The sequence below is a fragment of the Halomicrococcus pelagicus genome (assembly GCF_050954125.1).
Window position 1 is genome coordinate 1 of sequence record NZ_JBPBWC010000002.1, and the last position, 55,819, is coordinate 55,819.

Annotated in this window: 55 protein-coding genes (1 of these 55 cut by a window edge); 33 read left to right on the forward strand and 22 right to left on the reverse strand. The window is 67.2% G+C overall.

The features are described from left to right. Positions 1-269 precede the first annotated feature (269 nt). From ACRYA2_RS04700 to ACRYA2_RS04715, 4 genes are all read right to left on the reverse strand, one after another. Positions 270-1,013, reverse strand: a complete 744-nt coding sequence (locus ACRYA2_RS04700) for a competence/damage-inducible protein A (protein WP_433624740.1) — start codon at positions 1,011-1,013, stop codon at positions 270-272. Between the two features lie 73 nt (positions 1,014-1,086). Further along, positions 1,087-2,313 carry a DUF7537 family lipoprotein gene (locus ACRYA2_RS04705; protein WP_433624742.1) on the reverse strand — a complete coding sequence of 409 codons (1,227 nt, stop codon included), beginning with the start codon at positions 2,311-2,313 and terminating at the stop codon, positions 1,087-1,089. 132 nt (positions 2,314-2,445) lie between these two features. Further along, complete coding sequence (locus ACRYA2_RS04710) at positions 2,446-4,146, reverse strand: methylmalonyl-CoA mutase family protein (RefSeq protein WP_433624744.1); 1,701 nt, start codon at positions 4,144-4,146, stop codon at positions 2,446-2,448. Positions 4,147-4,232: 86 nt separating this feature from the next. Further along, entirely contained in the window at positions 4,233-5,255 is a 1,023-nt protein-coding gene (locus ACRYA2_RS04715; RefSeq protein WP_433624746.1) for a DMT family transporter, read from the reverse strand. Between the two features lie 173 nt (positions 5,256-5,428). Between ACRYA2_RS04715 and ACRYA2_RS04720 the strand changes: the two genes are divergently transcribed. Then, on the forward strand, positions 5,429-7,129 hold the full coding sequence (locus ACRYA2_RS04720) for a thiamine pyrophosphate-binding protein (RefSeq protein ID WP_433624748.1): 1,701 nt from the start codon (positions 5,429-5,431) through the stop codon (positions 7,127-7,129). Positions 7,130-7,179: 50 nt separating this feature from the next. Then, positions 7,180-7,455, forward strand: a complete 276-nt coding sequence (locus ACRYA2_RS04725) for a hypothetical protein (protein ID WP_433624750.1) — start codon at positions 7,180-7,182, stop codon at positions 7,453-7,455. A 6-nt stretch (positions 7,456-7,461) separates the two neighbouring features. On the opposite strand, the gene ACRYA2_RS04730 is transcribed toward ACRYA2_RS04725, so the two are convergent. The 3 genes from ACRYA2_RS04730 to folP all read right to left on the reverse strand — a co-directional run bounded on the left by ACRYA2_RS04730 (position 7,462) and on the right by folP (position 10,814). Then, entirely contained in the window at positions 7,462-8,868 is a 1,407-nt protein-coding gene (locus tag ACRYA2_RS04730; protein WP_433624752.1) for an FAD-binding oxidoreductase, read from the reverse strand. A 76-nt stretch (positions 8,869-8,944) separates the two neighbouring features. After that, positions 8,945-9,634 (reverse strand): 6-hydroxymethylpterin diphosphokinase MptE-like protein, encoded by a 690-nt coding sequence (locus ACRYA2_RS04735; protein ID WP_433624754.1) that lies wholly within the window; start codon positions 9,632-9,634, stop codon positions 8,945-8,947. 364 nt (positions 9,635-9,998) lie between these two features. Next, positions 9,999-10,814 carry a dihydropteroate synthase gene (gene folP, locus ACRYA2_RS04740; RefSeq protein WP_433624756.1) on the reverse strand — a complete coding sequence of 272 codons (816 nt, stop codon included), beginning with the start codon at positions 10,812-10,814 and terminating at the stop codon, positions 9,999-10,001. 155 nt (positions 10,815-10,969) lie between these two features. On the opposite strand from folP, the gene ACRYA2_RS04745 reads away from it, so the two are divergent. From ACRYA2_RS04745 to ACRYA2_RS04755, 3 genes are all read left to right on the forward strand, one after another. Beyond that, complete coding sequence (locus ACRYA2_RS04745; RefSeq protein ID WP_433624758.1) at positions 10,970-11,494, forward strand: DUF8114 family protein; 525 nt, start codon at positions 10,970-10,972, stop codon at positions 11,492-11,494. After that, complete coding sequence (locus tag ACRYA2_RS04750; protein WP_433624760.1) at positions 11,491-12,228, forward strand: RNA methyltransferase; 738 nt, start codon at positions 11,491-11,493, stop codon at positions 12,226-12,228. Before ACRYA2_RS04745 ends, ACRYA2_RS04750 begins: the two co-directional genes overlap by 4 nt. Positions 12,229-12,379: 151 nt before the next feature. Continuing rightward, positions 12,380-13,234, forward strand: a complete 855-nt coding sequence (locus ACRYA2_RS04755) for a phosphatase PAP2 family protein (RefSeq protein WP_433624762.1) — start codon at positions 12,380-12,382, stop codon at positions 13,232-13,234. Between the two features lie 89 nt (positions 13,235-13,323). Here the strand turns inward: ACRYA2_RS04755 and ACRYA2_RS04760 are convergent, their stop codons facing one another. Together ACRYA2_RS04760 and gatE are read right to left on the reverse strand one after the other, a co-directional pair. After that, positions 13,324-14,199, reverse strand: coding sequence for a formate/nitrite transporter family protein (locus tag ACRYA2_RS04760; protein WP_433624764.1), 876 nt, complete (start codon positions 14,197-14,199; stop codon positions 13,324-13,326). Between the two features lie 93 nt (positions 14,200-14,292). Continuing rightward, the gene (gene gatE / locus ACRYA2_RS04765) at positions 14,293-16,161 is read right to left on the reverse strand and encodes a Glu-tRNA(Gln) amidotransferase subunit GatE (protein ID WP_433624766.1); all 1,869 of its coding nucleotides are present in this window, start codon (positions 16,159-16,161) and stop codon (positions 14,293-14,295) included. Positions 16,162-16,396: 235 nt separating this feature from the next. Here gatE and ACRYA2_RS04770 point away from each other — a divergent pair, with 235 nt between their 5' ends. Next, entirely contained in the window at positions 16,397-18,238 is a 1,842-nt protein-coding gene (locus tag ACRYA2_RS04770; protein ID WP_433624768.1) for an ATP-binding protein, read from the forward strand. Positions 18,239-18,248: 10 nt separating this feature from the next. Here the strand turns inward: ACRYA2_RS04770 and ACRYA2_RS04775 are convergent, their stop codons facing one another. Both ACRYA2_RS04775 and srp19 read right to left on the reverse strand, forming a co-directional pair. After that, complete coding sequence (locus ACRYA2_RS04775) at positions 18,249-18,476, reverse strand: H/ACA ribonucleoprotein complex subunit GAR1 (RefSeq protein ID WP_433624770.1); 228 nt, start codon at positions 18,474-18,476, stop codon at positions 18,249-18,251. Continuing rightward, entirely contained in the window at positions 18,476-18,757 is a 282-nt protein-coding gene (gene srp19 / locus ACRYA2_RS04780; RefSeq protein WP_433624772.1) for a signal recognition particle subunit SRP19, read from the reverse strand. The genes ACRYA2_RS04775 and srp19 overlap by 1 nt, the downstream gene beginning before the upstream one ends. A 123-nt stretch (positions 18,758-18,880) precedes the next feature. Between srp19 and fen the strand changes: the two genes are divergently transcribed. Then, positions 18,881-19,861, forward strand: coding sequence for a flap endonuclease-1 (gene fen, locus ACRYA2_RS04785; RefSeq protein WP_433624774.1), 981 nt, complete (start codon positions 18,881-18,883; stop codon positions 19,859-19,861). Here the strand turns inward: fen and ACRYA2_RS04790 are convergent. Beyond that, positions 19,858-20,007, reverse strand: a complete 150-nt coding sequence (locus ACRYA2_RS04790; RefSeq protein WP_433624776.1) for a DUF6199 family natural product biosynthesis protein — start codon at positions 20,005-20,007, stop codon at positions 19,858-19,860. The genes fen and ACRYA2_RS04790 overlap by 4 nt on opposite strands. A 29-nt stretch (positions 20,008-20,036) precedes the next feature. Here ACRYA2_RS04790 and ACRYA2_RS04795 point away from each other — a divergent pair, with 29 nt between their 5' ends. Further along, positions 20,037-20,327, forward strand: coding sequence for a hypothetical protein (locus ACRYA2_RS04795; RefSeq protein ID WP_433624778.1), 291 nt, complete (start codon positions 20,037-20,039; stop codon positions 20,325-20,327). 153 nt (positions 20,328-20,480) lie between these two features. Then, a complete protein-coding gene (locus tag ACRYA2_RS04800) occupies positions 20,481-20,756 on the forward strand; it encodes a BolA family protein (RefSeq protein ID WP_433624780.1) in 276 nt (91 codons plus the stop codon). Here the strand turns inward: ACRYA2_RS04800 and ACRYA2_RS04805 are convergent. The 4 genes from ACRYA2_RS04805 to ACRYA2_RS04820 are packed head-to-tail and all read right to left on the reverse strand — an operon-like array spanning position 20,753 to position 25,300. Beyond that, a complete protein-coding gene (locus ACRYA2_RS04805; RefSeq protein WP_433624782.1) occupies positions 20,753-21,919 on the reverse strand; it encodes an ABC transporter ATP-binding protein in 1,167 nt (388 codons plus the stop codon). The two genes, ACRYA2_RS04800 and ACRYA2_RS04805, sit on opposite strands and share 4 nt — an antisense overlap. Before the next feature lie 39 nt (positions 21,920-21,958). Further along, positions 21,959-22,894 (reverse strand): carbohydrate ABC transporter permease, encoded by a 936-nt coding sequence (locus ACRYA2_RS04810; protein WP_433626018.1) that lies wholly within the window; start codon positions 22,892-22,894, stop codon positions 21,959-21,961. 55 nt (positions 22,895-22,949) lie between these two features. Beyond that, on the reverse strand, positions 22,950-23,948 hold the full coding sequence (locus tag ACRYA2_RS04815) for a carbohydrate ABC transporter permease (RefSeq protein ID WP_433624784.1): 999 nt from the start codon (positions 23,946-23,948) through the stop codon (positions 22,950-22,952). 20 nt (positions 23,949-23,968) lie between these two features. Further along, positions 23,969-25,300 (reverse strand): ABC transporter substrate-binding protein, encoded by a 1,332-nt coding sequence (locus tag ACRYA2_RS04820; protein ID WP_433624786.1) that lies wholly within the window; start codon positions 25,298-25,300, stop codon positions 23,969-23,971. Between the two features lie 316 nt (positions 25,301-25,616). On the opposite strand from ACRYA2_RS04820, the gene ACRYA2_RS04825 reads away from it, so the two are divergent. Then, positions 25,617-27,026, forward strand: coding sequence for a class II fumarate hydratase (locus ACRYA2_RS04825; protein WP_433624788.1), 1,410 nt, complete (start codon positions 25,617-25,619; stop codon positions 27,024-27,026). Positions 27,027-27,170: 144 nt separating this feature from the next. On the opposite strand, the gene ACRYA2_RS04830 is transcribed toward ACRYA2_RS04825, so the two are convergent. Further along, positions 27,171-28,118 (reverse strand): hypothetical protein, encoded by a 948-nt coding sequence (locus ACRYA2_RS04830; protein ID WP_433624790.1) that lies wholly within the window; start codon positions 28,116-28,118, stop codon positions 27,171-27,173. Between the two features lie 232 nt (positions 28,119-28,350). Here ACRYA2_RS04830 and ACRYA2_RS04835 point away from each other — a divergent pair, with 232 nt between their 5' ends. From ACRYA2_RS04835 to ACRYA2_RS04905, 15 genes are all read left to right on the forward strand, one after another. Continuing rightward, positions 28,351-28,812, forward strand: coding sequence for a PH domain-containing protein (locus ACRYA2_RS04835; protein ID WP_433624792.1), 462 nt, complete (start codon positions 28,351-28,353; stop codon positions 28,810-28,812). Beyond that, the gene (locus tag ACRYA2_RS04840; protein WP_433624794.1) at positions 28,809-30,278 is read left to right on the forward strand and encodes a PH domain-containing protein; all 1,470 of its coding nucleotides are present in this window, start codon (positions 28,809-28,811) and stop codon (positions 30,276-30,278) included. The genes ACRYA2_RS04835 and ACRYA2_RS04840 overlap by 4 nt, the downstream gene beginning before the upstream one ends. Positions 30,279-30,355: 77 nt before the next feature. Then, the gene (locus ACRYA2_RS04845; RefSeq protein ID WP_433624796.1) at positions 30,356-31,339 is read left to right on the forward strand and encodes an aldo/keto reductase; all 984 of its coding nucleotides are present in this window, start codon (positions 30,356-30,358) and stop codon (positions 31,337-31,339) included. Positions 31,340-31,416: 77 nt separating this feature from the next. Further along, entirely contained in the window at positions 31,417-31,707 is a 291-nt protein-coding gene (locus ACRYA2_RS04850; RefSeq protein WP_113277196.1) for a 50S ribosomal protein L21e, read from the forward strand. A gap of 4 nt (positions 31,708-31,711) precedes the next feature. After that, positions 31,712-32,068, forward strand: a complete 357-nt coding sequence (locus tag ACRYA2_RS04855) for an RNA polymerase Rpb4 family protein (RefSeq protein WP_113277141.1) — start codon at positions 31,712-31,714, stop codon at positions 32,066-32,068. 57 nt (positions 32,069-32,125) lie between these two features. After that, positions 32,126-32,698 carry a DUF655 domain-containing protein gene (locus ACRYA2_RS04860; RefSeq protein WP_433624799.1) on the forward strand — a complete coding sequence of 191 codons (573 nt, stop codon included), beginning with the start codon at positions 32,126-32,128 and terminating at the stop codon, positions 32,696-32,698. 107 nt (positions 32,699-32,805) lie between these two features. Continuing rightward, positions 32,806-33,708 (forward strand): 16S ribosomal RNA methyltransferase A, encoded by a 903-nt coding sequence (locus ACRYA2_RS04865; protein ID WP_433624800.1) that lies wholly within the window; start codon positions 32,806-32,808, stop codon positions 33,706-33,708. Next, positions 33,708-34,907 carry a mechanosensitive ion channel family protein gene (locus ACRYA2_RS04870; protein ID WP_433624802.1) on the forward strand — a complete coding sequence of 400 codons (1,200 nt, stop codon included), beginning with the start codon at positions 33,708-33,710 and terminating at the stop codon, positions 34,905-34,907. The genes ACRYA2_RS04865 and ACRYA2_RS04870 overlap by 1 nt, the downstream gene beginning before the upstream one ends. After that, entirely contained in the window at positions 34,904-35,479 is a 576-nt protein-coding gene (locus ACRYA2_RS04875) for a HemK2/MTQ2 family protein methyltransferase (RefSeq protein ID WP_433624804.1), read from the forward strand. Before ACRYA2_RS04870 ends, ACRYA2_RS04875 begins: the two co-directional genes overlap by 4 nt. Before the next feature lie 187 nt (positions 35,480-35,666). Further along, on the forward strand, positions 35,667-36,668 hold the full coding sequence (locus tag ACRYA2_RS04880) for a 5-methyltetrahydropteroyltriglutamate--homocysteine methyltransferase (protein ID WP_433624806.1): 1,002 nt from the start codon (positions 35,667-35,669) through the stop codon (positions 36,666-36,668). Then, complete coding sequence (locus ACRYA2_RS04885) at positions 36,665-37,747, forward strand: methionine synthase (RefSeq protein ID WP_433624808.1); 1,083 nt, start codon at positions 36,665-36,667, stop codon at positions 37,745-37,747. The genes ACRYA2_RS04880 and ACRYA2_RS04885 overlap by 4 nt, the downstream gene beginning before the upstream one ends. Positions 37,748-38,257: 510 nt before the next feature. Next, positions 38,258-39,610 carry an RNase J family beta-CASP ribonuclease gene (locus tag ACRYA2_RS04890; RefSeq protein ID WP_433624810.1) on the forward strand — a complete coding sequence of 451 codons (1,353 nt, stop codon included), beginning with the start codon at positions 38,258-38,260 and terminating at the stop codon, positions 39,608-39,610. Between the two features lies 1 nt (position 39,611). Next, entirely contained in the window at positions 39,612-40,667 is a 1,056-nt protein-coding gene (gene idsA3, locus ACRYA2_RS04895; RefSeq protein WP_433624812.1) for a geranylfarnesyl diphosphate synthase, read from the forward strand. Between the two features lie 146 nt (positions 40,668-40,813). Next, positions 40,814-41,128 carry a hypothetical protein gene (locus ACRYA2_RS04900; RefSeq protein ID WP_433624814.1) on the forward strand — a complete coding sequence of 105 codons (315 nt, stop codon included), beginning with the start codon at positions 40,814-40,816 and terminating at the stop codon, positions 41,126-41,128. 57 nt (positions 41,129-41,185) lie between these two features. Further along, on the forward strand, positions 41,186-41,716 hold the full coding sequence (locus ACRYA2_RS04905) for a hypothetical protein (RefSeq protein WP_433624816.1): 531 nt from the start codon (positions 41,186-41,188) through the stop codon (positions 41,714-41,716). A 1-nt stretch (position 41,717) separates the two neighbouring features. Here the strand turns inward: ACRYA2_RS04905 and ACRYA2_RS04910 are convergent, their stop codons facing one another. The 3 genes from ACRYA2_RS04910 to ACRYA2_RS04920 all read right to left on the reverse strand — a co-directional run bounded on the left by ACRYA2_RS04910 (position 41,718) and on the right by ACRYA2_RS04920 (position 44,256). After that, the gene (locus tag ACRYA2_RS04910; protein WP_433624818.1) at positions 41,718-42,716 is read right to left on the reverse strand and encodes an ornithine cyclodeaminase family protein; all 999 of its coding nucleotides are present in this window, start codon (positions 42,714-42,716) and stop codon (positions 41,718-41,720) included. 45 nt (positions 42,717-42,761) lie between these two features. Next, positions 42,762-42,992, reverse strand: coding sequence for a DUF8015 family protein (locus ACRYA2_RS04915; RefSeq protein ID WP_433624820.1), 231 nt, complete (start codon positions 42,990-42,992; stop codon positions 42,762-42,764). 268 nt (positions 42,993-43,260) lie between these two features. Continuing rightward, the gene (locus ACRYA2_RS04920; protein ID WP_433624822.1) at positions 43,261-44,256 is read right to left on the reverse strand and encodes a TIGR04024 family LLM class F420-dependent oxidoreductase; all 996 of its coding nucleotides are present in this window, start codon (positions 44,254-44,256) and stop codon (positions 43,261-43,263) included. A gap of 169 nt (positions 44,257-44,425) precedes the next feature. Between ACRYA2_RS04920 and ACRYA2_RS04925 the strand changes: the two genes are divergently transcribed. Both ACRYA2_RS04925 and ACRYA2_RS04930 read left to right on the forward strand, forming a co-directional pair. Beyond that, positions 44,426-45,001, forward strand: coding sequence for a plastocyanin/azurin family copper-binding protein (locus tag ACRYA2_RS04925; RefSeq protein WP_433624824.1), 576 nt, complete (start codon positions 44,426-44,428; stop codon positions 44,999-45,001). Between the two features lie 160 nt (positions 45,002-45,161). After that, positions 45,162-45,476 (forward strand): HalOD1 output domain-containing protein, encoded by a 315-nt coding sequence (locus ACRYA2_RS04930; RefSeq protein ID WP_433624826.1) that lies wholly within the window; start codon positions 45,162-45,164, stop codon positions 45,474-45,476. 154 nt (positions 45,477-45,630) lie between these two features. On the opposite strand, the gene ACRYA2_RS04935 is transcribed toward ACRYA2_RS04930, so the two are convergent. Continuing rightward, complete coding sequence (locus ACRYA2_RS04935) at positions 45,631-47,046, reverse strand: geranylgeranyl reductase family protein (RefSeq protein ID WP_433624828.1); 1,416 nt, start codon at positions 47,044-47,046, stop codon at positions 45,631-45,633. Between the two features lie 122 nt (positions 47,047-47,168). On the opposite strand from ACRYA2_RS04935, the gene ACRYA2_RS04940 reads away from it, so the two are divergent. Next, complete coding sequence (locus ACRYA2_RS04940; protein ID WP_433624830.1) at positions 47,169-47,498, forward strand: 2Fe-2S iron-sulfur cluster-binding protein; 330 nt, start codon at positions 47,169-47,171, stop codon at positions 47,496-47,498. Here ACRYA2_RS04940 and ACRYA2_RS04945 read toward each other — a convergent pair whose 3' ends face one another. Beyond that, on the reverse strand, positions 47,499-48,317 hold the full coding sequence (locus tag ACRYA2_RS04945) for an AAC(3) family N-acetyltransferase (protein ID WP_433624832.1): 819 nt from the start codon (positions 48,315-48,317) through the stop codon (positions 47,499-47,501). 137 nt (positions 48,318-48,454) lie between these two features. Between ACRYA2_RS04945 and ACRYA2_RS04950 the strand changes: the two genes are divergently transcribed. The 5 genes from ACRYA2_RS04950 to ACRYA2_RS04970 all read left to right on the forward strand — a co-directional run. Beyond that, the gene (locus tag ACRYA2_RS04950) at positions 48,455-49,222 is read left to right on the forward strand and encodes a YihY/virulence factor BrkB family protein (protein ID WP_433624834.1); all 768 of its coding nucleotides are present in this window, start codon (positions 48,455-48,457) and stop codon (positions 49,220-49,222) included. Positions 49,223-49,283: 61 nt separating this feature from the next. Then, positions 49,284-50,465, forward strand: coding sequence for a M24 family metallopeptidase (locus ACRYA2_RS04955; protein ID WP_433624836.1), 1,182 nt, complete (start codon positions 49,284-49,286; stop codon positions 50,463-50,465). 94 nt (positions 50,466-50,559) lie between these two features. Next, positions 50,560-51,036, forward strand: a complete 477-nt coding sequence (locus ACRYA2_RS04960; RefSeq protein ID WP_433624838.1) for a hypothetical protein — start codon at positions 50,560-50,562, stop codon at positions 51,034-51,036. Continuing rightward, positions 51,000-55,370: a hypothetical protein gene (locus ACRYA2_RS04965; RefSeq protein WP_433624840.1), complete on the forward strand. Its 4,371-nt coding sequence runs from the start codon at positions 51,000-51,002 to the stop codon at positions 55,368-55,370. The genes ACRYA2_RS04960 and ACRYA2_RS04965 overlap by 37 nt, the downstream gene beginning before the upstream one ends. A 1-nt stretch (position 55,371) precedes the next feature. Continuing rightward, positions 55,372-55,819 carry the 5' portion of a hypothetical protein gene (locus ACRYA2_RS04970; RefSeq protein ID WP_433624841.1) on the forward strand. Its footprint extends 113 nt past the window's final position, so 448 of the gene's 561 nt are visible here — the first part of the coding sequence; its start codon is at positions 55,372-55,374; its stop codon lies beyond the right edge, outside the window.

Below are 55,819 nucleotides of genomic sequence, written 5' to 3' on the forward strand. Positions count from 1 at the left end.
CAGTCCGGCCAGTTCTGCTCGAACTCCTCGTAGATCGAGTCGTCCGAGACGTTCGCCTGCTCGACGAACGACTCCGGTGGCTCGAAGGTCTCGGCTTCCTCCAGGCGCGCCTCGAGTTCCACGGTATCGTCTGGCATATCCATACTAGCGTCCCTTAAGGAAATGCATAAAGATTCCCCATCCTTCGGTTGGTTTTGGTAGTGACTGGTTTCTAACGTGTGCATAACCGTATATATATTCGTCGAACCGGCGATTCGTTCGACGGACGGCTACTCCTCGTCCGAATCGACCACTTCGACGCGGTCGCGAAGCCACGCCGCGGCGTCGGCGACGGCGTTGGGGTCGGTACCGGTGACCTTCAGTCGGCCGGGGCCGCCGTCCCGTCCGGGGTAGCTCCCGACCGCGACGTCGAACCGCTCGTGGACGCCCTCGAGGACTCCACCCAGCGCCCCCTCCGGCGCGGGGGTGTACAGCGTCTCGGCGACCGCGTCACCGCCGAACTCGTCCGCGACGACCGCGAACGTCGCCTTCGTTTCCTCCGGGATGCCCGGCAGGACGTACACGTTCTCGACGACGCAGCCGGGGGCCCAGCCCGCGTCCGTGAGCAGCGGGCGACTCCCCGCCGGCAGCGTCGCCGCCGCGTCAAGGTCCATCTCCAGGTCGTACTCGTCGGTGAGTTCGGGGTTCTTCGCGGCGAACTCGCGGGCCTTCTCCCGGATCCGGTCCCGAATCTCGTCGTCGACCGCGAGGTCCCGGTCGAGCGCGGCCGCGACCGCGTCCATCGTCACGTCGTCCGGCGTGTGGCCGAGTCCGCCGGTCACGACGACCGCGTCGAACGCCGCGTGCCAGTCGCGGACGGTCTCGGCGATGACCGACCGGTCGTCGGGAACGGTGAGGATGCGCCGCACCGACCCGCCGCGCTCGTCGACCTGCGTGGCGAGCCACGTGGCGTTCGTGTTCACCGTGTCTCCCGCCAGAATTTCGTCGCCGACCGTCAGAACGGCTACTCGCATACCGGAACGGTTTCTTCGCGTCCGTCATAAACGCACCCGCGAACTGTCGACCGCGGAGGACGCCGGACGGTGGTTACACCGTGACCGCCGACTCGCCCGCCAGCGACGTCGGTACGGTGATTCGATATATCGTGACGGCACCGCTCTCGGTGGTTATCTTGAGCTGAGCCGCCTGGCCCTCCTCGAGTGTGCCGCCGATTTCCGAGGCGTCCAGGACGACGGTGAACCGGTCGTCCTGACCGTCGAGGACCGGCACCGAACCGTCGGGGTCTTTGATGGCCTCGACCGCGAAGCGGTTCGCCGACGCGCGTTCGCCGTGCGTGAGCGTCGTCGCCGTCTCGGGGCCGATCCACTCGACGGTGGCGGTCGAGAGGTCGACGTCGTCGGACCCCGCCGCACGCATCACGGTGAGCGTGACGCGGTCGACGCGCTCGTTCTCGGTGACGTTCCCGAAGGCCGAGACGACCTGTACGCGGTTCGAGACCCGCGCACCGGAGTCGTCGTCGGATTCGTGCCGTTCGACCGCCTCGCTCACCCAGCCGGGTTTCTCGACGTCGACGTCGCCGAGTTTGCTCACCCGGTACTCGAACTGCGTGCGCTGCTCGGTTCCGTCGACCCGTTGCGTGACGTTCACCGAGACGCGGTGGACGACGCCCTGCTCGTCGACGAGCACCGACCCCGACGCGTTCGTCACCGTCTCCGGGTCGAAGAGGCGGGTATCGTTGGCGATGCCGCCGAGTCGGTACTCGACGAGCGTCCGGTCCTTCCACGACACGACGCGTGGGTCCTCGAACTCGCCGGCCCTCAGCAGCGGTCGGACCGCGGTCACGATGTCGTTTCTCGCGAGGTCGTCGCTGGTTTCGGTCCGGCGAACTTCGTACGTCACGTCGTCGGTGCCGCGTTTCTCGTAGACGCCAGTCCCGTTCGCGTACGCGAGGGTGCGTTCTCCGCCGTAGGCGGACGACCGTTCGTAGTCCTGGTACGTCTCGCCGGTTTCGGCGTCGCGCTCAACGACGTACGTGCTCGTTCCCGACTCCCCGTCGGACGAGTGGGAGACGACGAGTTCGACCACGTACCCCCGGTCGGCTATCATCGACGCGTGCGATTCGGCGAGCTCCGTGGCGTTCTCGACGCCCTCGTCGTTCGCTCCGTCGGGGTACGTCAGGTCGTCGAGCGTCGTGGTCGTCGTGGTCGACGCTACGTCAGTCGCGGTGGTCGTCCGGTCGTCCCCGGACGAATCGCCGGAGGGTCCCGACGTACAGCCCGCGAGCGTTACGAGAGCGACGAGAACGACCGCCACGACCAGTTTTCGTCTCGGTTTAACGACGTGTCTTTTCCAGTATCATATTATAAATATGTCTCGACGTGCGCCGGCGAAAAGGGCGGCTCTGTCGCGGCGTCCGCTACGGTCGAGCGAAACGGGGCGACGTCGTCAGGCCAGTCCGACCTTCTCCTGGTAGCCGCCGTACTCGGCGCGGAACACATCCATAATCTCGCCCATCGTGGCGTACGCCTTCACCGCGTCGACGATGTAGGGCATGACGTTCTCGTCGTCCCGAATCGCGTCTTCGAGCGCGGCCAGGGTCTCCTCGACCGCGTCGTCGTCGCGTTCCTCCCTGACCGCTTCGAGGCGTTCGAGCTGACGGTCCCGGGTGTCCTCGTCGACCTGGAGGATGTCCGGCTTCGTGTCCTCCTCGATCTGGTACTCGTTGACGCCGACGACGACCTCTTCGCCCTCCTCGACGCGCTCCTGGTACTCGTAGGCGGAGTCCTGTATCTCGCGGTGGAAGTAGCCCCGCTCGATGCCCTCCAGGACGCCGTCGCGGACGGAGCCGTCGCCCATCTCCTTTATCTCCTCGATGTACGCCATCGCCTTCTCCTCGACTTTGTCGGTGAGGCTTTCGACGGCGAAACTACCGCCGAGCGGGTCGATGATGTCCGCCGCACCGCTCTCCTCGGCGATTATCTGCTGGGTGCGGAGCGCGACCCGCACCGCCTGCTCGCTGGGCAGCGCCAGCGCCTCGTCGAAGCTGTTGGTGTGGAGGCTCTGGGTGCCGCCGAGCACGCCCGCGAGCGCCTGGATGGTCACTCGGACGATGTTGTTCAGCGGCTGCTGGGCGGTCAGGCTCTGGCCGGCGGTCTGGGTGTGGAACTTCAGTTGCTTGCTGGCCTCGGCCTCCGCGCCGTACCACTCCTCCATGACCTCGGTGTAGATGCGGCGGGCGGCGCGGAACTTCGCCACTTCCTCGAAGATGGAGTTGTGGGAGTTGAAGAAAAAGGAGAGCTGGGGAGCGAACTCGTCGACGTCGAGGCCGCGGTCCATCGCGTCCTCGACGTAGGCGAAGCCGTCCGCGAGCGTGAACGCAAGTTCCTGGACCGCCGTCGACCCGGCCTCGCGGATGTGGTAGCCCGAGATGGAGATGGGCTTGAACTTCGGCGTCTGTTCGACGGCGAACTCGATGGTGTCGGTCACCACGTCGAGGCTCGGCTCCGGCGGAACGACCCACTCCTTCTGGGCGATGAACTCTTTCAGCATGTCGTTCTGGAGCGTTCCCCGAATCTCCTCGCGCGGGACGCCCTGCTGGTCGGCCAGGGCGATGTACATCGCGTAGATGACGGGTGCGCTCGGGTTGATGGTGAAGGAGGTCGAGACCTCGTCGAGGTCGATGCCGTCGAACAGTATCTCCATGTCCCGCAGGGTGTCGACGGCGACGCCCTCCTTACCGACCTCGCCGGCCGACATCGGGTCGTCGGAGTCGATGCCCATCAGGCTCGGCATGTCGAACGCCGTCGAAAGGCCGGTCTGGCCCTCGTCGATGAGGTAGTGGAAGCGCTCGTTGGTCTCTTCGGCGGTGCCGAACCCGGCGAACTGTCGCATCGTCCACGTTCGACCGCGGTACATCGTCGGGTAGACGCCGCGGGTGTAGGGTGCCTCGCCGGGGAAGCCGAGGTCCTCGTCGTAGTCCACGTCCTCGACGTCGGAGGGGTCGTAGAGGCGGTCGACTTCGAGGTTCGAGACGGTGGCGAAGCGGTCCTTGCGCTCGCCGAACCGCTCCAGCGTCGGGTCGAGGGTTTCCTCCTCCCACTCGTCCCGTGACTGCCGAATCTCCGCCAAGTCGTCCTCGTCGTACATGGGCGTACGTTCTGCAGGACAGTCCATTAAGGATTCGGTGATACGTCGCAGGGGCGGTGAGACGTGCGACTGGGACGTTTCGGGCGTCAGTCGGCGGACCCCGCGGTCGACTCCCGGTCGTGGTAGTAGGCGTTCTTGTCCACGACGACGGTGTCGTCGGCGGACGACTCGGGAATCGAGCGGGTGGGCCGCCGGAGCGCGACGACGCGGCGCTTCAGGGTGGCCGACTTCAGCAGCACGAACCCGGCGAGGATGACAAGGAATCCGAACATCGTCTGCGGGGCGACGGACTCGCCGAGCAGGAGCCAGCCAGCGAACGTCGCCACGGCGGGGACGACGTAGTTGACGAGGCTGACCTCGTTCGGGCCGAGGCGTTCGAGCAGGTCGAAGTAGACGAGGAAGCCGCCGACGCTGGCGGCGAGCGCGAGGTAGCCCAGCGACGCGAGCGCGGCCGGGGTGGGAGAGACCGGCGTGTTCGTGGGCATGACCGCGGCCAGCGCGTGGAGGACGGCCGCGCCGACGAGCATCATCCACGCCTGCAGCGGGACGGTCGGGAGCGTCGTCGGCATGCGCTGGGTCAGCACCGCGCCGAGCGCGAACACGACCGCGGAGCCGAACAGGAGACCGACGCCGACCAGCGTTCCGTCGAGCGCTCCGGGGCTGGGACGTGCGATGACGACCACGCCGGCGAAGCCGAGGAGGACGCCGAGCGCCTCGACGGGGGCGAGGCGCTCGTTCGGGAGGAGGACGAACGCGAAGATGGGCGTGACGACGGGCGTCAGGCTCAGGACGACGGCGGCGACGCCGCTGGTGACGTACCGCTGGCCGACGAACAGCAGCGCGAAGTGCAGGCCGAACACGAGCAGGCCGCCGACCGCGACAATTCGCCAGTCGGCGCGCGTCGTCGGTCGCCACTGGTAGTCAGCGCGCCGCAGACCGACTGTCCCGGCGTACGCGAACATGGCGACGCTGGCGATGTCGTAGCGTAACGCGGCGAACAGGATCGGCGGGAAGGCTTCGAGGCCGGTCTCGATGGCGGTGAAGGAGGTACCCCAGACAATTGCGAGGAGCGCGAACAGTGCGGTGTTTCGGTAGCGAGAGAGATTCATCGTTTCGATCACCTCTGCGAGGTTGGTATCAGTCCTACCCGACCCCTGCACTTTAAAATTCCGCTATTGGCTGTATTTCTAGACCACGTATTTGCGTATAGTTGTAGAAAAATCCAATCTTCCCTCGTCCGCCGGCGACCAATCCTTTTGTCGTCTCGCGACGACGCACCGGTATGCCAGAATCTCACACCGGAGCGGACCTGTTCGTCGACGCGCTCGAAGCGTACGGGGTCAGGTACGTCTTCGGCAATCCGGGGACGACGGAGCTTCCGGTCATGACCGCCCTGGCGGACAGCGACCTCGACTACGTGCTCGCGCCGCACGAGGACGTCGCGGTCGGGATGGCGGCGGGCTACGCCAGCACGCGGCGGTACCGCGCCGACGAGGAATCGGGGACACCCGCCGGCGTCGTCAACCTCCACGTCGCCCCCGGCGTCGCCCACGGCCTCGGCAACCTCTACGGGGCGTCGGTCGCGGGCGCACCGCTGGTCGTCACGGCGGGCGCACACAGCCTCGATTTCCGCCACGAGGAACCCATTCTCGGCGGCGACCTCGAAGCGCTGACCGAGCAGTTCACGAAATGGAGCGCGGAGGTGACCGATGTGTCGGCCCTGCCGACGATGCTCCGCCGGGCGTTCCGCGTGGCGACGACGCCGCCCACGGGCCCCGTCTTCCTCGCGCTCCCGCTGGACGTGACGATGGCCGCGACCGAGGCCGACCCGGAACCGCTCGGCCCGATTCAGAACCCCGGCGGGGGCGACCCCGGGGCCATCGAGCGCGCGGCCGACCTGCTCGTCGAGGCCGACGACCCCGTGTTCGTCGTCGGGGACCACGTTCCCCGCCACGGCGCGTGGTCCGACACCGACCCCGTCGACGCGGCGGTCCGGCTCGCGGAGGCGTCGGGAGCGCGCGTCCACGCCGAGATACTGGCCTGTGAGGTCGACTTCCCCGCCGACCACGACCAGTGGGTGTCGTACGTTCCACCGGACGAGGACCTGGCGGCGGCCGCGATGAACACCGACACCGTCGTCCTCGCCGGCTGTTCTACCCACACGACGCTGACCCGCCACGAGCGCGAACTCATCCCCGGCGACGCCACCGTCGTCGACCTGAACGACGAGCCGTGGCAGGTCGGCAAGAACCATCCGGCCGACGCCGCCGTGGTCGGCGACCTCGGCCTCGTGATGGACGCCGTCGCCGAACGCGTCGAGGACCGCCTCGACGCCGAGGAGCGCGAGGCGCGACTGGAGCGCGTCGCGCAGTTCAAGACGTTCGCCCAGCAGCAGATGGCCGGCATCGGCGAGGACGACGCTCCCGACGACCCTCGCGCCTCGAAGGCGGAACTCGTCGACGCGATGCGGTCGGTCGCGCCCGACGCCTACGTCGTCGACGAAGGCGTCACCGCGAAGTACGCCCTGCTGACGCGCTGGCCGTTCGCCCGCGAGAGCTACATCTCGAACAAGGGCGGCGGTCTGGGGTACGGCCTCCCGGCGGCGGTCGGCGCGGCGATGGCCGAGGCGGAGCGCGACGACCCCCGCGAGGTCGTGGGCTTCGTCGGCGACGGCTCGTATCTCTACTACCCCCACTCGCTGTACTCGGCGGCGCGCTACGACGTGGACCTCACGGTCGTCGTCCCGGACAACCGCAACTACCGCATCCTCAAGGACAACACGCTCGACCTGTTCGGTGGCGACGAAGACGAGTACGAGTTCGTCGGCATGGACTTCGACCCGCCCGTCGACCTCGCCAAGAACGCCGAGAGCCACGGCGCCAACGGCCACTTCGTGGAGTTGCCCGACGACATCGAGGAACGGCTGGAAGCCGCGCTCACCGAGGACGGCCCGAGCGTCGTGGACGTGCTGGTTCACGACTAGGGTCGCCGGAAGCCGGTACGGTTTTGTTCGCGGGCATCCATCGCCGTGATATGAGTTTACATGGGGAACGCGAGGACCCCGCACGCGAATCGCAGGCGAACCGTTCGTCGGTCGGCGAGTCGACGCCCGGACATCCAGTGAGCTGGCGTCTCGGCGACCGACTGGCGAGCCGGGACGACGTGTCGCTCGTCGGGGAGCTACACGGCTCTGGGGCCCGGACACGGACGGTGTTCGACCTCACCAACGAGACGTATCTCGTCCGGACCCGGACGCCGGCCGGGCGCGAGCACTACCGCGAGGTCCCCAAGGACGACTGCGAGGTCTGAACACCGTCAGTCCCCGACGCGTCCGCCGCCGACCGTCTCCGGGAATATCTTCCCCGGATTCAGCGTGTCGTTGGGGTCGAGCGCGCGCTTCACGCGGCGCATCGCCTCGACGCTCTCCTCGCCGTGTTCGTCGACGAGATACTCGCGTTTTCCGCGACCGATGCCGTGCTCGCCGGTCGAGGTGCCACCCATCTCTATGGCCCGGCGCACGATGGCGTCCTGGACCTCCTCGCCGCGCGCGACCTGTTCGTCATCGCGCTCGTCGACGAGCACGGAGAAGTGGAGGTTGCCGTCCCCGGCGTGACCGAAGCAGGGGACGAGCAGGTCGTGTTCGTCGGCGAGGTCCGTCACGAACCGTACCAGTTCGGGGTACTTACTGATGGGGACCGTGACGTCGCCCGGGTGGAGCGGCGTCAGATGGGGGTCGTACGACTGAACGGCGTAGGCGAGGTCGCGCCGGGCCTGCCAGAGGTCGTCCATCTCGTCCCCGTCGACGACCTCGAACCGACCGACGTCGTGGCTCTCGAACACCGACCGACAGAACGCGACCTCCTCCTCGACGCCGTGGTCGGCGTGGAACTTCAGGAAGACCGTAGGTGCGTCCGGCAGGTCCGACCCGGTGTAGGCGTTCGCCATCCTCGCACTGGTGGCGTCCACGAGCTCGATCGTCGCCACGTCGACGCCCGACCGAACGGCGTCGGCGACCGCGGCGACCGCGTCGTCGAGCGACGAGAAGAGGGCCCGCCCCGCCCGGATCTGCTCGGGACGACCGGCCAGTTCCAGCGTCGCACGCGTGACGACCGCCAGCGTCCCCTCACTGCCGACGAGCAGGTCCTTCAGGTTGTATCCGCTCGAGGTCTTGACCGCCTTGCTCCCGGCCGTTATCACCGACCCGTCGGCCAGCACGGCCTCCAGTTCGAGCACCCAGTCCGCCACCTCGCCGTACTTCACGGTCTGCATCCCGCTGGCGTCGTTCGCGACCATCCCGCCGACGGTCGAGATGTCGCCGGAGGACGGCAGCGGCGGGAAGAAGAGGCCTTCCGAAGCGACCGCCTCGTCCACGGCGGAGCCCATCACGCCCGGTTCGACGTCCACCTGGAAGTCCGCCGGTCGTACGTCGAGCACTGCGTCCATCCGCGTCACGTCGAGGCTGATGCCGCCCCGTGCCGGGGTGGCGTTGCCCTCCAGACTCGTTCCGGCGGCGTACGGCGTCACCGGAACACCGCGGTCGTCGGCGGCCGCGAGGACCGCCGACACGTCGTCGGTCGACTCGGGCCAGACCACGACGTCGGGACGGACCTGCTCGTCGTCCGGCGTTCCCCAGTCGCCGGCGTGACCCTCGCGGTGGGAGTCGCCGAGCGAGAACTGGTCGTCGTCGAGCAGGTCGGCGAGGAACGAACAGTCGTGTGTCATATGCTACCAGTGGCTGTGTCGGGGCATAAATCCGAGTGTCGGAACCGCTGTCGTCGCGTCAGAAGCTCCGGCGTCGTCACTCGGGCAGGGCGCTCGCGTCGATAACGTCACGTCGACCGTCCAGTACGGCGAAGCGGTCGCCGCGCCGTCGCTCCAGCCAGTACAGCAGCCGCTCGGCCCACGCCAGCTTCCGCCGTTTCACCGGACCGACCGAAGAGTCGTCGACGTCCCAGCCGGGGAAGACGAGTTCGGCCGCGCCGAAGTGGTCCGCGAGGAACGCCGCACGGTCACCGTCCGTGAATCCGCCGAAGTTCTCGACCGGTCCGCGGGGTTCGGCCTGCGTCGTCGCCAGCACGTGCTCGCGGTCGAACGTCGGAACGTGCTCGCGGACCGCAGGCACGTTGTCGCCATGGGCGTGTGCGACGACCGGAACGCCGCGCTCGGTCAGCGCGCGCGCGGTACCGGGATTGCCGTCGAGGTCCGTCACCAGCAGGTCGACGGCGACGCCGGCGTCGAGCAGGACGTCGGCGGCGGAAGAGGCTGCGACGACCGCGTCGGCCGAGCGGACGCTGTCAAGGTCGTCTTCGAGCGACGGACCGGCCCCGGCGACGGCCACGGTTGCCCCGTCGACGAAGGCGAGTCGGTCGTAGTCGAACGGGCCGACGTACGCGCCGAGTACGTCCCGAGCGTGCTCGTCGGCGGCACGTTCGAAGCCGAAGTCGGCGATGATGGCCTCGTAGACGGGGTTCCAGGTGTCGAAGTCCATGGTCTCTCGGAAGGTAGTGTCGCGCCAGAAGCCACCCAGTGTGTACCCCTACCCACGGGAGCGTTCTGGCTCGTATCGCGCTGGTGCGTCGTCCGGCATAAGTTTTCCGCCGTTCCGGACGGCGTTCGACGAAGTGACGAGGGCTGGGTCGAGAGGTGCGCCGAGCGCGGTCGACGCACCGGCGGGGAAGGCGAGCAGGCAACGCGTGGCGAGATTCGTCGCGAGGGGCGCGTCGCGCTCCAGCCTCGACCCCGTCACGACGGTCGGTCAGGTCACGACTGGCGGTGGCCGCCCGTTCGGATTTAAACTCTCGCGTCGCGGCCGGCGTCGGGCGCTGGAAGGGAGACGGGGAACCGACGACCGGTCAGCACTCGCGACCGAAGGTATGACCGATGGTCGCAGCGTCGACCGTCTCTGCGACGTCGTGGGTTCGAACGACGTCCGCGCCGCACTCGACGGCGAGGGCGGTGGCGGCGAGGCTCGCGGGCAAGCGCTCGTCGGTGTCTCGTCCGACGACGTCACCGAGGAAGTTCTTCCGGTTGATCGAGACGAGGATGGGTCGGTCGAGATCGCGGAACTCGCCGAGTCGGTGGAACGTCTCGCGGTCGTCGTCGAGCGTCTTCTCCTCGCTCCAGCCACCGAACGCCGGGTCGACGATGGCGTTCTCGGGGAGTGGGTCGCGTTCGAGGGCGGCGTAGATGTCGTCGACCGACGCTATCGCCCCGGGCCGTTCGAGGTCAGGGGGGCTCGCCATCTTCACGACGGGGGCGTCGTGGGCCAGGCACACGTCGGCCATGTCGGGGTCGGCGAACCCGCAGATGTCGTTGACCATGTCGAACCCTCGCGAGAGCGCGGCCTCTGCCACCTCCGCGTACCGCGTCTCGATGGAGAAGACGGCGTCGCCGTCGACGCGCTCGACGGTCTCGACGGCCGCGTCGAGGCGTTCCAGTTCCTCCTCGGCGGAGAGGACCTCGAATCGCTTGTTCGCCGACTCCAGGCCGACGTCAACGATGTCCGCGCCTTCGCCGACGAGTTCGTCGTCGACGTACGCCGCCGCCTCCGCGGGGTCGTCGTAGACGCTCGGGTCGTACGGCGATTCCTCGCTGACGTTCAGGACGCCCATGACGCGCGGTGGATGGTCCGGACCAATGTGCAGTCCGGCGGCCGAGACGTTCGTCATAGGTGGTCCCTCCGGAAGGGCGCGTATTAATCGACTCGTTCTCGGTCGGTGGTGTCGTCGGACGCGACCGGTACCGAGCCACCGGTCGTGCAGTCTCCCGCCCCCTCGTCTCGTAGACGCGCTCTTTTTGTCGCTGCGGCCGATACATGGGAACGATGGGAAAAGTGAGCATCGGGGTTCGCGGCTGGCGGTTCGACGAGGAGGAGGTGTTCACCGAGGACGGCGACTACCGTCCGATGGACGACATGGACGCGGACACGCGCAAGCGCCTCGCTCGCCTCTCCGCGCTCGTCGGGTCGCCCTGCGACGCCTGCTGGCTGATTCACGGAGACGCCAACGTACAGGAGTGTAACGTCATCGAGGTCGTCTACGGCGAACCGCTCGCCGAAATCGCCGTCTGCGAGGACCACGAGAACGACTTCCTCTACTGGTACTTCGAGGAGGGCGGCGAGCGGTACCGCGGCGAGGAGGAACTTCAGGACGAGTTCCACGAGTGGTTCACCGACGGCGGGCGCGCCCCGGAGGGATACGTCGGCGTCGAACACGTCGAGACCGACCCCGACGACCTGCCGGAGCCGCCGGACCCCGACCTCGAAGCGATGAACGTCGAGATTCCGGACGAGGAGCGAACGGAGATAGACCTGCGAGACATGGACATCGACCAGGACTACCCCTCATGAAACCCGCCGTCGCCGTCGTCGAGCCGAAGACGCCCGGCAACGTCGGCACCATCGCGCGTGCGATGAAGAACTTCGGCATGGACGACCTGAAGATCGTCAACCCGCCCGAACTTCACCGCGACAGCGAGGCGTACGGCTTCGCCGGCCAGGCCCGCGAGGACGTGTTGCCGAACTACGACGCGGTGACCTTCGACGAACTCGTCTCCGAGTACCACACCGTCGGTTGCACCGCGACGACCAACGAGGACGCTCGCAAGCACGTCCGGTTCCCCTTCCGGACGCCGTCGGACCTCGCCGACAGCCTCGCCGAGGTCGACAGCGACACGGTGCTCATCTTCGGACGGGAGTCGAACGGCCTGACGAACGAGGAACTCGCGCGCGTCGACGAGGTGTGTTCCATCCCCGCGAGCGCGGAGTACCCCTCGCTGAACCTCGGCCAGGCCGCGACCGTGACGCTGTACGAACTCAGGGAGCTGACCGTCGAGGAGACCCAGCATCCCGACGTGGAACGCGAGCGCGCCGACGAGCGAGAGATAGAGGGATTCTACGACGGATTCGACGAACTGCTCGAGGCCATCGACCATCCGTCGGAGAAACGCGACAAGACGATGCGGCTCGTCCGCCGGCTGGTCGGCCGCGCACACCCCACCGGTCGCGAAATATCGACGCTGCGGGGAGTCGTGCGCCGCGCGAAAGAACGCGCACGAGACGCGGAACCGCCCCGGACCCGGTGAGTGCGGGGACGGCCCGCGAGCGGTTCGTCGGTGGACCCTGCCGACCGCCGATTCCGACGCGAACGGGTGAGAAACGTGCCGAGGATGCCGAAACGTGCCACTGGAGTACAGAATAGATAAAGTATTTAGGCACGCTCGTGACATTTACTGAATGGTCATGCTGTCTGCCCTCCCCGTCCGCTTCCACGCCCTCCCACTCGGGACGCAGTTCACCCTGCTGGTGGCGGTGCCGAGCGTCCTGCTGTTGCTCGTCGGCAAGCAGGTCTTCCTCCGCGACGCGAGCCTGTGGGGACTGTTCAAGGAGTTCCTGCGGACCGACTGGAAGTATCTCGGCGTCGCCTGGGTCGTCACCCAGGGGGTCAACACGCTCGCGCTGCATTTCCACGCCGGTCGGACGTTCACGGGCGTCATCTACGCCATCGAGGGAGCCACGGTGACCGCCTTCCAGGCCATCACCTCGACGCCGCTCACGATGTTCTTCACCGCCGTCTACCTCGCTGGCTTCCCGTTCGTCGTCCTGTTCACCTACTTCAAGCTGAAGGTCCACGACGAGGAGCAGGCCCGGCGGTACGCGGTAGCGTACGTCATCCTCGTGCTGACGGCGGTCCCTTTCTTCGTCCTCTTCCCGGTCAAGGTGTCGTCGCTGTACCTAACGACCGTCGAACCGCTGATGTACGAACTCAGCCCGGCCATCCAGTACGGCATCTTCTCGACGGACACGCTGGTGAAGGCGTTCCCGAGCCTCCACACCGGCCTGTCGGTGCTGGCGGCGCTGTACGCGCGGAAGGCCGAGAACGCGTACGCCTACACCGTCGCCGCGCTCTCGACCGGCATCGTCTTCTCGACGCTGTATCTCGGAGTGCACTGGGTCACCGACGCCGTCTTCGCCGTGGTGCTCGTCGCGTTCGCGTACTACTGCTCCCAGCGAGTCAGCGAACCCCGCTGGTCGGTCGTCTCCCGCGAGATGGTCGCCGCCCTCCGCCGGACGGCCGCCCGGGTGAGCTAACGCTCGTCGACCACTCTTCGCGCCGGCTCGGCCCTCGGACGGCGTCTCGTCGCACGCCGAGGGGTCGGAGATTCCCGAGTGCACCCCGGTCAGTCGTCACGGAGGCCGCTGGCGGAGGACTCGCCCTCCGTATCGCCCGCGTCGCTCTCCTCGGCGCGGTACTCCTCGGAGAGGGCGACGTGCCCGTAGTTGACGAGCGCGACGAACACGGTCCCGCCCACGGTGTTCCCGAGCGTCGTCCAGACGAGGAAGTGGCCGAACCCCGCGAGCGAGACGCCCTGGCCCATGAACATCGCCGAGAGCACCTCGGTCGTTCCGAGCAGACAGTGATGGAAGGGACCGAAGCCGATGCCGGTCGTGACGACGACGACTAACAGCACCCGGCTCACCGTGTCCCGGCTCGCGGCCACGAGCCAGGTCACCAGCCCCATGAGCCAGCCGGCGACGACGCCGCTCAGAAAGATGACCCACGACGGCTTCGGGACCAGCGACTCGGCGAGCGTCCCGAACGCTGCCGGTTCCGCGATGTCCATCGGCGGTCCCAGTAGCGCGATGAGTCCCGCGAACAGCGCGCAGCCGACGAGGTTCGCGACGTAAACTATCCCCCAGAGTCGGCCGAGGTCCCTGGTCGACGCTCTGCCGTCGAGCACGGGCAACACGCCCATCGTCGTGTGCGCCGTGAACAGCTCCGTCTGGCCGAGGACGACGAACAGGAATCCGACGGAGGACGCGACCGCCACCAGCACCCGCTCGACCAGCGGCGACGGGAACGACGGCGAGAACGTCAGCACCATCCCCATGAACAGCGCCCCGAAGCTCACGTTGAGACCGGCGGCCAGACCAGAGAGGAACAACCCCTTCGGGGGCCGGTCCATCTCCTTCAGCGCGTTCCCGATCTCCCGTTCGAGGATGTTCCCGTACGACAGCGTCGCGCCCGAGGGGTCGACGTTCGAGTCGGAACTCATGGCTCGACACTGCGTCTATCGAGCGACGTGTTCGTCTCGTTCACGTCGCCGTTCTTTCGCTTCGGACGACAAAGTGTTGCCGGCTGGACCGATTCAGGCGCGCTTCCCTATCTCCTCGCGGAGCATCTCGCTGACGAGGTCGCCGTCCGCCTGACCGCCGAGCGCCCCCATGCACTCGCCCATCAGGGCGGAGAACGCGCCCATCCCCTGCTCTTCGACCTGTTCGTCGTTTCGCTCGACCACTTCGACCACGGCCTCGCGGACCTCGTCCTCGTCCGCGCTACCGAGGCCCTCCCGCTCGACCGCTTCTCGCGCGGTCAGTTCGGGAGTCTCCGCGAGCGCGGTCAGCAGCTCGCCGACGCTCCCCTTCGGCACCTCGTCGTCGGCGACGAGTCCAAGCGCGTCGAGGAAGTGGTCGTCCGTGAGGTTCTCGACGGGGACGCCGTCGCGCCGGAGTTCGGTGACGGTGCTCTCGAGCGTTCCGGCGGCCAGCGTCGCGTCGACGCCCGCGTCGACGGCCCGCTCGAACAGCGTCATCCGGCGGCCGTACGCGACCTGCTCGGCGAGGCCGGCGTCGAGACCGTACTCGTCTTGGTAGCGGTCGACCTTCTCGGTGAGCAGTTCCGGCGTCTCCACCTCGGTCGGGTCGAGGTCGACTGGCGGTACGTCCGTCTCGGGGTACATACGGGCAGCGCCGGGGAGCGGCCGCAGGTAGCGGGAGGTGCCGTCCTCGTTCGCCCCGCGGGTCTCCTCGGGAATGCCCTCGACGGCGACCTCGGCGCGTTCGGCAGCCGCCTCGATAGCGCCCTCCGCCACGTCGGGGGCGGCGGCGACGATGGCGACGGCGTCGTCCTCGCCGGCGTCCACGGCGTCGCGCAGGGCCGCGACCTCGTCCTCGGTGACGCCGTACGCCGGGAGTTCGTCGGTGTGGAAGATGCCGCCCGCGCCGCGGCGCTTGGCGTGGTCGGACAGCTCGGTGCCGAGGCGGCGGTCGGGCTGGATCTCGCGGCCGACCAGCCCGTCGAAGCCGTAGAGGGGGACCGCGGTGACCTTCCCCCCGTCGTCCAGCGCGCTCCGGATGACGCCGGAGTCGGTGCCCTCGAACACGTCGGTCACGTCCCGGGTCTCGCCGACCGCGGCGTCGCGCTCCTGGAGTTCGTCGCGGATGGCGAGCAGTTCGACCTGGCGCTCGACCTCGTTGCGGACGAGGTCGTCGATGTCGTCCAGGCTCTGGACGCCTTTCATCTCGACGCGCGCCCCTGCCTCGATGGAGACGTTCACGTCCTGGCGGATAGTGCCCAGACCGCGCTTGACCTGCCCGGTCGAGCGCAGGAGCATGCCGATGCGTTCGGCGGCCTCGCGGGCCTGCTCGGGCGTGGAGATGTCCGGTTTCGTCCCGATTTCGACGAGCGGGATGCCGAGGCGGTCGAGGCTGTAGAGCACGCCGTCCTCGCGCTCCTCGACGCGCTGGGCACTCTCCTCTTCGAGCATCAGGTCCTCGACGCCGACCGGCCCCTCGCTCGTCTCGATCTCGCCGTCGCGGGCGGCCAGCGTCGAGCGCTGGAAGCCGGAGGTGTTCGAGCCGTCGACGACGATCTTCCGCATGACCTGGGCCTGGTCGACCGCGTCCATGTCCAGCAGCTGGGCGATCTCGAGGACGACCTCGCGTGCCTCGTCGTCGAGGCGATGGGGCGGTTCGTCGTCCTCCTCGACGAGGCAGGTGGTGTCGTACGCCAGGTACTCGAACTCGCGGTCGACCTGGCTCTCCTCGAGCGCCGCCTCGTCTATCTCCCCGAGTTCGCTCTTGGTCGGATGCAGGTAGCGGGTGAACGTCCGCGCGGCTTCCTCCGGGTCTCGAAGGCGGGTCGGACACTCGCAGAACAGCTTCGTCTCGGTGTCCAGTTGCTGGTGTATCTCCAGCCCGGCCACGAGACCGAGGTCCTCGTAGTCGTACTCGCTCATTGGTCGGGGATGAGATGCCGAAGGGTAAAAAACCGTCCAGTTCGGACGGCGCTCGACGCGCGACCGACCCGAGACGGCCCACACGCACCGACCCGGACGCCGTCCCTCGCGTTCCTATTACCATCTCGAGAAAAACTTTCCTCCCGTAGATAGCGGAATCTGCGGTCAGTCGGCCGGTGACCCGTGCGCTACCGAAGCCCGCACCTATAAACGATTGGCGTCCCGACAGACAGCCATGGTTCCGGGTTCGACGCGAAACCCTAGCGATTACGGTCCGGTCGACGTCGACGACGTTGGCGGCAGCGTGCCCATCCACGTCCTTCACGTCGACGACGACCCGGCGCGAGTGCGACTCTCCGAAACCTTTCTCGACGAACACATCGACGACGTGAAGGTCTCCACCGACACCGACCCCTACGAGGCTCTGGAGCGACTCGACGACATCGACGTCGACTGCATCGTCAGCGACTTCGACATGGGGGCGATGGACGGGCTCGAGTTTCTGGAGTCGGTCCGGGAACGCCGGCCGGACCTGCCGTTCATCCTCTTCACCGGCAAGGGAAGCGAGGACATCGCCAGCGAGGCCATCTCGGCCGGCGTCAGCGAGTACCTCCAGAAGGGCGGCGGACCGGAGAAGTACGCGCTGCTCGCCAACCGCATCGACAACGTCGTCTCCCAGTACCGCGCCGAACAGGCCGCCGAGCGGTACCAGGAGCGCGTGAACACCGTCTACGAGCGCGTCACGGACGCCTTCTTCGCGCTCGACGCCGACTGGCGGTTCACGTTCGTCAACGAGCGCGGTCGAGAACTGCTGGACCGCGAGAAAGGAGAACTGCTCGGCAAGAACGTCTGGGAGGAGTTTCCAGAGGCGCTGAACTCCCAGTTCGAAGACGAGTACCGCGAAGCGATGACGACCCAGGAGGCGACGACGTTCGAGGCGTACTATCCCCCGCTGGACACGCTGTTCGAGGTCCACGCCTACCCCTCCGAGGAGGGGCTGTCGGTGTTCTTCCGGGATGCGACTGACGAGAACCGCATACGCCGCGAACTCCACCGCGAGAAGGAACTGCTAGAACAGGTGCTGGAGACGAGTCCCGTCGGCATCGTCGTCGCGGACTCCGAGGGCGAACTCGTGAAGGCCAACCAGCGAGCGCTCGACGTGCTCGGTCTCACGGAGGAGGAGGTCAAGAACCGCACCTACGACTCCTCGGAGTGGCAACTCACGGACGAGAACGGCAACCCGATTCCGGAGGAGGACTATCCGTTCAGCGACGTGTTCGAACGCGGCGTGTCGAAGTCCGACGTCCGCGTCGGATACGACGGCCCCGACGGCGAGTGGACCCTCCTGTCCGTGAGCGCCGCGCCGATACACTCCGCCGACGGCGACCTCGAACGAGTCGTGTTCTCGGTGGAAGACGTAACGGAGATGCGCGAGCGCCAGCAGGAACTCGAAGCGCAGAACGAACGCCTCGAGGAGTTCGCGCGAACTGTCGCTCACGAACTGCGCAACCCGCTCGACATCGCGGGGGTGCGTGTCGAACTCGAACGCCGGGAGCGCGACGCGGAACACCTGGAGGAGGCGGCGGTCGCGCTGGGTCGCATGGAGGACATCATCGCCGACCTGCTGGCGCTCGCCGAACAGGGGAAGGTCGTCGACGACCCGGAACCCGTCCCGCTCGAACGCGCGTTCGAGAACGCCTGGTCGACCGCCGGCACCGGAGCCACGTACGAACTGGCCGACGACCTCCCGACGGTGCTCGCCGACGAGAGTCGCCTGCGGGAACTGTTCGAGAACCTGGTCGGGAACGCCGTCACTCACGCCGGCGAGGACGCGACCGTTCGCCTGCTGCCGACCGAGGACGGGTTCGCCGTCGAGGACGACGGCCCCGGCATCCCGGCGTCGGAGCGCGAACGGATATTCGAGACCGGATTCTCGACGGCCGAGGGCGGCAGCGGGTTCGGCCTCTCCATCGTTGAACGCATCGCCGAGGCCCACGGCTGGACCGTCGACGCGACCGAGGCCGACGACGGCGGCGCGCGCTTCGAGGTCGGCAGCGTCGAGTTCGTCGAGGAGTAGCCGTCCGACGTCATCGTGCGTACAGTTTCAACCCGACGAGCGACGCGAGCGCAACGTCCTCCGACGGCGACACCGCGAGGTAGGGACGGTCGACCGGGCCGAACACGTCGACGACCCGGCCGACGGCGTCGAGTTGCTCGTCGACGACCTCGGTGCCGAGGTCGGGGTACTCCTCGCCGGGGGTCCGGACGACCGCCAGCCCCTGCGCGGTCCGGACCACGTCGCCGAGTTTCTGCATCAGTCGCGCAGCGCCGCCACGTACGCGGCGACGGCCTGGATGAGGTCGTTCTTCGAGGCGTCGTCGGCGTTCTTCACCAGCACGCGACCGCGAGTCTTCCAGTTCTCGCGGGAGTAGGCCTTGTCGCGCTCGACGACCGCGTCGTAACCGACCTGCTGGACCGCCTTTGCTATCTCGTCGACCGTCGGCTCGGAGACGGCGACCTCCTGCGGCACCCGCCGGCCCTCGCGCCGACTCAACTCGGCGTCGATGTAGGCGGGCCAGATGACTTTCTCGACCATACCGGAAATCGACCGCGGGGCGTTAAACGCCTTTTCGTGTCGCACGGAGGAGGTGACGACGGTCCCCGGGAGAGCGACCCGGAGCGGTAGCTTTCAAACCCCCCGACCACCTACCTCGTGGCGATGGGTAACTCCGCACTTCGCCAGATAGCGGTCCTCGAGGAGGTCGCCTTCGACGACCTCGACGGACGGCTGGTGGCGGTCGACGCGCACAACTGGCTGTACAAGTACCTGACGACGACCGTGAAGTGGACCGAAGACGAGGTGTACACGACCGAGGACGGTACCGAGGTGGCGAACCTCGTCGGCGTGGTCCAGGGACTGCCGAAGTTCTTCGAGCACGACCTGACGCCCGTGTTCGTCTTCGACGGGGGCGTGACCGACCTCAAGACCGAGGAGATAGAGAGCCGACGCGAGCAGCGCGAGAAGATGGAGGAGCGACTAGCGGAGGCCCGCGAGGCGGGCGACGAGATAGAGGTCGCGCGCCTCGACGCCCACACCCAGCGGCTGACGCCCGCCATCCACGAGACGACGCGGGAGCTGTTCGACCTGCTCGACGTGCCGTACGTCGAAGCGCCCGCCGAGGGGGAGGCGCAGGCGGCCCACATGGCCCGGAACGGCACCGTCGACTACGCCGGCACCGAGGACTACGACGCGCTCCTGCTCGGCGCGCCCCTCACGCTCCGGAAACTGACGAGCAAGGGCGACCCCGAACTGATGGACTTCGAGGCCACCCTCGACGAACACGACATCACCTGGGAGCAACTCGTCGACGTAGCCATCCTCATCGGCACGGACTTCAACGAGGGCATCGACGGCGTCGGCCCGAAGACCGCGCTGAAGGAGGTCAAAGAGCACGGCGACCTCTGGGGGGTGCTGGAGACCCGCGACGCTCACGTCGAGAACGCGGACGTCATCCGGAACCTGTTCCTCGACCCGGACGTGACCGACGACGTGGCGTTCGACGCCGAGATGGACCCCGACCTCGACGCGGCCCGCGAGTACGTCGTCGAGGAGTGGGACATCCACGCCGACGAGGTCGAGCGGGGCTTCGAGCGCATCGAGGACGCCGTCGTCCAGACCGGCCTCGACAACTGGACCTAGCGGTACCGGACCCCGCCGGACAGCACGAAGCCCGCGACCATCACGAGAGCACCCATCGCCCGCCGGAGCCGGAGATACCAGTCGCGCGGTTCGACGTTTCTCCCGGAGCCGTCTACGGTGGTCGCCGGCGATGCCGGCCAAAGCACTGAGGGGACGACGCCGAGAACGAACGCCCATGGCGGACGAACTGCAACCGGACGACGTGGAGGAGTCGATGGCGGTCCGACTGGAGTGGTCGCCGCGGGGCGGCCCGGGAGCGGGCGACGAGGCGGACGGCGAGGTGACCCGCGTCTGGCGACCCGAGGACGCGGTGCGCGAGTTCACCGTCGCGGTCGAGGACGACGCCAACCTCAACGTCTACGCCGACTACCGCCAGCCGCCGGTCGAGCGCGTCGAGACGGACGGCGACGACCCGAGCGCCGAGACCATCGGACGGCTCGACGGAATCACGCTCCTGGACGGCTGAGGGCGCCTCGAAACGGATTTTCGGGCCGACGTCGGCGGGCGGTCGAGAGTTCCCCCGGCGGCCCGTCGGCGAGCGCGATGTCGGCCGGTTCCTCGCCGCGGCGTCGCGCCCGGACCCCGTCGGCTTTTGGTCTCCGACGCGATAGCTTCCAGTATGGACGCGAACGACGTCGAACGACTCATCGAATCGGGCGTCGAGGACGCGGAAGCGACGGTCTCACAGCCGCGCGGCGTGGACGACGACGACCACCTCGCCGCGACGGTGGTCTCGCCGGCGTTCGAGGGGGAGACGCTCGTCGACCAGCACGAGATGGTGTACGACGCGCTGGGCGAGCACATGACCACCGACATCCACGCGCTGGAGCTGAAGACCTACACGCCCGACGAGTACGAACGGAAGCAGGCGGAGAACGGCGACCGAGACGCCTAGACGTTCGGGAGCGTCGTCTCGGCCGTGTCGAGGGTCCGGTTCCTGAGCGCCTCGCCGGTGTCGGCGTCGAAGAGGTGGACCGCCTCCTCGGGAATCCGGGCGACGACCGGCTGGTCGGCCTCGACGGCCCGCATCCCGTCGACGGTGGCGACGAAGGTCCGCCGGTCCTCGTCGACCCCTTCGCCGTCGGCCTCGTTCCCCTCGAACGCCAGGTAGACGTTGTTCTCGTTGCCCATCGGTTCGACCACGTCCACCACTGTGGCGAAGTCGTGGTCGCCGGCGGCGTCGGACACGAGTTCCACGTCCTCGGGGCGAACGCCGAGCGTCACGCGGTCGGCGTCGGCGACCGCCTCTGCCGTCTCGGCCGAGAGCGGATACGCGAACTCCTCGCCGACGAGCGTGTCGCCGTCCCGCTCCATCTCGAAGAAGTTCATCGACGGTTCGCCGATGAAGCCGGCCACGAACCGGTTCGCGGGTTCGTGGTACGCCTCGAGGGGCGTGCCGACCTGCTGGAGTTCGCCGTCGTCGAGGATGGCGATGCGGTCGCCCATGGTCATCGCCTCCGTCTGGTCGTGGGTGACGTACACCGTCGTCACGCCCAGGTCCTCCTGCAATCGCTGGAGTTCCGTCCGCATCTGGGAGCGGAGTTTGGCGTCGAGGTTCGACAGCGGTTCGTCCATCAGGAACACCTCGGGGTCGCGGACGATGGCGCGCCCGAGCGCGACGCGCTGTTGCTGGCCGCCGGAGAGGTCGCTCGGCTTGCGGTCCAGCAGGTCGGCAATGCCCATCATCTCGGCGGTCTCCTCGACCCGGCGGTCCATCTCGTCGGCGGACAAGTCCGTTGACTCCTCCAGTCCGAAGCGCATGTTCTCCCGCACGGTCATGTGGGGGTAGAGCGCGTACGACTGGAACACCATCGCGATGTCCCGCGTTGTCGGCGGTTGGTCGTCGATGACCGTCCCGTCGAGGCGAATCGCGCCGCTGGAGACGGTTTCTAACCCCGCGATCATCCTGAGCGTGGTCGACTTGCCACAGCCCGAGGGACCGACGAGGACGAGGAACTCCCCGTCGTCTATCTCGATGGTCGCGTCGTCGACGGCGACGATTCGGTCGCCGTCGTCGTCGAACCACTTGGTCACGCCGTCGAGCGTGAGCCTAGCCATCGTTCCGATACCTCCGTTCCGTCATGTGATTCCGTATCATCAGCTTGCAACTCCTTTTGCGAACTGTTCTCCGAACGCGATGTAGACGATGAGCGTCGGTATCGCCGCGACGAACGCGCCCGCCATCTGTAGACCGAACGACTGGATGATGCCGCCGCTCAGGTTCGTCAGCGCGACCGTCACCGGTTCCCCCGCCCCGGCACCGCCAGGGAGGATGACCAGCGCGAACAGCAGGTCGTTCCACACCTGCGTGAACTGGTAGATGAGCGTCACCGCGAACATCGGTTTCGACAGCGGGAGCACGATGTTCCGGTAGATGCTGAACACGCTCGCCCCGTCCAACCGGGCCGCCTCCAGCATCTCGTCCGAGAGGTTCCGGTAGTACGACCGGAACAGCAGGAACGTGATGGGAATCCCGTACGCGGTGTGTGCGATTATGAGGTTGACGATGTTCGCGTAGTGGGGGTGCATCAGCGGCAAACTCCACACCGGCGCGAGCATGGCCCGCGTATCGACGATGGCGAACAGGCGCGAGAGAGGCACCAACACCGCCTGGTACGGGATGAAGATGCCCGCGATGAACAGCGCGATGATAGGCATCTGGTACTTCCACTCGACGTTCGTCACTCCGTACGCCGCGAGACTTCCGAGCGTCGCCGACAGGAGCGTCGCCGGGATGGCGAGCATGAGACTGTTGATGACGCCGTGGGTCAGTTTGTCTATCGCCACCCGCCACGGTTTCAGGGTGAATCCGTCGGGCCCGGGCGGCGCGAACGGGAGCGTGCTGTTGAACGCGCTGTTCGTCTTGAAGGCGGTCATGATGGCTGACTCCAGCGGCGCCAGATAGAACCCGACGAGCGCGACCAGCACCGCGTACAGCACCAGTCGTCTCGGCCCCGCGTTTCGAAACGCGGTGACGGCCCGCTCCCTGCGGGTGTGATTCTCCGGTTCCGGCGTCGCCGGCGGACCGCTCATCGAGACCACCTGGCCGTCGTCCCCGTCCGGCACCGTCTCACCGCTCTCGTCGCGCTCATAGTTCACCTCGTCTGTACTCGCTGTAGAGGTACGGTCCGACGACGGCGAGCGCCATCAGGAATAGGATGATGGCGATGGCCGATCCGTACGCCCAGTTGTTGGACGCGAACGCCTCGCGGAACATCATCGTCGCCAGAATGTCCGCCGCGGGACCGGGGTTGTTCCCGAACATCACGTACAGGAAGTCGAACGCCTTGAGCGCGAACACCATCAGCACCACCGCCGCGCCGATGGTCGACGAGCGCAACTGCGGGATGACGACCCGTCGGTACATGCGCCACGAACTCGCGCCGTCCACCCGCGCGGCCTCGAAGTGTTCGTCCGGAATCGCCCGCAGGCCCGCGAGGTAGACGACCATCGCGTAGCCGCTGAACTGCCAGATGAGCGCGAAGATGACCGCAGCGAGCTTCGTCGTCGGGTCGCTTATCCAGTGGTGGGCGAGAAAGTCCAAGCCGAACTTCCGCAGCGAGATGTTTATCATCCCGCTCTGGAAGTTGTACATCCACGCCCACACCTTCGCCGTCACGACGAACGAGAGGCTCATCGGCAGGAGGTAGATAGTTCGGAACGTGTTCTCGAACCGAATCTCCCTGTCGACGACGATGGCGAGCATCAAGCCGACCGCCAGACAGAGCACGGTGAACGTGACCAGCAGAACGAGCGTGTTCCGTGCCGAGGCCCAGAAGTTCGGATCGCCGAACGCCCGCCGATACATCTCCAAGTCGAACGTCGCGGGGTCGTACGTCGGGAGCGTGAGCGACGCAAAGTCGGTGAACGAGATTATCAGGTTCCAGCCGATGGCGCCGTAGACGAAAAAGCCCATCAGCAGGAACGGTGGCAACCAGAACGGGATGCTCTGGACGAACTCGTTCTGGAATATCGACTCCTCCGTCTCGCGGTGCCTCTCGGTTACCGTTCCTCCGTCGGCCCGAACCTCCCGGTCACGACTCGTGTCGCGTCGGACTTTTTCCAGTGCTTCGCGTATTCCTTGCATGAAAAATCGGGCGTTGAGTCTCAGTCGGATTTGAACGCCTTGGCGAAATTGTTGTACGCCTTATCGACGTTCCAATCGGAGTTGAAGGTCGTCGCCGCGTCTTTGAGTTTCGTCAGCGTTCCGGGCTTCGTCGCCAGCCCGTGCGTGATGGACGGGGGCTGCGATTTCGAATCCTTGAACTCGTCCATCTGCCGCGAGAGGAATGGCCCGAACTTGTCCTTCGGCACGTCGGTGCGCGGCGGAATCGACCCCTTCTTGGGATTGAACCGTTCCTGCGCGTCGACCGACCCGACGTACTGGAGGAACTTCTTCGTCGCATCGGTCGTGGGGTTGTTCTTCGGGAAGGGGAACGAGTCCATGACGAGCGCATACATCCCCTTCGTGCCGGGGAACGGCGCCATGTCCCACTGCTTTTCGAACTCGAAGTTCTTCTGACTGCGGTACATTCCCGCAGCCCAGTCGCCCTGATGGATGAACGCGGCCTTGCCGTTGATGAGCTTCTTGTTCGCCTGTTGCCAATCGAGCGACCCCGCGTCGCTGTTGAAGTGCTTCTTGTACTCTTTGACCGTCGAGAGCGAGTCCTTCACCGCCTGCTGGTTCTCCTTCACCTTCCCTTCGGTGAAGGCGGTGTACGCCTGTTCACCGTGCTCGCCGAGGAGTATCATCGCCCACAGTTGGAGGGTCGACCAGCCGGACTTCGTCTGGTGAGCCATCCCGACCGCATTCGTCTTGCTCTCGACCTGCTTCATCGCATCGACGAGGTCGCTCGGCTTTTTGATGCTCTTGGAGTCGACGCCCGCCTTCTCGACGACTTCGACGTTGTAGAAGAGGTTATTGAGGCGGTGGATGTTGAGCGGTACCGACACGAACTTTCCGCCCGGTTTCGCTGCCTCTTTCGGCCCTTTCAGGTACGCATTCTTCATGTCGTTGTTCGACCAGATCGAATCGCCGATGTCTTTCAGTTTGTCCGCTTCGACGTACGGTTGCAGGTTCTTCCCCGGCCACGCCTGCCACGTGCTCGGCGGATTGCTGTTCAGGACGCGCTTCTTGATGACGGATTGGAGGTTCTGGCCCGCCCCGCCAGAGACGGGGTTGGGTTTGACCTTGACGTCGTGTTTCTTCTCGAATCCCTCGAACAGCGCCTTGATGGCCGCACCGCCGTCGCCGCCCGTCCACCAGTGTTGTACTTCTACCTTGTTTCCACCGCCGTCGCCGCCGTCGCCGCCGTCGCCGTCGCCGCTACCGCCCGAACCGCCGAGACAACCGGACAGACCGGCCATCCCGGCAGCCCCGGCGACAGCGGTCGATTTGAGATACGTACGCCGTGTAGTGTTAGAGTCGTCCTTTGTCATGGTCTACGCCTCCGAAGCGTGTACGTGGACATCAAACAGGGTCCACTTAATGATTTTTAAATTCATTCGTGAACGAGTCAATTTGCCATACTGATAGGGTAACGGGAACTATCTCCAGTTCAGGGTGACGTTGCCCGCGGTCACGGTGACGTTACCCGCCGGACGACCGCCGCGTCGAGACGACCGCTGGCTCCGGCCCGTCGAAGTCGACGACCCCTCTCGCGGCGACGCGGCGGGAGCGACCTCCGGGAGGGACCGAAGGGTCGTCGCTGCCGAGTGAGTATGATATTTATCCGTGGCGGGAGACCGCTCGAACATGAGCGACGAGGACTACCGAATCGAGGAGGACAGCCTCGGGGAGATGCGAGTACCGTCGGACGCCTACTGGGGCGCACAGACCCAGCGCGCGGTCGAGAACTTCCCCATCAGCGGTATCACCTTCGGGCGGCGGTTCGTGCGCGCGCTCGGGGTGGTCAAGAAGGCGGCCGCGCAGGCCAACCGCGACCTCGGCCTCCTCGACGAGGAGGAAGCGGACGCCATCGTCGCGGCGGCGGACGAGGTCATCGCGGGCGAGCACGACGACCAGTTCCCCGTCGACGTGTTCCAGACGGGGTCGGGCACCTCGTCGAACATGAACGCCAACGAGGTCATCGCCAACCGCGCCGCCGAGATTGCCGGCGCGGACGTGGGCGACCGGGTCGTCCACCCGAACGACCACGTCAACTTCGGCCAGTCCAGCAACGACGTCATCCCGACCGCGATGCACGTCGCCTCGCTGGAGGCCGTCGAGAAGGACCTCCTGCCGGCGCTCGACACCCTCCGGGAAGCCCTGGAAGCGAAAGAGGAGGAGTTCGACGGCGTCGTCAAGACCGGTCGCACCCACCTCCAGGACGCGACGCCGGTCCGCCTCGGCCAGGAGTTCTCCGGCTACCGCACGCAGGTCGAGAAGGGACTCGCCCGGCTCGACTACGTCCGCGACCACCTCTCGGAGCTCGCCCTCGGCGGGACGGCGGTCGGGACGGGCCTGAACACCCATCCCGACTTCCCCGAACTCGCCGCCGAGTACATCAGCGAGGAGACGGGCGTCGAGTTCCGCGAGGCCGACAACCACTTCGAGGCGCAGGCCGCACACGACGCGATGAGCGAGGCCCACGGCGCACTCCGCACGGTCGCGGGGTCGCTGAACAAGATCGCCAACGACCTGCGACTGCTCGCGTCCGGGCCGCGAAACGGTCTCGGCGAACTCGAACAGCCCGAGAACCAGCCCGGTAGCTCCATCATGCCCGGCAAGATAAACCCGGTCGTCGCCGAGGCGGTCAACCAGGTCCACAAGCAGGTCGTCGGCAACGACGCCGCCGTGAGCGCAGGCGCGGCCGAGGGGCAGATAGACCTCAACCTCTACAAGCCGGTGCTCGCGCACAACTTCCTCCAGTCCGCCGAGATGCTGGCGAACGCGAGCGAGACGTTCGCCGAGAAGTTCGTCCGGAAGCTGGAGGCCAACGCCGAACACTGCGAGGAGCAGGTCGAGGAGAGCATGGCGCTCGCCACGGCGCTCAACCCCCACATTGGCTACGACAAGGCCAGCGACGCGGCCAAGACGGCGCTGAAGGAGGGGAAGACCGTCAAGGAGGTCGTCGTCGAGAAGGGCTACCTCAGCGAGGAGGAGGCCGAAGCCGTCATCGACCCCGAGAAGATGACCTATCGCGGCATCCTCGGCGACGAGTAACGCAGCACTGCTTCTCGACTTTCACTTTCTCTCCGACCGGGGGCCGTCGCGCCCCCGGCAGCGACCGGCCAGAGCGGTTCCGAAGTCGGAGACTCGACGATTCGGCGCGCTATTGGTGGCGGCAGACGGCAGAGAAGGGGTCCGCTAGAAGAGGTTGCCGAAGAACGACAGAACCGCGTTCAGGGCGGCACCGAGGCCGTCCCATATCCTCTCGAAGAATCCCCGACTCTGGCCGCTCGCTCCGCCCGGCGTGGTCGTGGTGGACCTCGGCGACGAGGAGGTCTCCCGCGAACTCGTCTGGTCGTCGGAGTTCGAACTGGAGGTCGAGGTCTGCTTCGACGAGCCGTTGCAGCTGCCGGTCTTGATCGTCACCGGTTTCTGCATCTTCAGTTCGGTCCGGGTGGGGTTGTTCACGTTTCCGGACAGCACCTCCCACTTGTTGATCTTCCCCTCGTACGGTCCCTCGCCCGCGCTCGAGAGCGTGGCCTTCTCGTTGAACGCCGGGTGAATCTTGAACTCGAACTCGTCGCCGAGTCCGCGGTAGACCCCACCGTCGGCGCGTCCGTCCTGCCACGTCCAGTTGATGACGCTGGTCGCGGTCTTCTTGCCCTCCCAGTCGCGGTTGATGGAGTGGTCGAAGGTGTCCCTGTTCGTCGGTCCGTCGTAGCTGTCGTCCTTGACGACCCACTTCCCCTTGGCCGGGAGTCTGGTGAGACGGAACGTGACCGCGCCGCCCGAACCCGTACTGTGTAGCTTGTCGTGAATCACGACGAGGCTCAGTCCCTTCGGCCCGTCGTACAGGAACATGATGCTCGTGTTCTTGCGCTGTAGCTGCTGGGTGCCGAAGGAGGCGTACTTGTACGACGAGGGTTCCGTGTCGGGCGTCCGGTAGTCGTAGAACTGCTCGACCGGCAGTCCCTCGTACGAGAGCGGCTGTAGCGGGATGCACTTCCCGTCCTGTTCGATGACTATCTTGCTACCGTCCGACTGGCGCGCCTGGGTCGTCGAGAGCCCTCCGAGCGCCACCGTCGACGCGGCCGTCGCCGACAGGAATCGACGACGGTTAACGGTGACTGGCGAATTCCTTGGCATGGTGTCCGGCAGAGAGACGGGTCGCACGGACCTTTGTTCCACTCCGTCTGACGACCGTCAGCCACCGCGAACCGTACCGCAGGAGGCGCCTATAGCCGGCGTAGGCGAACGGTAACGGTCGACGCTGGCCTCGGTCGATCGACGATTCGGGGGTGGGTTCGGGACTGCTCGCGTTCGACCGCTTCACGCGGGATGCCGACACTTTATGCGATAGCTGTCCCGTGTCTTGGACATGGAAGCGCTCAATCCGCGCGTCCGCTTCGTCTGGTTCGCCGGGACGCTGCTGACCGCGCTCGTGCTCGGCGCGATGGCGGCGGCAGTCGACCGTTTCGTCGTCGACGTCGGCGTCTGGGTCGTCGCGGCCGTCGGAGTCGCCGCCCTCGTCTTCGGCGTCGCGTACGTCGTCCTGAAGTACCGCGTGTGGCGGTTCGAGATACGGGACGACGACCTCTACCTCGAACGCGGCGTGTTCACGCGGGTCACGACCGTCGTCCCGTTCGTCCGCGTCCAGCACGTCGACACCCAGCGCGGGCCGGTCGAGCGACTCCTCGGACTCGGCAGCGTCGTCGTCTACACCGCCGGCTCCCGCGGTGCCGACGTGACCATCCCAGGGCTGACGCCCGACCGCGCGACCGACCTCCAGCGTCGGCTCCGCAACCTCGCCATCGAGAGCGAGTCAGAGGACGCCGTATGAAACTGCACCCGCTCTCGCTGCCGTACCGGGCGGTTTCGCGCGGCGTGAGCGTCGGCTCCAGCCTGCTGTTCGCCGGACTGGCGCTCGGCGGCGTGGTGGACTTCCTGGAACCGCTCCGGGTCGCACTGCTGGCAGTGGTCGGCCTCGCCGTCGCCGTAGCCTGGGAGACGGCCTACTACCGCCGGTTCGCCTACGAACTGACGGGCGACTCGCTCGACATCGAGTCGGGCGTCCTCTCGCGGCGGCGACGCGAGATTCCGCTTCGACGGGTCCAGAACGTCGACATCCGTCGCAACGTCGTCCAACGCGCGCTCGGCCTCTCGTCGGTGAGCCTCGAAACCGCCGGCGGGGAGCAGACGGAGGCGAGCCTCCGGTTCGTGGCCTACGAGGAGGCCAAGCGCCTCCAGCGCGAAATTCAGCGGCGCAAGCGCGCCGAAGCCGCGGGCGAGGTGGACGCAGGCGACGAATCCCCGTCCGAGACGGTCGAGGCGGAACCGGAGGAGGAGCTCTACGCCATCCGGTCGTCGGAACTCGCGCTGCTGTCGGCCATCTCGGTCGAGCCGCGCGTCGTCGGGCTCGCCTTCGTCGTCGTGCCGCTGGTGACCGGCGAGTCGTCCGGCGTCGACGCCCTCGTCGGGCTGACCCAGCTCGCGCTGTCGGCGCTGGTGCTGTGGGTCGCCAGCGCGATGGTGACGTTCGCGCGCTACTACGATTTCCGGCTCACGCGCGTCGGCGACGAGCTCCGGTACGAACGCGGCCTTCTCCAGCGTTACGACGGAACGGTCCCGCTGGAGAAGGTCCAGACCGTGACGCTCCGGGAGAACCCGCTGATGCGACTCGCGGGATACGCCACGCTCGCCGTCGAGACGGCCGGCTACGCGCCAGGCCAGGGCGGCGGCGGCTCCCAGGCGGCCGTCCCGCTGGCGGCTCGTGAGCGCGTCCTCGCGCTCGCGCGCGAAGTAGAACCGTTTCGGGAGCCGACGTTCGAGCGGCCGCCGAAGCGTGCCAGACGGCGCTACGCCGGGCGGTACGCCATCGTCGTTCTCGGCCTGACCGCGGTGGCGTACGGCGTCGACCGGTTCGTCGCCGGTTTCGGCCTCTGGTACGCGCCGCTCGCGCTGCTCGCGGTCGCTCCGGTCGCGGCCCACTACCGCTGGAAGCATCTGGGGTACTCGACGGGAGACGACCACGTCGTAACGCGCATCGGGTACTGGCGGCGCGCGACGACGGTCGTCCCCTACTACCGCGTCCAGACCGTCGTCCAGCAGGCGACGATATTCCAGCGCCGGTGGCGGCTGGCGACGGTCGTCGTCGACACCGCGAGTTCGGCCCGGCTCGCGGGACGGGACGCCCGCGCCGCGGACCTGGACGCCGCGACCGCCGCGCAGTTGCGCGAATTCGTCGCCGGGCGGCTACAGGACGACCTCCGGGAGCGACGCGCCGCCGAACACGTCGCGGAGGAGTGAGCGGCGTCGTCCGGTCCGAGTCGGCGAGACGACCCAGGAAGACAACACCGATAATCCTGGGGAGCGTTGCCAGGGACATGGAACGACGCGCACTCGGGACGACGGGAGCGGACGTGACGGCGGTCGGTCTCGGCACGTGGGAGGTCGGCTCCGACTGGGGCGAGGTGTCGGAAGCGGAGGGTCGGCGGGCCATCGAGGCAGCGCTGGACGCGGGCGTGAACTTCATCGACACCGCCGACGTGTACGGCGACGGTCGCAGCGAACGCCTCATCGCCTCGGTGCTCGAGGAGCGCGAGGAAGAGCCCATGGTCGCCACGAAGGCCGGCCGGCGACTCGACCCGCACGAGGCCGCGGGGTACACCGCCGAGAACCTGGAGCGGTTCATCGACCGGAGTCGCGAGAATCTCGACGCCGAGACGCTCGACCTGCTCCAGTTACACTGTCCGCCGACGGACGTCTACTACCGGCCGGAGGTGTTCGACGCGCTGGCCGACCTCCGGGAGGCAGGGAAGATAGCCCACTACGGCGTCAGCGTCGAGCGCGTCGAAGAGGGGCTGAAGGCCATCGAGTACCCCGGCGTCGAGACGGTCCAGATAATCTTCAACCCGTTCCGCCAGCGCCCCGCGGACCTCTTCTTCCGGGAGGCGAAACGCCGGGACGTCGGCGTCATCGTTCGCGTGCCGCTGGCGTCCGGCCTGCTGACGGGCGAACTCTCGGCCGACACCGAGTTCCCCGAGGACGACCACCGGAACTTCAACCGCGAAGGGGAGGCGTTCGACCGCGGCGAGACGTTCGCCGGTGTCCCCTACGAGCGCGGCCTGGAGGCCGTCGAGGCGCTGCGGCCGCACGTCCCCGACGACGCGACGATGGCGCAGTTCGCGCTCAGCTGGATCCTCTCGTTCGACGCGGTGTCGACGGTCATCCCCGGCTCGACGAACCCCGACCACGTCCGGGAGAACGTTGCCGCCGCCGACCGTCCGGCCCCGAACGACGCGCAGATGGCGGGCGTCCGCGACGTGTACGAGGAGTACGTCTTCGACGCGGTTCACCACCGCTGGTGACGGCGACCCGCCGGCGTGGACGAGCGGCGCGGAACGCACCTTTTATAACCGTCACCGAACAAGACGGACGTACGACTATGCCGAGTTCGAACGGACCCTACAACACTACTCGAGACAAACTGTCGAACGACCCGCGATCTCGCGGCACGTCCCCGCCCCAGCGTGCGGTTCAGGAGTACGAGGTCGGCCAGAAGGTCCACCTGAAGATAGACCCGAGCGTCCCCGACGGCCGATTCCACCCGCGCTTCGACGGCCACACCGGCGAGGTCGTCGGCGAGCAGGGGACTGCCTACAAGGTCGTCATCGACGACCGCGGCAAGGAGAAGACGCTCATCGTCAAGCCGGCTCACCTCCGCGCCCAGGAGTAGACGCATGACCATCTTCAAGGAAAAGCTCGACGAGGACCACCTCACCACCGCCGAGGCCAAGGAACTCCTCGCGGACATCGAGACGGACCGCGCCCTGGACGAGGACCGCGAGATGCCGTACAACCTCGCGCGAGCTATCGACCACGTCAACCGGTTCGCCCTCCTCGACCCCGACGAGTCCCGTGAACTCGTCGAGAAACTGCTCGACGAGGAGAAGGTCGACGAACCCACGGCGTACAAGATCGCGGACCTGCTGCCGAAGGACCGCGATGAACTGCGCGCGGTGTACGCCCAGGAGCGGTTCACGCTCTCGGGCGACGAACTCGACGACATCCTGAACGTCGTGGCGCAGTACGACTGATCGTCCCTCGACCATCTGACCGATTCTTTAAGTGATTCGTCGCCGTTATCTACGACAATGAGTGAATCCGAGAGCGAACGCGAGACAGCCGTGTTGCTCGACTTTCTTCCACACGGGAGGGCCGAAGACGACCGGCCACAGTACCAGAAGCCGCCGCTGGCCTACGCCCTGACCGAGGCGGAGTTCCGCCTGCTCGAACTGACGTTCGACCAGGACGCCGACTCCGGCATCGGCGACCGAGTGGTCGTCGACCCGCCGGAGGAACGCGAAGGGGTCGAGGAGGTCCGGGAGATAGAGTACGAGGACCTCTCGGGAACGGCCCAGTCCGAACTCGAACACGCCGTCAAGGACATCGTCGAGAACGACCGCCAGCGGTTCGTCGACTTCTACAACGACGCCCAGCCGATTACGCTCCGGCTCCACCAATTGAACCTCCTGCCGGGCATCGGCAAGAAGCTCCGCAACAACGTCCTGGAGGAGCGCAAACGCCAGCCGTTCGAGAGCTTCGACGATATCGAGGAGCGGGTCGCCGGCCTGCACGACCCGAAGGGCGTCCTCGTCGAACGCATCCTCGAGGAGGTCCGTGAGGACGACCTGAAGTACCGGACGTTCGCCCACCGCGACGAGTAACCGAAGGCGGGCCGCCGACGGTCGAATCGCCGCCGTCGCCCGGACGAACGCCGCATCCGGGCGACTCGGTGGGTTTACCCCGCTCCACGCGGTATCCGGCAGTAACGATGGCACGCACGCCGAGCGACGAGTTCCGGGACCCGGACGCGCTCGTCCGCCGCGCCGGGGTTCGCGCCGACCCGAACCGCGACCAGCACTTCCTCGTGGACGACCGGGTGCTCGACCGTCTCCCGGAGTACGCCGAGGGAATGGACCGCCGGCACGTTCTGGAAGTCGGTGGCGGTACCGGCGCGCTCACCGACCGTCTGCTGGCGGTCGCCGACGAGGTGACCGTCGTCGAGCGCGACCCGGACCTCGCGGCGTTCCTGCGAGAGGAGTTCGAGGGCGACGTGGCGGCGGGACACCTGACGGTGGTCGAGGGCGACGCTCTCGACGTCGACCTTCCCGAGTTCACTGCGTGCGTCTCGAACCTCCCGTACGGCATCTCCAGCGAGATAGCGTTCCGGCTGCTACCGCGCGGGAAGCCGGCGGTGCTGATGTTCCAGAAGGAGTTCGCCGAGCGGATGGCCGCCGAGCCGGGGGAAGACGACTACGGTCGCCTGTCGGTGACCGCGGGCCACTACGCCGACGTCGAGGTCGTCGAGGTCGTTCCCCGGGAGGCGTTCTCGCCGCAGCCCGAGGTCGAGAGCGCCGTCGTCCGGACGACGCCCCGGGACCCCGAGTATGAGGTGCCCGACGAGGCGTTCTTCCTCGATTTCGTCAAGGCCGTCTTCACCCAGCGCCGCAAGACCATCCGGAATGCCATCCGGAACACCGCGCACATCTCGGGACTGGACGACGCCGACGCCGTGGTCGACGCCGTCGAAGCGGTGAGCGACGGTGAGTCCGAGGCCGACCTGCGCGAGGTGCTGGGCGAGAACATCCTCCGGAAGCGCGCGGGGAACGTCACGCCGGCCCAGTTCGCGGCGCTGGCGCGGCTCGCGGACGAACACGGGCGGGGTGGGAGCTGATGCTAATGGGGACGCTGCTCGTGCAGGTCAATGGGTTCCCCCGTTTCGACGTCCGCTGGCTCATCGGGGGGTTCATCCTCCTCTCGGTCGTCGGGGCCGCGGCGTTCTCGTGGCGACTCCGCGCCAGACTCCGACGCCGTACCCTCGACGCGCTGGCGGACGTCGTCGTGCTCTTCTCGTTCCTCACCTTCGTCGCGCTGGCGGTCGTGACGTGGCTGTTCCTCTGGGACAAGGTCAACACCAGCGTCGTGTTTGCGAACAGCCCGCTCGACAGTCTGGACCGGGAGGTGGCGGACTCGACCATCTGGACTGCGGGCCAGACGCTGCTCGTCGTTGCCCTCTCCTACATCGTCGCGGGATTCGTCAGCGACACCCTCGACCGGTTCGTGCAGGACCGAAAGACAATCTCGGAACACCAGGCGCAGGTGTTCTACCGCCTCACCCAGTTGTTGGTGTACGGCGTCGCCGTCATCGTCATCCTCGGTCTGTGGAACGTCAACCTCACCGGTCTGCTCGTCGGGGCGGGCTTCCTCGGCATCGTCGTCGGCATGGCCGCCCGCCAGACGCTCGGAGCGCTGCTGGCGGGGCTCGTGTTGATGTTCTCGCGGCCGTTCGAGATCGGCGACTGGATAGAGATAGACGAACAGGAGGGCATCGTCACCGACATCTCCATGGTCAACACGCGCATCCAGACGTTCGACGGCGAGTACGTGATGATACCGAACGACGTGGTGGGCGGGAGCACCATCACCAACCGCTCGCGGAAGGGACGGCTCCGCCTCGAAGTCGACGTGGGCGTCGACTACGACGCGGACGTCGAACGCGCGGCCGAACTCGCCGCGGACACCATGAAGGAGATAGACGACGTGCTGTCGGTGCCGACGCCCCAGGTCGTCTCGAAGGAGTTCGGCGACTCCGCGGTCGTGCTCGGTCTGCGGTTCTGGATCGACAAGCCGAGCGCGCGCCGGAAGTGGCGCGCCCGCACCGCGGTCATCAACCGGGTCAAGGAGACCTACGAGGACGCCGGCATCAAGATACCGTTCCCCCAGCGGGAACTCGGCGGGCGCGAGGAACACGGCGGCTTCAAGATCGCTGGCGGTCGTTCACAGCACGTGGAAGCGACCACCGACGGCGGCCCGGGAGAGGAGTCCGACGACGAGAGGCACGAGCACGGGTCCGACGGGAGCGACGACGCGTGACCGACCTCGCCGAACTCCGCGACGCGGAGACACCGGTGTATCAGCCTGCCGAAGACTCCCGCCTGCTCGCGACGGTCGCCGTCGACCACGTGGACGCCGACGAACGGGTCCTCGAGGTCGGGACGGGGTCGGGATACGTCGCCGGGACGGTCGCCGCCGAGACGGGCGCTCGCGTCGTCGGGTCCGACGTGAACCCACACGCCTGCGAGCAGGCGCGCGAGCGCGGAGTCGAGACGGTCCGCGCGGACCTCGTCACCCCGTTCCGGGACGCGGTCTTCGACGCCGTCCTCTTCAACCCGCCCTATCTCCCCACCGACCCGGAGACCGAACGCGACGACTGGATGGAGCGGGCGCTCTCCGGCGGAGAGTCGGGACGGGCGGTCATCGAACCCTTCCTCGACGCGGTGGGGCGCGTCCTCGCCCCGGACGGCCACGTGTTCCTGCTCGTGAGCAGCCTCACCGGCGTCGACGCGGTGGTCGAACGCGCCGCCGCGAACGGATTCAGCGCCGTCGCCCTCCGTGACGAGTCGTTCCCCTTCGAGACGCTGACCGTGCTGAAACTGCTCCGGTGACCACGACCGACCTCCGGAACGGACTCCCCCGCGTCGACCGAAGCGAACGTCGGGACCGCGACGATTTTTCCTCCGTCGACCCGGGACGGTCCTCCAGGGTGTTCGACAATCGGTAGCACCCCTCATGCACTGCGGTTATTTTTCGGAGTGGAAAATATTAAGCCCCAGCATTTCGTAGGGCAGGGTGATGACAGAGCGCGTCGCTACGACACCGGGCGTCTACCCGCTCCCGGACTGGGCGAAAGACGACCTCTCGGACCTGAAGGGCCACCAGAAAGAGGACCTGATTTCAGGCGACGAGAGCGAGGACGTGACCGCGATATACGAGGAGACGCGAGCCGAGGTCGTCGAGGCACAGCAGACCGCTGGCCTCGACAGAATCGTCGAGGGGCAGTTGCGGTGGGACGACATGCTCGCGCACCCCCTCACGGTCCACGACAACGTCGAGACCCGGGGCATCGTCCGCTACTACGACAACAACAACTTCTACCGCGACCCCGTCGTCACCGGCGACCTCGACTTCGACGGTGACGTGGCCGACGAACTGGCGTCCGCCGCGGAGCTGACGGGCTCCGACTCCCTGCAGGCAGTCCTTCCCGGTCCCTACTCGCTGGCCGACCTCGCCACCGACGAGCACTACGGCGACGACGAGACCTTCCTCGCGGCCGTCGGGGAGTTCCTGGCCGGCGAGGCGGAGGCGTTCCCCGACGTGGAGACGCTGTTCCTGCTGGAACCGTCGCTCGTCGAGAACCCGCCGGGCGACGGCGAGGACGCCCACGCAAGCGAGGCCATCGACGCCGTGGCCTCCGCGACCGACGCCGACGTGGTCGTCCAGAGCTACTGGGGGTCGCTCGACGAGAAGGTCCACGCCCACCTGCTCGACGCCGACGTCGACGCCGTGGGCTACGACCTCGTCGCGGACCACGAAGGCGCGGTCGAGAACGTCAACGAGTACGGGACGAAAGACTCGGTCGCGCTCGGCCTCGTCGACGGCCAGAACACGCGGGTCGAGTCTCCCGAGACCATCACGGAGCGCGTCGAGTGGTTCGAGGAGCAGACGCCCGTCAACGAGTTCGAGACGGTGTACCTCACGAGCAACACCGAGCTGTTCTACCTGCCGTACGCCAAGTTCGAGGCGAAGCTCGCGGCGCTCGGGGAAGCCGCCCGACTGCAGGAGGTGGAAGCATGAGCGGCGAGGACGACCGCGCGACCCGCGAGCAGTTCCGCCCCGCCGACCACGGGAACGACAGCTTCATCCTGACGACCGTCGTCGGGAGCTACCCCAAGCCGAAGTGGGTCGACCGCTGTCGAGGCCTGTACGAAGACGACGACGCCGACTTCGACGAGGACGCCTGGCAGGAGGCGAAAGACGACGCCTCGCGGCTCATCACCGACGAACACGAACGCGCGGGCCTCGACGTGATCGTCGACGGCGAGATGCGACGCAACGAGATGGTCGAGTACTTCGCGCACCGCATCGACGGCTACGAGTTCAACGGTCCCGTCAAGGTCTGGGGACACAACTACTTCGACAAGCCCTCGGTCGTGAGCGACGTCGAGTACGACGAGACGTGGCTCGTCGACGAGTACGAGTTCACCAGCGACGTCGCCGACCGTCCCGTGAAGGTACCCATCACCGGCCCGTACACGCTGGCCAGCTGGAGCTTCAACGAGGCGTACGACGACGAGGAGTCGCTGGCGTACGACCTCGCTGACCTCGTCAACGAAGAGGTGGAGAAGCTGGTCGAGGCCGGCGCTCGCTACGTTCAGATAGACGAACCGGCGCTGGCGACGACGCCGGACGACCACGCCATCGTCGGCGAGTGCCTCGAACGCATCGCTGCCGGCATCCCGGACGACGTCTACCTCGGCCTCCACGTCTGTTACGGCGACTACTCGCGCATCTATCCCGAGATTCTCGGCTTCCCGGTCGACGAGTTCGACGTGGAACTCGCCAACGGCGATTACGAGCAACTGGAGGTGTTCAAAGACCCCGCGTTCACGAAGAACCTCGCGCTCGGAGTCACCGATGCTCACGTCGCCGAGGTCGAGAGCGTCGAGGAGATCAAGGCGAACATCCGGAAGGGCCTCGAGGTCGTTCCGCCGGAGCGCCTGACGGTGAGTCCGGACTGCGGGCTGAAGCTCCTCCCGCGAGAGGTCGCCTACGGCAAGATGGCGAACATGGTCCAGGCCGCCCGCGAGGTCGAGGAGGAACTTGACGAGGGAGAAATCGACGTGTCGCGCTCACCCGTCACCGCCGACGACTGACGCATCGCGGCTCGTCACCGGCGAACGCGAACGTGCAAGCCGCGACGTGATCGTCGACGGCGAAGCGACCGTCGTGTGGCTGACAGGCGGCGCGCGTACCTTCCTCCCGGAACGCCGCGCGCCGCACGCTCGCGTTCGCGTTCCGGCCCCGGTCACGTCACGGACCGCCCTGGTCCCGTCTTCGTACTTGAACTTCCGGGCGGTCGTCACGGCTTCGTCGCTCGAAGCGCCGACGGTGGCGGACCGACGCCGATTCGCTGCGTACCGCTTTCCTCGGGGATGTCCCTCTCACGGACGTCCGTTCGCGTTCGATACCCCGCAGTTTTTATTACCCGGGGGCGTAGATGGGACCAGACTGGGCAACTCGCGGGCGTGCGGCATCGCCGCGCGCGAGTGCCAGACCGACGTGCTGCAAGACGCCGGGGTCTGACGCTCGCGGCCCCGCGAGGATTTCAGTGAGCAATGCAACCGCCGCGTGGCGCGGCGTTTCAATGCTTGAGGTAAGCAACTATGGAAATCGAAATCGCAACCATTGGCGGATACGAGGAAGTCGGACGGCAGATGACTGCCGTTCGAGCGGGAGACGACGTTGTCATCTTCGACATGGGACTGAACCTCTCGAAGGTTCTACTCCACGACAACGTCGAGACGGAGAAGCTGCACAGTCTCGACCTGATAGACATGGGTGCCATCCCGGACGACCGGGTGATGTCCGACCTCGAAGGTGACGTCCAGGCCATCGTGCCCACCCACGGTCACCTCGACCACATCGGGGCCATCAGCAAGCTGGCTCACCGGTACAACGCACCGGTCGTCGCGACGCCGTTCACCATCGAACTGGTCAAACAGCAGATTCAGAGCGAGGAGAAGTTCGGCGTCGAGAACGACCTGATAAAGATGGAGACCGGCGAGACGATGTCCATCGGCGACAGCGGCAAGGTCGACCTGGAGTTCGTCAACGTCACCCACTCCATCATCGACGCCATCAACCCCGTCGTCCACACGCCCGAGGGCGCCGTCGTCTACGGACTCGACAAGCGGATGGACCACACGCCTGTGCTCGGCGACCCCATCGACATGAAGCGGTTCCGCGAAATCGGCCGCGAGGGCAACGGCGTCCTCTGTTACATCGAAGACTGTACGAACGCGGGCCGGAAGGGCCGCACGCCGAGCGAATCGGTCGCCCGGCGGCACGTCAAGGACGTGCTCTACAGCATGGAGGACTACGACGGCGGTATCGTCGCGACGACGTTCTCCAGCCACATCGCCCGCGTGAAGAGCCTCGTCCAGTACGCCCAGGAAATCGGCCGGACGCCGGTGCTCCTCGGACGCTCGATGGAGAAGTACTCGGGAACTGCCGAACGACTCGACTTCGTCGACTTCCCGGAGGACATGGGCATGTTCGGTCACCGCAAGTCGGTCGACCGGACGTTCAAGCGCATCATGAAGGAGGGCAAGGAGAACTACCTGCCCATCGTCACGGGCCACCAGGGCGAGCCGCGTGCGATGCTCACCCGGATGGGCCGCGGCGAGACGCCGTACGAACTGGAAAACGGCGACAAGGTCGTCTTCTCGGCGCGGGTCATCCCCGAGCCGACCAACGAGGGCCAGCGCTACCAGTCCGAGCGTCTCCTGAAGATGCAGGGCGCACGCATCTACGACGACGTCCACGTCTCCGGCCACCTCCGCGAGGAGGGCCACTACGAGATGCTGCAGGCGCTCCAGCCACAGAACGTCATCCCGGCCCACCAGGACATGCAGGGCTTCGCGCCGTACGTCGACCTCTGCGAGAGCCAGGGCTACGACCTCGGCCGGGACCTTCACGTCACCAGGAACGGCAAGCTCATCCAGCTGGTCGATTGATATGACTGACGCGAGCACGGAGTCGCGCGAAGAAATCGTCACCGAAGCGGTCGCGAAGCGACGCGAACTGGTCAACGAGGCCATCGAGGAGGACCTCCCGATCACCGAGCCGGAGCGCCTCTACGAAGCCTCGCGGTACCTGCTGGACGCGGGCGGCAAGCGACTGCGCCCGACCGTCCTGTTGCTCGTCGCGGAGGCGCTGGCCGACGCGGAGCCACTCTCGGAGGCGTATCGCAAATTCCCCGCGCTCGACGGGACCGAAGTGGACGTGATGGCCGCCGCGGTCAGCATCGAGGTGATCCAGTCGTTCACGCTCATCCACGACGACATCATGGACGACGACGACCTTCGCCGCGGCGTCCCCGCCGTCCACCGCGCCTACGACACCGAGACGGCTATCCTCGCCGGTGACACGCTCTACTCGAAAGCGTTCGAGATAATGCTGGAGACCGACGCCGCGCCGGCTCGGACCGTCGAAGCCGTGGACGTGCTCGCGTCGACCTGTACGCGAATCTGTGAGGGCCAGGCCCTCGACGTGGCGTTCGAGGAACGTCCCGAGGTCCTGCCGGAGGAGTACCTGGAGATGATAGAGAACAAGACCGCCGTGCTGTACGGCGCGGCGTCGACCCTCCCCGCCGTGCTGCTCGGCGCCGACGAGGAGACCGCCGACGCGCTGTACCGGTACGGCATCGACGTCGGGCGAGCGTTCCAGATCCAGGACGACGTGCTCGACCTGACGGTGCCGAGCGAACAGCTCGGCAAGCAGCGCGGCAGCGACCTCGTGGAAGGCAAGCAGACCATCATCACGCTCCACGCCCGCGAGCAGGGCGTCGACGTCGACGCGCTCGTGGAGACCGAGGACGTGGACGCCGTCACGGAGGCCGAGATCGACGAGGCGGTCGCGCGACTGCGCGAGGCGGGCAGCATCGAGTACGCGAAGGAGAAAGCCGAGACGCTCGTCGAGCGCGGCAAGGACCACCTCGACGTGCTCCCGGAGAACGAGGCCAGCGACACGCTCCAGGAGATAGCGGATTACCTCATCGAGCGCAGCCACTAGGTCCGCTCGCCCGCCCGTTTTTTTGGCAGTCAACGACGCCGCGAGCCTGCGCTGGGTTGCGAACGCCGAATCGTCCGCACACCGGGTCCGTGGAGTCCCACGGGACGGCCGGAAGTTCCTAACAGCGAGGTTTCGTAGCCCGTGGCATGGACGACATCGAGGACGCGGTGGACGACGTCGAACAGAAGGTCGACGAGGCGACGGACGACGTCGGCACGGCGAGGATCGTCTACGACCACCCGGAGGACGGGACGACGGAACGGGAGGTGGAGAACGACGACATCGTCTACTTCGACGACCACTGGCTGGTGAAGGTCGGCGAGGACGAGAGCGGCGACGACCTCGTCAGGCGGATTCCCCGGGACCGCGTCCACTACGTCGAACGCTCCATCGAGGAACTGGAACAGAAGGTTCAGAGCGTCGTCGAGAAGACCAAAGAACAGTTCGGCTGGTGGGGGTGACGACGAGGCTCCGGGAGCGCCGTCACGGCTATTGATTGTCGGTCCGTCAGACGCCGTATGGTCACCGACGACGGGAGTACGCGAGGCGTCGACCGCCGACCGGACGAACGACTGGACCGACGAGAGGAGGAGTCGGCCAAACCGGACGGCCAGGGAGCCCTCCGGGCGGGACTGGTCGGCGGCCTGTTCGGCACGGTCGTGATGACGGTGTTCCGCGCGCCGATCGCGAGGTCGCTGCCGCCGACCGCGGCGTTCCTGGCGAAGTTCGTCGGGGGACGACCGGACGACCATCCCGCAGGCGCGCTGGCGCTGCACCTGCTGTACGGAATCGCCGCCGGCGGCGTGTTCGGGGGGCTCGTCGCGGCGTCGGACGGCGAGCGCGTCGCGGGCGAACTCGGCGCGAGCGAGGAGACGACCGGGCTGGTCGCCGGGACGGCGTACGCGCTCGCCCTCTCAGCGTTCGGCGAGCGAGTGCTTCTCGGTCGTCTGCTGGACATGGACCTCGAGGACGACGAGTCGATGATCTTCCACGCCGGACACGTCGTCTACGGCGTGGCGCTCGGCGCGTGGGTCGGGTCGCGGTCCTGAGTCACTCGCCGGTCAGCACCTCGCTGGCGGGCGAGAGCGATATCGTCGACCCGAGGTCCTCGGACCGGGCCTTCTCGTAGAGCAACTGCGCCGCGGCGACCGTCTCGATGCCGGTACCGCCGCTGTCGAACACGGTCACCTCGTCGTCGGACTCGCGACCGGGGGCCTTGCCGGCGACGACCTCGCCGAGTTCGGCGTGGACGTGGTCCTCAGAGACGACGCCCTCCTCCAGCGCGTGGAGGAACGACCCGGCGTCCTGGGTGACCCGGTCGCGCAGGTCGGGTACGTACGTCGCCCGCGCGATGGTCTCCGCGTCGAGTTCTCGCTTCTCCGGGTGGTACTGCCCCATCGCGGTGACGTGCGTGCCGTCGTCGAGCAGGTCGCCGTCGAACACCGGTTCGCTGGCGTTCGTCGCCGTCACGACGACGTCTGCGTCCTCGACCGCCGCGGCGCTGCTGGCGACGGCGGCCACGGAGGCGTCCAGTCGCTCGTTCATCTCGGCGGCGAACGACTCCCGGTTCTCCTTCGTCGGGGAGTACACCCAGACGCTGTCGAGGTCCCGGACGGTCGCGGTCGCTCGCAACTGGCCGCGGGCCTGTGCGCCGCTACCAACGATAGCGAGCTTCGTCGCGTCCTCGCGCGCGAGCGCGTCCACGCCCACTGCGCCCGCCGCGCCGGTCTTGAACGGGTTCATGCTCGCGCCGTCGAGCAGGGCCTTCGGTTCGCCGCTCTCGGCGTCGAACAGCGGCGTCACGAACCAGGCGTCTCGCTCGCCGAAGCCCGCGGTGTACATGTATCCCCCCATCGCACCCGTCTCCGGCAGGACCGCGGAGTAGCCCGTCAGCATCCCGGTCGGCTCGTCGTTGACGAGCGTCGTCCGCGGCTCGGCGGGTGCGCCCTCGCCTCGCTGGCGGTAGCCCTCTCGGACGGCCTCGACGTACTCGCCGGGCGTCGCCAGTCCGGATACGTCGTCGCTCGTCAGAAACAGCGTATCGGTCATAGCTTGCACGTCGAACGCCAGCGACAAAACAGTTGAGGGCGGAGTTCAGTCGGCCGAGTTGAAGCGACCGGAGTTGGGGGCCGAACCGGGGGACGAGGAGGACGCGGTGTCTACGGGGCCGTTGACGAAGAGCGCGTGCCCGACGAGCAGTACGGATACGCCTGCTCCGAGGGGAACCGCCGTACTGAGTGCTACTCCGACGACGTTGAGGGCGGCGGTCACGCTGACCAGTGCGAGCGGAATCAGGCCCAGGATGAAATCGTAGTATCGCGTCATAATCTATTATAGAATATGCAGGGTAGGTATATAACTCTTTCCCGTAGGTGAACTACCAGTTCTATATAGGCACTCGGTATTCACCGAGTTGGTTCCTCATAAGTTATGAGGTGGTCATGCGGATTTCAGCTCGATACGGAGGCCGAAAACCGGAGATACAGCCGTTACAGGCGGCAGCTGGTATTCCTTTCAGTAATTCGACGTGGCCGGCGAAGCCGGCGGCTCGCGGAGTCGACGGCGTCGGGCAGCGAGAGAAGAGGGTCGCGGGTCAGGGTGCGAGCGCGTCCATGGTCTCGCGGACCTGGTCGAGGTCCGCACCGCGGGGGAAGCTCACGGCGACCCTGTCGAGGCCGTCGACGTCGCGGAACTTCTGGAGTTCCTCGCGGGCGCGTTCGGGCGTCCCGGCGGCTCCGAGGTCGTCGAGCAGTTCGTCGGAGACGAGTTCGGTCGCACGCTCCTTGTCGCCGCTCCCCCAGGCGGCCGCGATGTCGTGGGCGCACTCCTCGTACCCCTGGCGGGCGAGCGAGTCGCGGTAGTAGGTTCCCATCCCGCCGACGTAGAAGGCTGCGTGCTGGCGGGCCAGGTCCCGGGCGCGCTCCCCGTCCGGAAGCGCACAGCAGGTCAGCGAGAGGGTCGTCCGGACGTCCTCGGGGTTGCGGTCGCCGAGGTCCGCACCGCGGCGCAGGTCGTCGAGTCGCTCGCGCAGGCCGTCCGGCGTGAATATCGTCGCGTGCCAGCCGTCGGCGAATCGACCCGCGAGTTCCACGGCCTTGGGACCCATCCCGGCGGCGTCGACCCCAGGCGGGTCCTCGGGTGGGTCACAGCGCAGGCGGAACCCGCCGAGCGTGAACACGTCGCCGTCGTAGTTCACCTGCTCGCCGGCCAGGACGGCCTTGATTATCTCGATGCTCTCGCGGGTGCGCCGGAGCGGCCGGTCGAAGTCGCTGCCGTGCCAGCCCTCGACGACGGCGGGACCGCTCGGCCCGAGACCGACCCGGAAACGGCCGTCCGACACCTCCTGGAGCGTCGCGGCGGTCTGGCCGACGAGCGCGGGTGACCGCGAGTAGACGTTCCAGATGCTCGGACCGAGTCCGACCTCGTCGGTGCCCTGGGCCATGGCGGTCAATGCGGTCACGGCGTCGCGGCCCCACGTCTCGGGGAGCCACACGTGACCGTAGTCGAGTTCTTCGGCGCGCTGGGCGAGGTCGACGAGGGTGTCGACGCTCGGCTGTGCGGAGACCGGAAGGTGAATATCGAGGCTCATCCGCACGCAACTCGTGTACGTGTCACCGTATCACTATCGGTGTCCAGACGTCGACAGACCGCTCCTCGCGCGACGGCCGTCGCTCGCTGTCGCTTCGAGTCGACGCCGCGACGGTACGCCGAACAGGGTCGGCGAAAAGGGCTTCCCGAAGGACGTCGATGGACGTTCCATGGGGGAGACCACGACGCGGCGCGGATTTCTCCGCGCACTGTCCGGGGGAACTGCAGCGACGGCGGCCGCCGCGACCGCGGACGAGACGGCGGCGCAGGGCCAACAGACGATCGACATGACGGACCAGCTTGTGTTCGACCCGGATTCGGTCACGGTCCAGCCGGGGACGACGGTCGTCTGGGATAACGTCGGGTCCGTTCCGCACTCCGTGACGGCCTACGAGGACCAGATTCCCGGCGAGGCGGAGTACTTCGCCAGCGGCGGGTTCGACAGCGAGGACGCCGCCAGACAGGCGTATCCCGAAGGGTCCATCGGCGGGGGCGAACAGTACGAGTACACGTTCGAGACCGAGGGGGACTACGAGTACTTCTGCATTCCCCACGAGTCGGCGGGGATGGTCGCGTCGATAACGGTCGGCTCGGGCGGTGGAGAGGGCGGCGGCGGCGGTGGCGGAATGCCGGCCATCCCGGAGAGCGCGAGGACGCTGGGCGTCGCCACCGTCTCGGCGATGGCTTCCGTCCTCGTGCTGGTGTACTTCTTCCTCAAGTACGGCGGCGACTACGGACTCGACTGAGCCGTGCCGAACCAGGGTCGCAAGCGACGAACGCACCGACGCCGACACACTTGAAGCCCGACCAACATTTTCAAGATTATACGGCAATTTTTATAGTCCTCTACGGCTACTGTCGGAGTAGGTAGACGCGGTCTCGAACCGCGACTGGAGGAACATCTACATGAACGGGAACATCAACGACGACGAAGGTGGAGCTATCGCGAACGTGGGACAGACGAACCAACACACGAAATACGCGGAAGAGGAGCCGCTAAGCACGGCGGTCGTCATGGCGCTCGCCGACGCCGCCGGCGTCGAACCGTCCGAGATTGGGACGCCGCTGTACGACACCATCGACCCGGACGCGCTCGACAATCTATTTAGCGACAAGCTAGACGGCTCGCCGCGAGTCGGCGGCCAGGTCGTATTCACGATTCGTGACTACGAGGTGACCGTCTACAGCTACGGCGAGATCGTCGTCCGCGACCTGAACTGATCGGTGGGACTGGGGGCGACCGAACCGTCGGCGGAACGTTTTCGAAGAGGCGTCTACAGGCTATTCTCGTCGCAGCGACGACCAGCGAAGCGTACCGTCCGCGAACGGGAGAACGCCGTCGACGGCATCGTCGAGGGCGACGTCTGGTGGTCGGTCAGTACTTCGGGTCGGCGCCGGTCGTCTCGTACACCCGGTCGAGCAGCGAGTCGCGGGTCTCCTGCCAGGCCGGGAGGCCGCGAGGGTCGGCCGGGTAGCGCTCGTAGTGGTCGATGAGGTCGTCCGCGAGGTTCTTCGTCCGATAGAGGTCGTAGACGAGGTCGAAGTGGCCCAGCGACCGGACCGCGGTCCGGAGCTTCAGCTTCCAGCCGATGTTGGCGCTACCGGAGTACAGCGCCTCCGAGAGCTTCTGGGTCGGGAGCGCACCGAGCAGCCCCATCAGGTCGTCGACGTCCACGGCGGTCGTGAAGATGTTGTACACGTCCAGCCCCGCGTAGCGAGCGCCGAAGTGGTCCATGACCCGCTCGTTGTACTCCCAGAGCGCGGTCTCGCCGACGTCGCCGGTCTCTATCGCCTCGACCGCCTGCTCGGCCGCGTACTTGCCGGCGTACGCCGCGCCCGCGATGCCGCCGCCCGTCGTCGGGTTGACGTGGCCGGCGGCGTCGCCAACCGCCATGAAACCGGGGGCCACCGCCGAGTCGTAGGGCCGACGGGTGGGGAGTGCCGCGCCGAGCTTGTCCTCGACGGTCGCGCCCTGGAACTCGGGGCGGTCCCGGAGGTCGTTCTTGAGGTCCTCGACGAGATGCATCGGCTCCTCGTTCATCTGGAAGCCGAGCCCGGCGTTTATCTCCGTGTCCGTGCGCGGGAAGTACCAGAGGTAGCCCGCCGCTCGGTCGGTCGGCTTGAACACGAGCGCGTCGTCCCACTCCACCGGTTCGTCGACGTGGACGACCTCGCGGTACGCCGAGCAGAACTGCGAGTAGCTGACGTTCTGGTCGAAGGTGGCGTCGTCCAGGTCGGCCTTGTCCTGCAGGATGGAGAGCGCGCCGGCGGCGTCGATGACGACGTCCGCATCGTACTCGACGACGTCGCCGTGTCGCTTGCCGCGGACGCCGGTCACCCGCCCCGTCTCGTCCTGTTCGACGTCCTGGACGACGGTGTCGTAGTGGAACTGCGCGCCCGCTTTCTCCGCGCCCTCGATGACGAGACGGCCGTACTCCCATCGGTCGATGACGGCGAGTTCGCCCGGGACTGGAATCTCGAGGACGGTGTCCTCCTGGGGTATCTCGAAGCGACCGTGGTCGACGTCCGTGTTCGTGAACGCCGACTGTATCTGGGACTTGGGGATGGCCTCCGGGAAGGCGTCCGCGCCTTTCAGCGCGTCGCCGCAGGCGATGTGACCCGCCTCTCGCTCGGACTTGCGCTCGACGACAACGACGTCGTACCCCTCGCGGGCGGCGGTCGCGGCCGCGTAACAGCCCGAGGTCCCCGCGCCGACGACGACGATGTCACCGGTCCACGCCCGGTGGCTCGTCGAGTCCCCCTCGACGGTGTCGTACTCCTGTGTGGTCATGCCTTCCGCTACGGAACGGAACCGAGAAAACTCTTTATCACCGGATGTGTCCTCGCTCGGACGACGTAGAACGGCCAGTGCCGTGATAAAGAGTTTAGTCCGGGTCCTTCGTACCGCGGACCATGACCGAGTACACCGTCGAGTTCGTCGGATGGGCGGAGAGCATCGAGGTCTCCGACAAGGAGACCATCCTGAGTCGCTGCATCGAGGAGGGCATCGCCCAGGAGTACTCCTGCCGGGTCGGGATGTGTCTCGCCTGCTCGGCCAAGATAGTGGAGGGCGACGTGACCCAGCCCGCGGCGCGCGGTCTGACCGAGGAGGAGGCGGAGGAGTACGCGCTCACCTGCATGGCCCGGCCGCAGAGCGACCTGAAACTCGACCGCGGCCAGTACCCGCCGAGCATCGAAGCCGACGCCGAGGCGACCGCCGGCGACGCGGCGGCCGACGACTGATTACCCTCGGTTCTCCGCGAACCACTCCGCCGCGTAGTCGACGAGCGCCCGCTGGGGGACGAGTTTCGCGTCCGCCAGACCGACGGTTCCCCGCGCGAGTTCGCCGGAGCGGTCGCGTTCGAAGTCCCGACCCACCGCCTCGAAGTCGCCGGCGTCGTAGTCGAGTTGCTCGAATGTGACCGTCTTCGACTCTCCGTCGTCGTCCAGCACCGGCGCTTCCTGCGTCGACGACCCTCGCCCGGGGTCGCCGCGATGCTCCGCGAGGTGGAACGACGTGTTGGTGTCGTACCCCGTTCCGAGCATGAGGACCGTCCCGTCACGGTCGTACAGGCGGGCCAGCGGCGACGCCTCGCCGAGTCCGTGGTCGTACCCGTGGTCGTCGACGACGAACGCCGCGTCCGCACCCCACGCGGCGAACGAGTAGATGGGGTGGCGGCTCCGCAGGACATCGGGGTACGTCCGGAAGCACTCGGGTATCGCCCCCATCGAGCGCGTCGGCGTGACGGCCGGCCGGAACGGCGGACGCTCGGTCGTGATTTCGTCTACCCAGTCGTCCGGGACCGGCGGGTTCCGCCAGTCCGTCGGGTCCGAGTACTGCGTCGAGTGAGTCGGCATCACGAGGGTCCCGTCGGGCGTGAGGACCTCCATCAGCGCGTCGACGACGGCCGGAGGACCGACGGCGACCCACCCGAGCGACGACAGCGACGAGTGGACGAGGACGGTGTCGCCCGACCGGACGCCGAGGTCGCGGAGGTCGTCGGCGATTCGCTCGACCGTCAGCGGTTCATCCATGCGCTCGATGGCGTCTGCTTCGGTCACGACGGACGCTCCATGGGGAACGTCACCATGCGCGTCGCGTATAAGCGTCGCGACAGGCCGCCGCCCCGTCCGGCCAAACTACACTTCATTCCGGACGCGAACGTTGAAACATGGGATTTGTTTCGACGGTGCGGTCCGTGATAGATCTCGCACGCGAGCGCAACATCACGTTTCTCGCCGCGAGCTTCGCTTACTACGCGTTCGTCTCTCTGTTCCCGCTGTTGTTGCTGGCGGTAGCTATCGGAACGTACGTGGGTGGCGACGCGTTCGCCGACGCCATCGTCCAACAGACGAAGCAGTATCTCTCCTCCGAGGGTGCGACCCTCGTACGGCGGACGATACAGAATACCGGGGGCAACGTCGGGGCGTCCGTCGTGGGACTCGTCGTCCTGCTGTGGAGCGGCCTGAAACTGTTCCGGGGGCTCGTCCTCGCGTTCGAGGAGGTGTACGAGGCCTCCCCGGACCCGGGCATCGTCGAGCAGATAAGGAAGGGTCTCGTGGCGCTCGGCGGCGTGGCGCTCGGCCTCGGGCTAATGGTCGCCGTCGGCGCGGTGCTCGGGGCCTCGCTGCTGCAGGGCATCCCCTACCTCCCCGTCGTCGGCGGCGTCGTACTCCTGCTGGGACTCGCCGCCGTCTTCTTCCCGCTGTACTACGTGCTCCCGCCCGTCGACGTGTCGTTCCGCGAGGTGCTGCCGGGGACGGCCGTCGCCGCCGTCGGCTGGCTGGCGCTCCAGGGCGGCTTCCAGCTCTACGCGGGCGGGTCCGGGAAGTTCGGCCTGACCGGTATCCTCGGCTCCGTCCTCGTGTTCCTGACGTGGCTCTACTTCGCCGGCGTCGTCCTGCTGCTCGGCGCGATCGTGAACGTCGTCGTCGAGGGACGGAGCGGCTACCTCGCCGGGCGCTGAGACGCCGGGCCCGCCTTGCCCCCAGGTGAACCCTTTTGCCCCCGTCGCCGCAAAGGTCGGTATGCCGACACGCGTACCGGATTCGGAGTTCGAGGACCGACTCGCGGCCGTCCGCGGGAAGGTAGACGAAGCGGGAGCCGACGCGGGCGTCTGGTTCGGCGCGACGAGCATCGAGTATCTCACCGGCTTCGACCACATCCAGACCGAACGACCGGTCGTCCTCGCCGTGACCGACGAGCGGTGCGAGGTGACGGTGCCGCGACTGGAGGTCGAACGTGTCCAGACCAACCCGCGCATCGACGCCGTCCACCACTACTTCGACTACCCCGGCGGTCACCCCATCGAGACCGCCGCCGAGATGCTCGCCAGCCTCGACGCCGGGACCGTCGCCGCGGACGCCGACGGCGCACCGGGCGTGATGGGCTACGAGGGACCGTCGCTTTCGGAGTTCGTCGAGGTCGAGCCCCAGTCCTGGGTCGACCGCATGCGGTGGGCGAAGTCCGACGCGGAGGTCGAACTCATCCGCGAGTCGGCGAAGTGGGCCAACCTCGCACACCGCTACCTCGCGGACTACACCGAACCCGGCGAACACCCCGTGACCGCCAGCCAGCGCGCGTCGATGGACGCCTCGCGGGCGATGCTCGACACGCTCGGGGACGAGTACGTCGCGCGCACCCGGGGCGACGGTCCGGTCGGGGCGGGCTACATCACGGGCGAGCAGACCGCACTCCCGCACGGCCACACGGCCAACCGCCGCATCGAGGAGGGCGACGTGCTCGTCACCGGCGCGACGGCGAACGTCGACGGCTACCGCTCGGAGCTGGAGCGGACCATGTTCGTCGGCGAACCGACCGACGAGCAGCGCACCTACTTCGAGCTGATGCTCGAGGCCCAGACCATCGCCATCGACGCTCTCGGGCCGGGCGTTTCCCTCTCGTACGTCGACGAGCAGGTCTGGGAGTACTTCGAGGAGCAGGGCGTCACCGACCTCGCCCAGCATCACGTCGGCCACAACATCGGACTTGGCGGGCACGAACCGCCGTACATCGACCGCGGCTGGGACGAGCACGTCGAACCGGGCGACACCGAGATGGAGTCCGGTCACGTCTACACCATCGAGCCCGGTATCTACACCGACACCTACGGCTACCGCCACTCCGACACCGTCGCAGTCACGGAGGACGGCGCGGAGATGCTCACCTACTTCCCGCGCGACCTGGAGTCCAACGTCGTCCGGCTGTAATCTCGCGATTCTCGACGTCGAGCCGGTCCGCTGCGATTATCACAACTGATTGTCAACGAAGTTTTCATATAAATGTAGTACAGTTTTCTATTTAATGGTTTCAAAGAAAATACAGGTGCTGGCAGTACTGTTGGCAATTACGGTCGTGCTCTCGACGACGAGTGCGGCCGCGGTCACGCCGGAACCGGTGGTCCGACGCGACGCACCGGCCGACGCTGACGGCGATGGCGTCTACGGTGGACAGCCGAACGGACAGGGCGAAGCGGGCGAGAAGAACGCTACCCGCAACGGAAAGAACGGGAACGAACGCGACGAAGCGCAGGGGAAGAAGGGACCTCGGGGCAACGACGGTGACCGGGGTCCGCCAGAGTGGGTTCACGGTAGCGACGGAATGGAGAACCCGGCGAAACGGGGGGGGCCGACCGCGAGTGCGGGAACTGTGCCAAGCAGAAGCGTGGCTGCGGTGGGGGCCCGCCAGCCCACGCGAACGCCGGCGAGCGGTCCTCGAAACCACGCGACTGCAAGGGGAAGCCGGTGTTCGACGGGAGCGTCTACGTCGACACCAACCTGAGTGCGGCCGAACTCCGCGCCGCCGCATGGACGGCGCTCGCCGACGCGAACCCCTCGGCGGGGCCGGGGAAGAAGACGATCAGCGACGAGCGGCGTCGCGAACTCCGCGAATTACTCGACTATTCCTTCAAGAACTTCGTCGACGTGAACCGGGTCAACGCCAGCCGCGTGTTCGAGGTCGACCACGAGGTCGCTGCCGCGACCGGCAAGCACGCCCCGAACGTCACGGCCCACCTCGTCGTCGCCGACCAGAAACTGGCCGAGACCGCGACCGCGGACGCCGAGTCGGTGTTCGACCGGCTGGTCGAGAACAACGTCTCGTTCAACGAGACCGCCGCGCGCGACCACATCCGGAAGGCGAACGCGGCCATCGAGCAGGCCGAGCACGTCCGGGACGCCTCTCCGAACCCCGTGGCGGCGACGACTCACTACCGCCGGGCGTGGTCGCACGCCCAGCGCGCGCTCGACATCGCGGACGCCGGCACCGACCCGCGGGTCGTGCTGGCCAGTCGACGGGACCCGAAACACGACGGTCCGATCAACTACACCGTCCAGGGGCGACTGTTCGACGTTCGCGCCTACCAACTGGAGTCGGTCACCGTCACCGTCGACGGCGACGAGCGACGAGTGCCGGTCGTGCTGAAGAACTCGACGCCCGGGACCAGCGCGGCGTTCACCGCCGAGACGACGCTCCGCGACGACGTCAACAACGTCACCGTCACCGTCACGGACACCGGGGAGTCGCTGTCGAACCTCTCTGACTCGTTCGAACAGAGTTCGACGACGGCGACGCTGAAGCTCGACGCCGACGGACTCTCGGACCACTACGAGGAGAACGTCACCTCGACGGACCCGCTCGACCCCGACTCGGACGGCGACGGCGTCCTCGACGGCGAGGAGACGTATACCACGACGGCGACGAACGAATCGGTGGGCGCGCGCGTGTCGGTCACCGGTCAGGGTAACGTCGCGGGCGCGGTGACGGTCGAGAACGAGTCGCGCGGGCTTCGACAACTCGTTCGTCGACGGGGCGCGAGCGTCGGAGGTCGTCACGGTTCGCTCGGAGCAGGCGCTGTCCCGGGCGACGTGACGCTCTCGTACGACGAGTCGCGGGTCGAAAACGAGTCCGCGCTGGCCGCGTTCGTCTACGACGACGCGACGCGGCGGTTCGTCAAGCTCCCCTCGACCGTGAACGCCGAGGAGAACACCGTGCGCGCGAAGGTGACCCAGCGCGGCGAGTACGTCGTCATGTCCGTCCCGAAGTGGGCCGGAAACTTCCGCGAGGAGGTGCCCGAAACGACCGTCGACAAGGAGACGTTCGACCCGCCGGGGACAGAGTGTGACGGTATCTGTCGCTCCGACGGCGAGTCGGTGACGGTCGGCGTGACGAGCGGGGCCAGCACGTTCGGCGTCCGGTCGCTCGAACCCGTCAACGGCGGGGGCGAGACCGGCGGGGACGCGAACGACGGCGTCACCGTCGACGGTACGACGTACCGGAACGGCCCAGTCACGTTCAGCCCGTCGGAGTCGGGCCGTCTCGGGGCGCAGTCGACGGACGCTAACGACGAGTGGGCGACGATGACGTTCGCGTCCCCGCACCTGAGCGACGCCGGGGACATCGACTTCCAGGGCGTCGTCTCCCTGTACGCGAAGGAGAACTCCTCCGCGCGCGTCGTCGTGGTCGACGACGGCAACGTGGACGTCATCTCCAGCGTCGGCGAGAACCAGGACGTCGACCGCCGGAAGGTCCACGAGGACCTCACGGAGTACGCCGGCGAGAGCGTCGAGCTCCAGCTCCAGGTCAAGGGCAGCGGCGGCGCGACGGTTCACGGCTGGGAGATAATCGAGGACACCGACGGTGACGGCACGCCCGACGAGGCCGACCTCTGTACGGTGACGCCGGGCCATCAGGACAACGGCTGTCCGCCGTCGTCGCTGCCGGTGGTCTCCATGCAGTTCGATCACGACGTCGACACGCTCGAAGTCAAGGCGGACGTCTCCTCTGTCGTCGAAACCTCGGATTCGAAGGTCGTCTTCGAGCGCATCGGCCCGCCGAAAGACGGGCGCAACTTCCGGGACCCGGTCCACCGTTCGACGCTGTACGAACACGCCTCGACGGGACGGGACAGCGCCATCGTCACGGACACGGTCCGGGACATCGAGGCTGGCGAGACGGTGACGCTCCGGCTCCGGGCCGAGGGGACCGCGAAGATACGGCTCAGCTCGTTCGAAATCCGGAAGGACCGCGACGGCGACGGCCTCACCGACCGCGTCGAACGTCACTGCCTGGAGACGAACCGGTACGGCTGCGTAAACACCAACATCAGTGTCGCCGACACCGACGACGACGGCCGAAGCGACAGCGAGGAGGTCGGCGAGCAGAAAGTCGACCGGATCGGCAGCAACTTCACGGTGTACTACGAGCCCAACAGTCACCCGGACGACCCGGACACCGACGACGGGCTGGAGGACGGCACCGAGGCCGACGGCTGGGACGTCGACGTCGTCAACAGGTCGGGCGAGCCGTACCGGTACGCAGCCAACGGCGACGGGAACGGCGAGATGACCGTCTCCTCGGACCCGCAGCAGGTGGACACCGACTACGACGGCGCGGACGACTACGCCGAGAAGACGAACCTGAAGACGGACCCGCGCGAGGACGTCACCTACGCCATCACCGAGACCCACGAGCAGGAAATCGCCCAGGAGCTCTACGACGAGTACGCGTCGACGACCAGAGGCCGGCGTTACCTGGCGGACGACATCAGGCGGCTCGGCCTGCTCGAGGGCCGCAGCGTCTCGGACTTCGACGAACTGCAACTGAACGACTCGACGGACGACTTCGACTTCGTCCGCGCGGACGACGGTAGCTTCGTGTTCCGCGCCATCGACGACGAACGGCGGACCGACACGTGGCTGTCGAACGGCGAGGAGGTCGACTGCGACCTCGGAGCCTGGGACCCCGACACGGACGACGATGGTCTGACCGACGGTCAGGAGGCCAGGTGGCTGACGCACGCGAGTCGGGACTCGGTGTGGTCGCTCTCGTACGACGAGCGCAACGACGAGGACTGCGGTTGGAACGGCTGCGACCACGAGTTCCCGACGGAGCCGGACGCCGCCGACTCCGACGGCGACGGCTACTGGGACGGCTGGATCGGCGTCCACAGCGTCGGTAACTCCAGCAACGTCGTTCTCTACATGGACAACCGCCGGTCCGGCACCGGCATCGAGGGCGACGAGATCGTCCAGGAGCAGACCGGCGTCCACGAGATCGACGACCGGGACCTCGGTGCGTACATCCAGTCGCCACCCACCAGCAACGACCCCACCCCCGACCAGGACCAGAAGTACCACTCGAACGTCCACGTCGGCGAACTCCACTGGAACCAGAACGGCCTGTCGGGCGACCCCGACGACCGGTCCGTCGCGCCGAATCCGACGCTCCCGGTCGAGGCCGACTACGTCAACAACACCAACTGGCCCGGTAACGGCGACCCGTCCGCCATCCGGAACGCGAACGGCGTCGACCTGAAGACGGCCATCTCGTACAACTACAAGCTGTACGGCATCGACGTCGAGTTCCAGTCGTACGACGAGGAGATACAGCGCGACGACCTCCGGGACGTCTGCCGGGGCGCTCACCAGAAGACGACGGACACGTACTGGGTGCGCTGTACCGCCGCGACGATGCCGGACACCGAGAAGCTCTACGTCACCCCCGACTCGTTCAACCGGAACGAGCTGATCAAGATAGAGAGCGAGTATCACGACGACGACAGCCGTCTCCACATGCTCTGGGGGACGGAACTCGGTAACGACCGGCCGAAGACGCTCGTCGACGACAACACGGACTACGTCCGGAAGAACTTCCGGGCGACCGGCATGGCGTGGCACACCGGGTCACCGCGCGCGCACAACGTCGACATCGTCGAGTACACCGACTTCGGGGTCATGATCGGCCGGGACACGTTCTCGCCGAGCCAGTTCCAGGACCTCCAGTCCATCGGTATGCACGAACTCGGCCACTCGCTGAGCGTCGGCTGGCGCGACGACACGAACCCGCCGTTCACCTTCGGGGATGTCGCCGCGCCGAAGGCGTACGAGGTTTACAGCGGGAACCGTGACGACCCCGACGTCGCCGGAGGGCTGGACCCGACGCCGGAGACCGTCGTGCTCGGCGGGCACGACCGCGAGTGGAGCGTGATGAAATCCGGGACGGCGGACGACTCCACTCAGTACACCGGCACGTCGGCGAAGTTCCCGGTGTTGCTGTTCAGCATCGAAGAGCTGTCGACCGTGGACTTCGAGCACGTCCCCTCGAAAACCGAGTGAGATGAATCGGCGTCGCCTCCTGCGCGCTTCGACGGTCGCTCTCGCAGGCGGCGTGGCCGCTCTCGCCGGGTGCGCGGACCCCTCCCACTCCGGCGAGGCGACCGACGGCGGCCACACCAGGGTGATGAGCCTCTCCCCGACCGTCCGGAAGACGGCCGACGGCTGGAGGCTAGAGGTGATAGTCGAGAACGAGCACAACTGGGACACCTCCTTCCACGACGTGCGGGTGCTCGCGTTCGCCGCGGACGGGACCGAACTCTGTGAGGCCGACGTCGGCGACCTCGTCGCGCCCGGCGGCGACAGCCGTACGGTCGAGACGACCTGCTCGGCGTTCCCGGCCATCGTCACGGCGACCGCCCGCGAGACGCCGTGCGAGGACGCGCTGATACCGGTCGACCGGTGGGTCGGGACCGACGCCCAGCGCACGAGAACCGTCACGCCCGGAAACG

Coding starts and splice junctions, on each gene's coding strand:
- ACRYA2_RS04835 (WP_433624792.1), top strand. CDS start 28,351: ATGGAAGCGCTCAATCCGCGCGTCCGCTTCGTCTGGTTCGCCGGGACG.
- ACRYA2_RS04715 (WP_433624746.1), bottom strand. CDS start 5,255: ATGAATCTCTCTCGCTACCGAAACACCGCACTGTTCGCGCTCCTCGCA.
- ACRYA2_RS04870 (WP_433624802.1), top strand. CDS start 33,708: ATGCTAATGGGGACGCTGCTCGTGCAGGTCAATGGGTTCCCCCGTTTC.
- ACRYA2_RS04735 (WP_433624754.1), bottom strand. CDS start 9,634: ATGGACTTCGACACCTGGAACCCCGTCTACGAGGCCATCATCGCCGAC.
- ACRYA2_RS04700 (WP_433624740.1), bottom strand. CDS start 1,013: ATGCGAGTAGCCGTTCTGACGGTCGGCGACGAAATTCTGGCGGGAGAC.
- ACRYA2_RS04925 (WP_433624824.1), top strand. CDS start 44,426: ATGGGGGAGACCACGACGCGGCGCGGATTTCTCCGCGCACTGTCCGGG.
- ACRYA2_RS04810 (WP_433626018.1), bottom strand. CDS start 22,894: ATGAGCGGTCCGCCGGCGACGCCGGAACCGGAGAATCACACCCGCAGG.
- folP (WP_433624756.1), bottom strand. CDS start 10,814: ATGACGAACGTCTCGGCCGCCGGACTGCACATTGGTCCGGACCATCCA.
- ACRYA2_RS04955 (WP_433624836.1), top strand. CDS start 49,284: ATGCCGACACGCGTACCGGATTCGGAGTTCGAGGACCGACTCGCGGCC.
- ACRYA2_RS04860 (WP_433624799.1), top strand. CDS start 32,126: ATGAGTGAATCCGAGAGCGAACGCGAGACAGCCGTGTTGCTCGACTTT.
- ACRYA2_RS04890 (WP_433624810.1), top strand. CDS start 38,258: ATGGAAATCGAAATCGCAACCATTGGCGGATACGAGGAAGTCGGACGG.
- ACRYA2_RS04770 (WP_433624768.1), top strand. CDS start 16,397: ATGGTTCCGGGTTCGACGCGAAACCCTAGCGATTACGGTCCGGTCGAC.
- ACRYA2_RS04775 (WP_433624770.1), bottom strand. CDS start 18,476: ATGCAGAAACTCGGCGACGTGGTCCGGACCGCGCAGGGGCTGGCGGTC.
- idsA3 (WP_433624812.1), top strand. CDS start 39,612: ATGACTGACGCGAGCACGGAGTCGCGCGAAGAAATCGTCACCGAAGCG.
- srp19 (WP_433624772.1), bottom strand. CDS start 18,757: ATGGTCGAGAAAGTCATCTGGCCCGCCTACATCGACGCCGAGTTGAGT.
- ACRYA2_RS04885 (WP_433624808.1), top strand. CDS start 36,665: ATGAGCGGCGAGGACGACCGCGCGACCCGCGAGCAGTTCCGCCCCGCC.
- ACRYA2_RS04840 (WP_433624794.1), top strand. CDS start 28,809: ATGAAACTGCACCCGCTCTCGCTGCCGTACCGGGCGGTTTCGCGCGGC.
- ACRYA2_RS04960 (WP_433624838.1), top strand. CDS start 50,560: ATGGTTTCAAAGAAAATACAGGTGCTGGCAGTACTGTTGGCAATTACG.
- fen (WP_433624774.1), top strand. CDS start 18,881: ATGGGTAACTCCGCACTTCGCCAGATAGCGGTCCTCGAGGAGGTCGCC.
- ACRYA2_RS04745 (WP_433624758.1), top strand. CDS start 10,970: ATGGGAAAAGTGAGCATCGGGGTTCGCGGCTGGCGGTTCGACGAGGAG.
- ACRYA2_RS04805 (WP_433624782.1), bottom strand. CDS start 21,919: ATGGCTAGGCTCACGCTCGACGGCGTGACCAAGTGGTTCGACGACGAC.
- ACRYA2_RS04820 (WP_433624786.1), bottom strand. CDS start 25,300: ATGACAAAGGACGACTCTAACACTACACGGCGTACGTATCTCAAATCG.
- ACRYA2_RS04755 (WP_433624762.1), top strand. CDS start 12,380: ATGGTCATGCTGTCTGCCCTCCCCGTCCGCTTCCACGCCCTCCCACTC.
- ACRYA2_RS04760 (WP_433624764.1), bottom strand. CDS start 14,199: ATGAGTTCCGACTCGAACGTCGACCCCTCGGGCGCGACGCTGTCGTAC.
- ACRYA2_RS04930 (WP_433624826.1), top strand. CDS start 45,162: ATGAACGGGAACATCAACGACGACGAAGGTGGAGCTATCGCGAACGTG.
- ACRYA2_RS04880 (WP_433624806.1), top strand. CDS start 35,667: ATGACAGAGCGCGTCGCTACGACACCGGGCGTCTACCCGCTCCCGGAC.
- ACRYA2_RS04865 (WP_433624800.1), top strand. CDS start 32,806: ATGGCACGCACGCCGAGCGACGAGTTCCGGGACCCGGACGCGCTCGTC.
- ACRYA2_RS04720 (WP_433624748.1), top strand. CDS start 5,429: ATGCCAGAATCTCACACCGGAGCGGACCTGTTCGTCGACGCGCTCGAA.
- ACRYA2_RS04710 (WP_433624744.1), bottom strand. CDS start 4,146: ATGTACGACGAGGACGACTTGGCGGAGATTCGGCAGTCACGGGACGAG.
- ACRYA2_RS04935 (WP_433624828.1), bottom strand. CDS start 47,046: ATGACCACACAGGAGTACGACACCGTCGAGGGGGACTCGACGAGCCAC.
- ACRYA2_RS04940 (WP_433624830.1), top strand. CDS start 47,169: ATGACCGAGTACACCGTCGAGTTCGTCGGATGGGCGGAGAGCATCGAG.
- ACRYA2_RS04910 (WP_433624818.1), bottom strand. CDS start 42,716: ATGACCGATACGCTGTTTCTGACGAGCGACGACGTATCCGGACTGGCG.
- ACRYA2_RS04855 (WP_113277141.1), top strand. CDS start 31,712: ATGACCATCTTCAAGGAAAAGCTCGACGAGGACCACCTCACCACCGCC.
- ACRYA2_RS04830 (WP_433624790.1), bottom strand. CDS start 28,118: ATGCCAAGGAATTCGCCAGTCACCGTTAACCGTCGTCGATTCCTGTCG.
- ACRYA2_RS04845 (WP_433624796.1), top strand. CDS start 30,356: ATGGAACGACGCGCACTCGGGACGACGGGAGCGGACGTGACGGCGGTC.
- ACRYA2_RS04750 (WP_433624760.1), top strand. CDS start 11,491: ATGAAACCCGCCGTCGCCGTCGTCGAGCCGAAGACGCCCGGCAACGTC.
- ACRYA2_RS04905 (WP_433624816.1), top strand. CDS start 41,186: ATGGTCACCGACGACGGGAGTACGCGAGGCGTCGACCGCCGACCGGAC.
- ACRYA2_RS04915 (WP_433624820.1), bottom strand. CDS start 42,992: ATGACGCGATACTACGATTTCATCCTGGGCCTGATTCCGCTCGCACTG.
- ACRYA2_RS04795 (WP_433624778.1), top strand. CDS start 20,037: ATGGCGGACGAACTGCAACCGGACGACGTGGAGGAGTCGATGGCGGTC.
- gatE (WP_433624766.1), bottom strand. CDS start 16,161: ATGAGCGAGTACGACTACGAGGACCTCGGTCTCGTGGCCGGGCTGGAG.
- ACRYA2_RS04725 (WP_433624750.1), top strand. CDS start 7,180: ATGAGTTTACATGGGGAACGCGAGGACCCCGCACGCGAATCGCAGGCG.
- ACRYA2_RS04850 (WP_113277196.1), top strand. CDS start 31,417: ATGCCGAGTTCGAACGGACCCTACAACACTACTCGAGACAAACTGTCG.
- ACRYA2_RS04900 (WP_433624814.1), top strand. CDS start 40,814: ATGGACGACATCGAGGACGCGGTGGACGACGTCGAACAGAAGGTCGAC.
- ACRYA2_RS04800 (WP_433624780.1), top strand. CDS start 20,481: ATGGACGCGAACGACGTCGAACGACTCATCGAATCGGGCGTCGAGGAC.
- ACRYA2_RS04815 (WP_433624784.1), bottom strand. CDS start 23,948: ATGCAAGGAATACGCGAAGCACTGGAAAAAGTCCGACGCGACACGAGT.
- ACRYA2_RS04730 (WP_433624752.1), bottom strand. CDS start 8,868: ATGACACACGACTGTTCGTTCCTCGCCGACCTGCTCGACGACGACCAG.
- ACRYA2_RS04920 (WP_433624822.1), bottom strand. CDS start 44,256: ATGAGCCTCGATATTCACCTTCCGGTCTCCGCACAGCCGAGCGTCGAC.
- ACRYA2_RS04825 (WP_433624788.1), top strand. CDS start 25,617: ATGAGCGACGAGGACTACCGAATCGAGGAGGACAGCCTCGGGGAGATG.